We start from the raw sequence: 40,500 nt of genomic DNA, 5'->3' as shown, positions 1-40,500 counted from the left end.
ATTATGAATTTAAGCTTCATGGCAAGCCCCCTGAATCAAGACAAATTCAGAACGAAAATTCGACACTTTTAAATATTTTATTGGATTACTCAGAAATTGTCAAGAAATCAATTTGTATACATATATAGAATATATATTATTATCATGACTTTGATATATGATATCTATGCAATATTGAAAAAATTGCAATTTGGGGATATAAAATCAGCCTCGGCTGTTGTGCGGGGCGTATGCTATGCTCCCATACGTATCAGGCGCACAGACTTTTGGTTTGACCATAAACAACAAAGCCTTCCGGAGATATTCCGGAAGGCTTTATTCTATGACTTTTTGCCCGTACACAAAGCCGGATTTTACTTTCCAGCCGCCACATTCTCAATAATCCGTATAATCAGCGCCTTGGCCCGCTCCATGCCTCCAAGGGCGTCACCGCAGCTAGCGGGTAAACACAATTCTTCCGCCGACCATAGTCATTTCGACCCGGACATCCCTGATCCGGGTTTTTTCGATCGTAAAAATATCGTCGGACAATACGGCAAAATCGGCGTAGTATCCCGGCAACAGTCGTCCTTTGACGCTTTCCTCAAAGGAGATCCGGGCGCCCGCCAACGTATAGGCGTCAACGGCTTCTTCCACCGACAAGCCCTCTTCCGGACGGAAGCCGCCCGCGGCGTCGGCGGAATCCTGACGATTGACGGCGCAGTGGATGCCCGTCATCACGTCGAAGGGCGCGATGGGCCCGTCGGAGCCGAAGCACAGCGGAATGCCGTTTTTCAGCATGGTTTTGTAGGGAGAGGCGTAAGAAGCGAGCTCCTCACCGACTTTTTCCGCAAGACCTGAGGCGTTGCGCCGCAAGTTGACCGGCTGCACAAGAACCGGAACGCGCCCCGTCGCAAGCCTTCGCAGCTGATCGGGTCGCGGCAGGGCCGCGTGGATGATCCCGTGGCGAAGGGGATTATTTTCCCCGCCGTTTACGGATTCAATGGCGTCAAGCACGTTTTCTATGCCCTGATCGCCAATAGCGTGGGCCACGCACTGAAGCCCATGGGCCGAGGCCTCCCGGAAGAAGGCCTTCAGCGCCTCGGGCCCCGTGACCGCCTGCCCGCGGGTCGTCGGATCGTCGGCGTAAGGTCGGCTCAAAAGGGCCGTCCGTCCGCCCAGAGAACCGTCGGCAAAGAGCTTGACGGGCCCGTAACGGTTGAAGGCGGGATTTCCCGAGCGGTCATAGCCGGAAGCGAGCCTTTTTTTCAGCGTTTCGAGATCATAAAAGGAAATCTGGTGATTGACCCGGATCGTGGGATTGTTGCGGGCGTACATGTGATAGCCGCCCTCGACGGCCTTGGCGTCGGGGTAGCCCAGATAGAGATCGTTGGTGGAAACGGAAGTTATGCCCGCCGCGTTGGCCAGAGCGGCTATCTTTTGCAGGTTTTGCCAGATTTGCATCCGGGAATAGGGTTCATTGATCAGGTATTTGACCTGATTGACCGCCGTCTCATAGAGAATGCCGTTGCAACGGCCGTCGGCGTCGTAACCGAGACGACCGCCCGCTTCCACCGGAAAATCGGGACCCAGTTTCAGCGTTTCCACCGCCTTGCTGTTGACCGCCGCCACATGACCGCAGTTTCTCGTGAGAATCACGGGAATTTCCGTTGAGATCCGATCGAGGTCACGCCGGTTGAGCAGCCTTTTTTCCCCGATGAAACGGTCGTGGTTCCAACCTCTACCCACGAGGACGCTTTTTTCGGGATGAGCCGCCAGCCAATCCCGACAGCGGGCGATGACCTCGTCAATTGACGAAGCGCCCGAGACATTGGCCCGTTCGAGGAAAAACCAGCAGTGGAGCAAATGCAGGTGACTATCGTTAAAACCGGGAACGACGGTTCTTCCTTTGAGATCCACGACTTCGCCCCGCCCCTGGGACAACGCCTCTTCACGGGTTCCGACGGCCGTCACAAGGCCGTTTTCGACACAAAGGGCAGACGCGAATCTGCCCGGGTTCAAGTATATTTTTCCGTTCACAAAGATTTTTTTCAAGCCCGACTCCCCCGATTTCCGCTTTTTTTCCGTCGCGCCCTTCAGTTTTTGGGGGCGGTATAGACAATATTTCCCCCGACGACGGTCATGTCCGCCCGGATGTCTTTGATGGCCTCCGCGGCGACCGTAAAAATGTCCGCCGAGAGAACCACAAGGTCCGCGTAATAACCGGGCAGCAGTTTTCCTTTGACGCCTTCGGCAAATGTCGTAAAGGCGCTTTCCGTCGTGTAGGCAGCCACGGCGTCTTCGACGCTCACCCGTTCGGCGGGATACCAGCCTCCGGCGGGAAGGCCCTTCAGATCCTGCCGGTTTACGGCGCAATGGATGCAATGAAAGGGATTGAAGGGTTCCACGGGCGAATCGCTGCCATAACCCGCGTGTATGCCTGAATCAAGCATGGTCCGGAACGCGTAGGACGTCGAGGCCAATACTTTGCCGACCCGATCCTCCGCCATATGGAGATCATAGTGCAGGAAAACGGGCTGCACGGCCACGGGGATCCTGAGTCGCGCGATCCGCTCAAGCTGGGCCGGATCCGTGATCTGCACGTGAATCATGCCGTGGCGGAGCGGGTTTTCGCCGCCTTCGGTCAGATTCTCATAGGCGTCCATGATCCGGTCCAAAGCGAGGTTTCCGATGCCGTGGATCATACATTGAATCTGATTTTCATCTGCTATTTTCGTATATTCGGCGATCTCGGCAGGCGTCAGGACCGCGACTCCCGAAGTCGAGGGATCGTCATGATAAGGCGCCCGCAACAGGGCCGTCCGGGCCCCGAGGGAGCCGTCGGCAAAGAGTTTCAGCGGCCCGTAGCGGTGAAAAGCCGGATTTCCCGATTTGTCATAACCGCTCGCGATCCGCTCCCGGAATTTTGCCGGACTTTCAAAGGACATCTGATGGTTGATCCGAAGCGTCGGATCCCGCTTTTCGTAGAGCAAAAAGCCCGCTTCAATGGCTTCTCCGGTAGGGGAACCCACGGTGATGTCGTTGGTGGAAACGGACGTTATCCCCTGGGCGTTGGCCACGGCCGCGATGTCCTTGAGAACGGCGCAGACGCTTTCCCCGGTCAGGGGCTCCGCCAAAAGACCGGCGACCTGCCCCGCCGCGGTCTCAAACAAAAGACCGTTGGCGCGTCCGTTGGTCACGCCAACTTCTCCGCCCGACGCGACCACAAAGGATCCGCCGATATCCAGCATTTCCATGGCTTTGGAATTGACCGCGGCCACGTGTCCGCAGGCCCGGGTCAGGATAATCGGGATATCCGTCGCGATCCGATCGAGGTCGTCCCGGGTCAGCAGTCTGTTCTCATCGGTAAAATAGTCCTGATTCCAGCCCCGGCCGCTGATGAGCCGGATTTCCGGATGTTTTGCCCGAAACGCCCGACATACGGCGATGACGTCGGCGATGGACGTCAGTCCGTACAGTTCTGCCTGACGCAAGGCGAAGCCGCATTTGAGCAAGTGCATATGGCTGTCGTTGAAGCCCGGTACGACGGTCTTACCCCGCAAATCGAGAACCGTCGCGGCGTTTCCCGCTTCCGCCTCCGCTTCGGGGCCGATCTTGCTTACGAGTCCGTCCTCAATGCAGAGGGCCGTCACAAAATGCCCCCGTTCCGTGAAAATTTTTCCGTTTTTCAATACTGTCTTCCCCGTCTTCATCTGTTCCTCCTCATGGTATCACAAGTCCGCCCAGGAAGTACTTTCCGTAGGCGCTTTGCGGATTTTTAAAAAATTCCTCCGTTTTCCGGATTTCCTGCACTTCACCCTTGTAGAGCAGCAGCACCCGGTCCGAAATATGATAGACGACGCCCAGGTCATGGGAGATGAAAATAATCGTCGTGTTGTTTTCTCTGTTGAATTTGGTGAGCAGCGAGAGGATCTGGTTTTGAATCGACATGTCGAGGGAGGCCACGGGTTCGTCGCAGACCACCAGCTTAGGATTGACAATCATGGCGGCGCCGATCCCCACCCGCTGGCGCTGCCCGCCCGAGAGCTCGCTGGGGTATTTGTCCTTGTATTTTTCCTCGAGCCAGACCTCTTTCATGATGTTGTCGACCTTTTCCCTGAGGATATCGGGGTCTGTGATCCCGATGCCCCGCAGGGGTTCCGACAGGATGTTCTTCACCTTCATGGCCGGATTGAGGGAGCTGTAGGGATCCTGGAAAATCATCTGGATATCGCCGATACTGCTCTCGGCGAGGGGTTTTCCCATGAAAATCACCTCTCCCGACGTCGGCCGGCTGATCTTCAGCAATATCCTTCCGATCGTGGATTTACCGGCGCCCGACTCGCCCACGACAGACAGGATCTCCCCCTGTTCCACGGTAAAAGAGACGTCGTTCAGGACCGTTTTCCGCTCCCGGGTAAAATTGTCCTCGACGATATAATCTTTTCTCAGGTTTCTGACATCCAAAAACACGGAATCCTCCCTATCTGTCCCTTGTCCAGAGGCTGTTGGCGAAGCCGATGATCCGCTGGGCATAGGGATGGGTTTGATGCCGGAACAGCTCCTCGCAGGTGTTTTCTTCGACGATTTCCCCCTTGTACATCACATAGACCCGGTCGGCGAAATTGGTGATAGACGAGAGGTCGTGGGTGATGAAAAGGATCGTGACGCCCGTTTCCCGCCGGATATTCTTGAAAAGGTTGATGACTTCCATTTTTGTCCTGAGGTCGAGGGCCGTCGTCACCTCGTCGGCGATCAGGAGCTCGGGATCTGAAATAAGTGCCCCCGCGATGGCCACCCGCTGCCGTTCGCCGCCGCTGGATTCATGGGGATATTTCTTGAGAAATTTTTCGATATGCTGAATGCCCACCTTTTCCAGAAGCGGGATGACTTTATGCTTCCAGTTGCCGGCATCGCCGAAATGAGACTGGTACAGGCGTTTCAGCTGTGAGCCGATTTTGACCGTGGGATTCAGGGAAGTAAAAGAATTCTGGAACACGGCGCCGACTTTTTCCGTTTTGCAGAAATGGTCAAAGGACACGACGCTGCGCTCAGGGAGGATGCCCAAGATAAATTTGGACGTCAATGTCTTGCCGCTCCCCGATTCCCCTACGAGAGCCACGACTTCGTCCCGGTCAATCCTGAGATCAATGTGCTTCAACAGATCGACGTTGTCGATGGAAACGTTGAGATTCCGGATATCCAGTTCCGTCTTGCCTGCTCTCGTCATCAGAACCGCTCCCCGCCTTTTCGCAACTTGTTCATATGATAGACCGTAAAGATGATGGCCAGACCCGGCGCTATGGTAAAGAGCGGGTTGGACAGAAAATAGGACTGGGACTGGTTCAGCATATTGCCCCAGGTCGGATAGGGGGGCTGGATGCCCAAGCCCAGGTAGCCGAGACCCGCCTCGGTCAGGATGGCCCCGGCGAAACCGGTCGTAAAGTTGATTAAAATAGGCTTCGTGATATTCGGGAGGATATGGTAAAAGAGGATACGCAGTTGAGAAATCCCGTAAGTACGGGCAGCCACGACGTATTCCATGTGCTTTTCCTTTTTGACGAGGCCCCTCACGAGATTGATGCAGCGGGCCACATACATGAGAAAAATGGCCGTGATCATGGAGCTGAAGCCCGCTTTCAAGACGACGATGACTCCCAGCGCGATGAGGATCGAGGGAATCGCGATCAAAACCTCCATGAAAAACACGATGACCGAATCAATCCGTTTGCCGTAATAGCCCGCCAAACCTCCGATAATGGTCCCCGCCACCGTGGATACCGCCACGGAGACAAAGCTGATCGAGAGACTGAAAAAAGAGGCCAGCACAAGACGGCTGAAAATATCCCGCCCGAGATTGTCATAACCCAGTATCCCGTCGAGGGACGGCTTGGCCAGAATTTTCTCCTGACTCATGGCGTAGGGGTCCTTGTAAAACCAGGCGCAGAAGAGAATCGCCAGAAAAATCACAGCCCAGAACAAAAGCTTTTTTCTCCGTTCCATCACGCCTCCTCCCGCAGTCTCGGGTCGATCAAGACCGAAACCACGTCCACGAGAAAGTTCATGAGCACGAGCGCCACCGACGTATAGAAAATCAGACCCTGTATCAGCGGAATATCGCGGTTGACCACGGAAGTGATCAAAAGCCTGCCGATGCCGGGAATCGAAAAAATCTGCTCCACAATAATTGTTCCGGTGATGAGGTCAATGATCATGATCCCGATCAACGGAATAACGGACAATATGGAGTTTTTGAAAATATAAAGGTTCAGCCATTTCATTTGAAGACCGTTCACAAAGAGATACTTGATGTACTCCTCCCGCATTTCTTTTTCGAGATTGCTCTTGATGTGGCTCGTGATCACGCCGATCTTGGGGATGGCGATCACAAAACAAGGGAGCAGCAGGGACTTGAAGGACCTGTCGTAACCGATCCGCAAAACCCTCAAGATCACCCCCAGCGTAAACATGGAGATGATGCCGAGCCAGAAGGAGGGTATGGAAATAAACACGCCCAGAACAAAATCGCCGATTTTCCGGATGTGTTTATTTTTGATTTTGTAGAGCAAAAACGACAGGGGCACTGAGGCGAGAAATACCATCAACAGAGATACAAGCGATATTTCAAGCGTCAGCGGCAATCGCCTCGCGATGAGCTCCACGACAGGCTCTCCGTATTTGAAGGAATTTCCGAAATCAAAGGAAAGCACCCCTTTGATCCACACGAAATACCGCAGAAAAAAAGGCTTGTTGAGGCCGAGGCTTTCCCTCAACGCGGCGACTTCCTCGGGCGCCGCGTCCACACCCAGTATGGCAGCCGCCGGATCTCCCGGCAGCAGGTCGAGCAGCAAAAACGATAATGTCCCGATCAGCAATACGGAAAATACCACCTTCGCAAAACGTTTCAAATAGTACATGGCGTTACTCTCCCTTTACGGAACGAACGTTCAGTCTTCGATGATCAGTTTTGAATAGTCAACGAAGGGAATCGGGTAAATTACATAGCCCTTGATTCCTTTTTGCACGGCGATCATCGTGCCGGGATCGGTGATGAACACCGAGACAAAGTCGTCCCGCAGGATTTCCTGGGCCTTTTTGTACATGGCGATCCGGGCCGCGTCGTCTACGGTGACTTTGGCGGTCTTGATGAGCTTGTCGTATTCGGGATTCTCATAGTTGACCATGTTGCGCTCATAATCGGACGTATAGCGCCGCAAAACGGCGTCGGGGTCCAGTTTTCCGCTGAAGCCGATGATCGTGGCCTCAAAGTTGCGCTTGGCGTAGACGTCGTCCAGCCATGTGGCCCACTCGATGGTCTCGATCTGCATGACGACGCCGATTTCCTTCAACTGCTCCACGATGACCTGGGCCGTATTCACGTGATAGGCGTAATTGCTCGGTACCCGTACCGTAAATTTGAGATTTTCATAGCCCGCTTCCTTCAACAGGGCCTTTGCCCGGGCCGGATCCACTTTCTGGCCGATATCGCCCACATAGACGTCCTTCATGACCGGGCTCATGTTCGTTTCCAGCGGAATGCCCTGCCCGCCCATGATCTCAATGAGTTTTTTCTTGTCAATGGCGAGGTTGATGGCCTCCCGGACCCGTTTGTCGGAAAATGGTTTGAATTTGTGGTTCAAAGCCAGCAGCTGCACGAGATTCTGGGGGCCGTTGACGATTTCTTGATTTTTCAGTTCCCCGAGGCGTTTTGCGTCCACGCCCGAGGCCAGAAGATTGATTTCCCCCGAAAGCAACTTCAAAAAGCGGATTTCCGCGTCGGGCGTCACGACGAGCTCAACACGCGTCACCTGCGGCTTTTCGCCCCAATAGTCATCAAAGCGCTCCAAAACCAGTCCGTATTCGCGCTCATATTCACTGATCTTGTAGGGACCGGTGCCGATAGCCTTTTTATCGAGGTTGCCCGCGTTTTCATCGGGCACGATGCCCTCGATCATCGCGTAAATAAACGATACGTTGGGTTGTTTCAGCACAATACTGATCTCATCTTCGCTTTTCACGACGATTTTGTCCACGAGCTCAAATTCGACGCTGGCCATTTTCTCGCCGGTTCTGCCGGTCATGACGTTGAGCGAATATTCGACGTCCTTGATGTCCAGCGGATTGCCATTATGGAACTTGATCCCCTTCCGGATCTTGAACGTATAGGTAAGTCCGTCATCGGAAACCGTGTAGCTTTCGGCCACCGCAGGCTTTATGCCGCCCGTTTCCGACGGCTTTACGAGTCCTTCAAATACATTCCACGTCACTTCTTCCGACGCGCTCGAGACAATTTTGTAGGGATTCAGCCCGTCTATGTCCATATTCATCGTGCTTCTGATGACTTTTTCCTTTCCGGCCCCGAAGGTCGGGAAACTCAAGGTCGCCAACAAAATCAAAGCGAATAGTTTTACCGCCGTGTTGCCAAATATTCTCAGGTTCTTCATTCACAGCCTCCAATGGGATGGCGCTTGGATTTGTCATAAGCACACATCGGGAATAATGACTTATGGTAACATATTTTTCTTGATTTTTCAATGGTTTTCTTCATTTTTCCCTGATTTTTTCAAATATTTATCTTTTTGTATCCAAAAAACGACATCAATATTCTTTTGTCGCGGTTTTCACGCCGTTTTTCCAGGTGGTTTTCACTCGGATTTGCTTGTTTTCGTCGTATTCCTTGAAATCCCCGTCCAGCTTACCGTTGACATATTTGCCCTCGGATTTGACATTGCCGTTTTCGTAGTATTCGATGGCTTCCCCGTGCAGGGCGCCGCCCTTATACTGCTCTTTGGATTGGATTTTGCCCGAAATGTAATAGCGTTTCAGCATTCCGTCACGCTTTCCGGCCTTGGAAACAAATTCTTCCTGGGGCTTGCCGTTAAATTCGTAGAACGTCCGCGTCGCGCCGTCCACGAGGCCGTTCTTGTAGTCGACCTTCAATTTGACGGATTTCCCGTTTTTGAAATACTCCTCGGCGATCCCCGTAAAGGGCAGCCCCGTCGCTTTTACGACCATTTTTCCACCTTTTTCCTCGAGATTGGCAAAGGGCTCCGTCTTGGCAAAAGTCAGCATTGCCACAGCCAGGCAACATGCCAGCAAAACTTTTTTCATGCGTTTTCCTCCTTTTCATAGATATAATACCCATACTCCCGGAAAATGTCGAGCACTTCCGGAAGTCTGTTTTTCTTCACGAGCATGTTGTATTCCTCGGCGCGCAGAACCAGATCTTTCAGACGTTTTTCCTTCATGATGATGTCGATGACGGCGCGATCGTTTTTCAGTTTGATCACGACGTAGTCGTTTTCGATGGAAAGAGCGCCGGCCTTGGCCCGGAGATCCTCAAAAAATGCCGTCCACACGGGACTCAGATCGCCCGAAACCTTTTCGCGGAAATCTTTGATTTTTTCCTCCAGCTGTCCCCGGGAAGCGACCCCTTTCATGAACTGCTCGGCGGTCAGCTTGAATTTCCCCGGAGAGATCTTTTGCGCGATCTTTTCGAGAAACATGCTGGCCACCGGCGTGTCGCCGATCACCGAGATATAGAGCCTGTCGTCGTCAAGAACGACTTCCGCCTCCTCCATGTCAAAGTTGAAGTTGTAGTCGTCGGTCTTGCCGAAAACGTATTTTCCGAGGTTGGTGAGCTTCACGTAGCGCAGGCCGTCGTATTTGCTCAGGTAGCGGTTTTTCAGGTACAGGGCCTGATTGTCGCTGGGATAGTCGTAGTAGAGCTCAAAGAGGCCGAACGTTCCGAGGATGAAGAACACGCTCTTGACGAGGGGTTTGACCACATAGTCGAGGTATTTTTCATAGTTGGGAATCTTCGTGCGCTCGTAATTGGCTTCGTTGATATAAATATAGTCGTAAGCGTCCCTGACGTCGATAAGCTCGATAAATTCGTCGCGGTAGAGGATGGTCTTGATGATGTTGTCGGCGCTGACGATCATATTTTCGTCCATCTCGTCGATGAGTCCCCGGATCGTCGCGAGACATTGGGCGATTTCCTCCTTTGAGTTCCAGATGTTGCGCGTCCCCTTGAGAAAATTGAGATAGAGGGAGGTATAGCGGAATTTGTCTTCATGATCCATGAGTTCGCAGGAAAAGAAATCCTCCGTGACGCCCTTGATGTTTTCGTGATTGAAATACTCAGGATTCCGGTATTTTCCCTTCATCAGGCAAAAGAAGAGGCCGATGATCTCCGTCTTCAGAAAATCCAGATCCCGGGAGTCGCTGTAATACTCGCTGATATTGCAGTACTTGCGCATATTGGTCTTGGATTCCTTCAGGATCTTTCCGGAATCCGAGAGGTTGACGCCGGTCTGGGTATAATAATCGAGATAAATTCTCAAGTTTTGCAGGAATTCCTTCTCATTGTTGTGTACTAATGTAATCTGTAATTCTTTCTGATGCACCAGGTTGTATTCTTCCGGCTTGTCCATAAACTTGCGGAACATGCGCAGAATGTCGTAGTCGATGTAGAGGAACTCACCTTTTTTGCTGTCTTTGTCGATCTTGAAAAAGAGATATTCCTCCCGGAGTTCCCGGTTCAGCGTATAGTTTTCGGACTCGACAAAAAATTCCTCCCGGATTTCCGGCGCGATGAAATAGGGACCCGACCAGGCGACGGCCGTAAAGACCTCCCTGACCCTGTCCGGAAGCGTGTCGTAAATGGCGTGGAACGTCTCTTCCTTTGTGAAAATCTGTTCCATAAAATCGAGAAAAGTTTCTTTGTTGCCCTTTTCCCCGATCAGGATCGTTTCCACGATGCTGAGATTGTCTCCGATATAGCCGTCGGAGATCCAGTCCAGATAATATTTTTTATAGAGTTTGAGCAGCGTTTCCCGGGAATAGAAGTCGTTCAAAGCCTTCCGGAAACGCTCGAGGGAAATTCCCATCCTGTTATCACCCGCCGTTTAATCGCCCAGGATAAATTCAATGTCCGTTTCGGTCAGGAATTTCATGGACGTGTTGTCTTCGGAAATGAGGCTGTCCAGCAGCTCGCTTTTCTTTTCCTGTAATTTGAGGATCTTTTCCTCGATGGAGTCCTTGAGAATCAGCTTGTAGGAAAAGACCGTCCTGTCCTGCCCGAGCCGGTAGGCCCGGTCGATGGCCTGATTTTCCGCGGTTTTGTTCCACCAGGGATCGTAGATAAAGATCGTGTCGGCGGCGGTCAGGTTGAGGCCTACGCCGCCGGTTTTGAGCGTCATCACAAAGACCTTGCATTTTTTGTCCAGCTGGAATTTGTTGACGAGATCCTGCCGGTCCTTGGTGTTTCCGCTCATGGAAAGATGCTTGATCCCGGCTTTGCCGAGATCGTTGCAGATATTGTTGATGGATGTGATATAGTTTGTAAACACGAGCACCTTGTGTCCGTTTTCCACGGCGTCGATCACGTTGTGGATCAGGACCTCCCGCTTGCTGGAGATCACGTTGACGCTCTTGTTTTCCGGGCAGCTGGCGATCTGGCGCAGCTCGTTCAGGGCCTGGAGAATGAAAAAATGACTTTTTCCCAGGCCGTTTTCCCGGATCTGGTTTTTCACCTGATTGTAGTAATAGAGCCGGCGCTCGTCGTAGAGCCTTTTTTGCCCCGCGTTCATCTCGATGTACATGGTCTTTTCGATCTTGTCCGGCAGATCCTTCAGCACTTCTTTTTTGACGCGCCGGAGGATGAAGGGATAGATCTTTTTTTTCAGTTCCTGAATCGCTTCCTTGTCGTTGTATTTTTGGATCGGCTCGGCGTAAAAGGCGTTGAAGTCTTCATAAGAGCCGAACATGGCCGGATTGAGGAAGCGGAACAGCGAATAAAGCTCGCTCAGATTGTTCTCGATGGGCGTCCCCGAAAGGGCCAGCCGGTTTTCCGCGTTGAGCAGCATGATGGCCCGGGTCGTCTGGGCGTTGACGTTCTTGATGTTCTGGGACTCGTCTAAAATGATAAGGTCAAAGCTCAGGTCCTTCAGCTTTTCGACGTCGTTCCGGATCGTCCCGTAAGTCGTCAGCGTCACGTCGTTTTCGTCGATGATGTCCAGGGTCCGGTTGATCCCGTAGTAGACGCCGATCGTGAGTTTGGGGCTGAAGCGCCGGATTTCGTTGTCCCAGTTGTAAATGAGGCTCTTGGGCATGACGACGAGGGAGTGGCGGCCCGGTTCTTCGTGGAGCTTGGTCAGGAGCGCGATGGCCTGAAGGGTCTTTCCCAGGCCCATATCGTCGGCGAGACAACCGCCGAGGTTGTTCGTCAGCAAATAGTGCAGCCATTTGAAGCCGTAGACTTGATATTCCCGCAGCGTCGCCGAAATATCCGGAAAACGGACGTCATAGTCCCGGAGACTGTTGATGCCAAGGAAGAACTCCTTGCTTTTCTTCATGCGGGACTCGAGGATTTTGTCCTCCAGCATGCTTTCGATCAGGGGATAGTCGAAAAACGAGAGTTTTGTGTCCTTCTGCCCGTTTTTGAAGATTCGTTCGAGTTTTTCAATATATTTTTTGTTGAGAATCGCGTTGGTCCCGTCGCTCAAAGACACATAAGACGTGCCGTTGCGATAGGAGGAAATTACGTCGAGGATCGAGAATTTTTCCCCTTCGATCTCGAGCTCGAGTTTGCCGCCGTCGAGATAGTCGATGGATTCCCCGAAGGAACCGACGATTTTGGGCTTTACGGGGCGGATATTGTATTTTTTCAGGCGGTCCGTACCTTCGATCTTGTAGACCGAAGCGAATTGCAGCAGGTCCTTCATGACGAATTCCTTGGCCAGCTTTTCCTGCATGATGATCAGGGACTCGTCGACAAAGAATCCCGCCCTGACCTTGACCTCTTTCTGCCGCTTGATGAGGACTTTCGTGATCTCGTCAATCAAATCATGGATTCCCGTGAGGTCCACGACGGCGATATTGATTTTTTTCTCCATGTCGTTGACGATGGCGACTTTGGTGATTTTGTTACTTGCGATAAACGTGTAATCTAAAGAAGAAACCGAAAGATCGATCTTCAGATAGAGGCTCTTATCCCGGGCGATTTTTTCGATCAGGAGCGTGAGCTCCGGCTTCAGCGGCAAATCCTGAATCACCTGATAATCGAGGTAATCGAAGGAAAGCCCCGGGAAGAACTGCATGGTCAACGTGAGAAAGGTCTCGAGGTTCGCCTTCGCGATCCGGCAGCTGACTTCGTCCAGCGAATGGAAGCCGTCCCCCTCCACGTCGAGTAGAAATATCCGGTTTCCGACGATGGCGATCTCATCGTCGATGATGTGCGGATTTTTGTACTGGTCGTTGATCAGGATCTCCGAGACCAGCTCGTTTTCATTGTCTTCGGCTTCGCTGATGACCAGCGACAGCGTGTTTCCCTCCTCTTCCACAAGGATCGGGTCATAATTTTCGTCCACAAAGTTGTCGAGACCGGTCAGATAATCGAGGATCCCCGTATTGTCGTCGAGGCAGTAGTCTCCCTCGGTTCGTTCCCCCCAACCCGCGAAAAAGACCTCTTTCCGGAAGTTCCCGAGCTCTTCAAGGACAAGGGTCGCCTTCTCGTCGTAGCGGCCTTGAGGCAGGTCGGAAAGATCGAGCTTGTTTTTTTCCGCGTCAAAAGGGAGAACGTAGTATTTTTCCCCTTCGGGCTTCAAAACAAACCAGACCGTATCGTATCTTGTTGGGTTTTGCTTTGCCATCCTGTTCCCTCTTAAAATTTGCTATCACCTAGTATTATAGCAAAAATTTCGCGTTTGCACAAATTTTTATGAGAAAAACATGAGCGCAGGGGTTTTTCACCTTTTGCGCTCATCTCTCAGTGTGCTGTTGTTCTGTTTTCGCTTCCGGTTTCGCTTATTTTTTGTATTCGGCGAGGAAGTCCAGGGCAAATTGCGCGTAGAAGGCTATGCCATAGACCAGGGCGTCCTCGTCGACGTCAAAGCGACCATGGTGGTGGGGAAAATCCGTTCCCTTGGCCGCGTCGCCCGTTCCCAGTCTCGTCATGACGCCGGGAACCCGGGAGGAAAATTCCGAAAAGTCTTCGCTGCCGGTGGTCAGGGGCGCTTTGACGACATTTTTTTCTCCGGCCGCTTCCGCCGCCGCCTTTTCCGCGATCAGGGCGACCGCTTCGTCGTTGTAGGTGGGCCTGATCAGATAGTTGTATTCAAGCTCCGCCGTGGCCCGGAAGGTTTCGGCCGTGAGCCTCATGATCCGTTCGATGGCGGCCTTTACCGGCTCGGCGTAGTCGCTCCGGAAATAGCGCACAGTCCCTTCAAGGACGGCCGTCGGCGCGATGACGTTCATTCTCGTTCCCGATTTCAGCGAACCCACGGTCACCACCAGAGGATCGAGAGGGGAGAATTCCCGGCTCACGACGGTCTGGAGATTCATGACCATGGCGGCCCCCACGACAACGGCGTCGATGGTTTCCTCGGGATGAGCCCCGTGACCGCCCTTTCCCGTGATCGTGATCTTGAACATATCGGCGGAAGCCATGCGCGGCCCGCCCTGGGCGTTGATGACGCCCGAAGGGAGCTCAGACGACACGTGGATCCCCATAACGCCGTCCACGCCTTCAAGGGCGCCGTCTTTGATCATGGCGAGAGCCCCTAGGCCCACTTCTTCGCCGGGCTGGAAGAAAAACTTCACGGTCCCCTTGATTTCGTCCTTCATATCCTGCAAAACCCTGGCGGCCCCAAGGAGCATGGCCCCGTGGCTGTCATGGCCGCAGGCGTGCATGAGGCCCGGTACCGTCGAGGCGTATTCCTTTTCGTTTTCCTCAACGACCGCCAGGGCGTCGATATCCCCCCTGAGGGCTACCGTAAGACCCGGCTGCTTGCCCCGGATCGTGGCAAGAACGCCTGTTCCGCCGCAGGGAACGTTTTCCACGCCGATCTTGTCGAGTTCCTCGCGGATCCTTTTCTGCGTGTTGAATTCTTTCATGCTCGCTTCGGGATTTTTGTGGAATTCCCGCCGCATCTGAACCACAAAGTCGTGGTATTTTTTTGCCAGTTCCAGTGTTTTCATATTTTTTCCTCCGGTTCATTTGATGTAGCGCGCTGTGATGTGTCGCTTTCTTGTTATATAGTAAACGATATTATGAAAAAATGCAAGGAAATATTTTCATCCTGCGCTAAAAGTCCGTTATGTAAATTTGCGTTTCCCTGACATAATGAAGCAATTTTCCCCGCACGAAGCCCAGCATGGCCGCGGATTTTTCCGGCGGGTAGGAATAAACCCCGTCGCGGAGCGTAAAGGGATAGCGGGTCAGCGCGCAGTCCGGCCGGTTTTTCCGCAGGCGCTTCAGGTATTCGCCGGAGATCCGGAAGGTTCCGACGCTCACATCAAGGAGTTCGTCGCCTTTGACCACGGAAAAAATTTCTTCGATCAATTCCCCGTACAACTTTTCAAAATCGGGAACGGCCAGCAGGGGATCGAGACAAATCCGGACCGTATACCCCAAATCGACGGCTTCCCGCAGGGCCGCAAGCCTTTGCTTCAGGGAAGAGCTCCCCCGCTCATATAAGCCGCACACGCGCTCCGGGGAAAGCGTCCAGGCGAGAACAAAGTTCGGATTTACATCTTTGCGCCTTAAAAATCCTATATTAGAACATTTTGTTCTTAATTCGATCATTAAATTTGACTTTGTCTCCGCGAACTCGTACCAGCGCTCGGCGAGGCCTGTCAAGCGGTCCAGAGCCAGCAGGTCCGTATCGTAGGAAACGCAGAGATACATGGGCGCCCGGGACAAAAAGGTCGAAATTTCCCGGAACGTATGCTCAATGTTGACAAAAACCACGAGATTGGCCGAGTCATAGACCCCCTGCAGGTAGCAGTAGGCGCAGTCATAAAGGCAGTTGAGGATCTGGGAGCTGTAAAAGAAATTGGCGCGCCCGAAATTTTCGCAGACCTTGGCGCCGGGAAAGAAAAACCCCTCCCGCTTGACCGCGAGGATCAGCTGGGGCGCGTTTTTTTGCAGGCGAAAATCCTGTCCTTTCCGGGAAAAGAGTTCCCCATACCGGCCTACGGGAATGACGGCGGCCTTTGGCAGGTTGCGGAGGATTTGCGCCGTCAGCGGAAAAGATTCCGCCCCTTCTTCCACATAGACGCGGGAAAAGGCGTCAATCCACAAGTTTTTTCCGGATTTCCTCAAGGACTTCCTTCCCCCTTTGTTTCGCGCCTCCGCCCTCCGCCACATAGGGGGAAAGGAGCGCCGTCAGATCTTTTCCGGCGTATTTGCCGTAAATCAAGAGTTCCCTCAACATCCGTCCCATGGAGGCGGTCAAGTGGAAACCCGCCGCGATCTGTCGCTCCGCTTCGGCCTCCCCGGCGGTAAAAGTCTGGGCTTCGGGATTTTCCTCTTCCTCCCGGTCCGCGATCCCGTCCAGCCACGCAAAAATCTCCGCCCGCCCGTGGTCTTTCCCGACCCCGAAGAAGTATATCCTGTGGGGCGCAAAGCGGGAAAAGGTCTCCAGCGCCAGCTCGTAGAGAGCGTCGCTGCGGATTTCCCCCTCTTGAAATTCATGTCTTTGAAGGACGTCCGGATAAAGGGCCTTCCGGCCCTCTCCGTCGCTTATTTTCGTATAGAGCGTGGTTTCCCCCGCCGTATCCGTAAAATGCACATAAAATTTCCGATACAGCATGGCGTTTATTTCTTCCGGCGGAGCTTCATGGAGTCGAAGACGACGGCCGCCACGATGATGAAGCCTTTGATGATGTACTGGTAATAGGGCCTTACGCCCACATAGGTGAGGCCGTAATTGATGACGGTCAACGCCAGCACTCCGGTGATGACGCCCGATATCTTGCCCGTGCCGCCGTAGAAGGACACGCCGCCGATGACGCAGGCCGCGATGGCGTCCATCTCATACATGTTGCCGAGATTGTTGGTGGCGGAGCCGATCCGGCCCGCTTCGAGAAAGCCGCCGACGGCGTAGTAAATGCCCGAAAGGGCGTAGACTTTGAGGAAGGTCAGAAGCACGTTGACGCCAGACACCCGGGCCGCTTCCTTGTTGCCGCCCACGGCAAAGAGATCCTTTCCGAATTTTGTCTTGTTCCACAGCACCCACATGATGAACGTGGCGATGGCCGCGTAGAGGATCAGGTAAGGCAGCGACACGCTCCCCAAATGAAAGCTCTCCTGGGCGAACTTCGTGTATTTTTCGCTGAAGCTCGCGATGGGGGCGGATCCCACATAGTCATAGTACAGGGAATTTGCCCCGTAAACCGCCGTCATCATCCCCATGGTCACAATAAAGGGATGGATGTCAAAATATGAGACGACGAAGCCATTGATCATACCGATCACAAGCCCCACGGCAATCACGACCAGAAGCGCCACGGGAAGGGCCACTTCACCGATTTTCAACAATTTGTTGGGGGCGTTCATGTCTTGCAGCAGCGTCGCCGAAATGACGGCCGCGAAGCCCACCTGGCGGCCCGCCGAGAGGTCCGTTCCCTGGGTCACGATGAGACCCGCGACGCCCAGGGCGATGATGGCCCGGACGCAGGACTGGGTCAGGATGTTCTTGAAATTGCGTATGCTCAAAAACGTGGGCTCCCGCACGATGATCATCACGAGAATCAAGATGAGCACCGTATACAAGCCGTTTTCGATCAAGAGTTTTTTCAGATTCATTTCTTTCTTCATGTCGTACTCCCCTCTTCGTATTTATAGATACTTGGCCGAAAGCGCCATGATTTCTTCCTGGCTTGTTTCCGTGGCGTTGACGATGCCCGCCACCCGGCCGTTGCTCATCACGAGAATTCTGTCGGTCACGCCCAAGAGCTCCGGCATTTCCGAAGAGATCATGATGATGCCCTTGCCCCGCCGAGCCAGGTCCAGAATCAGCTGGTAGATTTCGTATTTGGCGAGGACGTCGATCCCCCGGGTCGGCTCATCCAGCAAAAGCACGTCGGGGTTCGTCAGAAGCCAGCGGCCGAGGATCACTTTCTGCTGATTCCCTCCGGAAAGGGAGCCGATACTCGTATTCTGGGAGGGGGTCTTGACCCGCATGCTGTCGATGACCCACTTGGTATCTTCCTTCATTTTCCCTTCTTCCAGAAGGACTTTCGTCTTTCCGATATACTGCCGGACATTGGCGATGATGCTGTTGAATTTTACGCTCAGCATACTGTAGATTCCCGTGGCCCTGCGTTCTTCGGTCACGAGGGAAAAACCGTTTTTGATGGCCTCAAGGGGGGTCTTGTTCCGGACGGCTCTGCCGTGAATCCGGATCGTCCCCTTGGAGCGCTGGCGAATGCCGAAGATGGTCTCGACGATATCGGTGCGCTTGGCCCCCACAAGGCCTGCAATGCCTAATACTTCGCCTTTTTTGAGCTCAAAGGACACGTCGTTGATCGAAGGCTGCGTCGCCGCCGTGAGGTTTTCGACTTCCAAAAGCGTTTCGGAGATCTCTTTTTCCACCCGGGGCGGGAAGCGGTCCGTCAGGTCCCTGCCCACCATCATGGAAATGATCTTGTCCGTCGTCACGTCCTCGATTTTTTCGGTCCCGATGTATTTGCCGTCCCGGAGCACGGTCACTTCCTGGGCGATGGCCCGGATTTCTTCGATTTTATGGGAAATATAGATGATGCCGCAACCGTTTTCCCGAAGTTTGTTGATGATTTTGAACAGATGGGAGACCTCCCGCTCCGTCAGCGAAGAAGTGGGCTCGTCCATTACGATGATTTTCGAATTGTAGGAGACGGCCTTGGCGATTTCCACCATCTGCCGGTCGGCCACCTGCAGGTCCGCCACTTTTTTCCTGGGGTCGATATTGATTTCGAGGTCCTTGAAAATTTTGACCGTATCCTCATACATTTTCTTTTCGTCCACAAAAAGGCTCTTCATCGGAAAACGGCCGAGCCAGATGTTGTCGAGGATGTTGCGCTGCAAAACCTGGTTCAATTCCTGATGCACCATGGATACTCCATTATCGAGGGCTTCCTTGGACGAGCGGAAATTGACTTCCTTCCCGGCGAGGAAAATTTGCCCAGCGTCTTTTTTGTAAATGCCGAAGAGGCATTTCATCAGCGTGGACTTTCCGGCGCCGTTTTCCCCCATCAGCGCGTGCACGGTCCCGGCCCGGACTTGCAGGCTGACGTTGTCCAGAGCCTTTACGCCCGGAAATTCCTTGGATATGCCGCTCATTTCCAGCAAAAATGCTTCACTCATACGCTACCCCTTTTTTCGTTTTTCCATAACTTTGCGAAAAAGGGAGATGATTCATCTCCCTTCTCGCTATTCATTTTACTGTACTCTCATCTCTTTCGCTCATCGAGAAGACACGCGCCGTTTTTTATTTGTACTCTTTCACGTTGTCTTTGTCGATCCCTACGCTGGGAACGAGCACTTCTTTGCCTTCGAGCTTGATGTCCGTTCCTTCGGTGGGTTTCTTGCCTTCGGCCAGGTTCGCCGCCAGTTTCCAGGTCGCGAAGCCCTGTCCCTTGGCGTCGTTCAGGACTGTTCCGACCATTTCGCCGGTCTCAATCTTGACGAGAGCTTCGGGCAGCGCGTCTACGCCGAATATGGGCAGTTTCTTGCCGAGAGCTTTGGCCGATTCGATCGCGCCGAATGCCATGGCGTCATTATTGCAGATGATGACTTCAATCTTGTCGCCGTTGGGGCCCGAGAGCCACGCGTCGGTCTTGTCTTTGGCCTGGGCCGTATCCCACATGGCCGTATCCTGATGGAGCTCCACCACGTCTACGCCGCCTTTCTTGATGGTCTCGGGAGCGTATTTTGTTCTCGCTTCGGCGTCGGGATGGCCCGGCTCGCCTTTGAGGAGCACATACTGGATTTTGCCGTCTTTGTTCAAGTCGGCTTCGGGATGGGCTTTCCAGTATTTCAGGATCAATTCGCCCTGGGCGATGCCCTGGGCGTTGGGATCGGTGCCCACATAGTACACTTTGTCATAGGAAGCCATGGCTTCATCGCTGGGCTTCCGGTTGTAGAACACAACGGGAATTTTTTCCTTGCTGATCTTGTCCAAAACAGTCTTGGCGGCCCCGTTGTCCACGAGGTTGATGGCCAGAGCGTTTACGCCTTTGGAGAGCATAACGTCGATCTGATCGTTCTGTGTCTGCTGGCTGTTCTGGGAATCGTTGGCCTGCAGCTCAAACTTGTCTTTTTCCTTGGCGGCCTCGCCTTCAACAACTTTGCGGACAAGTGCAATGAAATTGTCGTCGTACTTGTATGCCGTAAACCCGATCTTGTACTTCGGGGCGGCCTGCACGGTTGTACTGCCCACGGTTGCCAAACCCAAAACCACCAATGCGCCTAAAAACAAACTCAGTCTTTTCATTTTTCATTCCTCCTGAATTTTGTCCCGAAATAGGACATTATATGGTAATATCTGTCGCTTATGTACGATTATTCATTGCTAATACACAATATACCATACTCGCCGGATAAAGTCAATAAAATGATTTTTATTTTTTGACGCGTCTTTCACGACAAAGCTGTTGCTTTTTTTCCGGGTTTTATGATAGAATATAGTGTAATTTTGCGAACACGAAAGCGGAAGGCTTTTATCGATTGGAGGAAATATGCGATTCAGCAAAGGATATGTCAAAACATTGAAAGAAACGCCCAAGGAAGCCGAGGTCATCAGCCACAAGCTTTTGCTGAGGGCGGGGATGATCAAAAAACTCGCCAGCGGCGTCTACTCTTTTCTGCCGCTGGGCCTGAGGACCCTGAAAAAAATAGAGACCATCGTCCGGGAGGAAATGAACCGGGCGGGGGCCATTGAACTGTTTCTGCCGGTGCTGCAACCGGCGGAACTCTGGCAGGAAAGCGGCCGCTGGACGGCCATGGGCCCCGAAATGTTCCGGCTCAAGGACAGAAACGAGCGGGATTTTTCCCTGGGTCCCACCCATGAGGAAGTCATCGTTGATATTGTCAGAAACGACATCTCGTCCTACAAATCGCTGCCGCTCCATCTCTATCAGATCCAGACGAAATTCCGTGACGAACGCCGGCCCCGTTTCGGTCTCATGCGCGGACGGGAATTTCTCATGAAAGACAGCTATTCCTTCCACCGGGACTTGCAGTCCCTCGAGGAGGAGTTTCAGAAAATGTACAACACGTATTCGCGGATCTTTGAGCGCTGCGGCCTGAAATTCCGCGCCGTGGAAGCGGATTCCGGGGCCATCGGCGGGACGGGATCCAAAGAATTTCACGTGCTGGCCGAATCGGGCGAAGACGAGATTCTCTACTGCGACGCCTGCGACTACGCCTCCAACGTGGAGGCGGCCGTAAGCGCTTTTGAAAACCCGACGGAGGCGCTTCTTGCCCCGGAGCTGGTATCTACGCCCGGCAAGACGACGATCGAAGATCTTGCCGTATTTTTAGGAATCCCCGAATCCCAGACCCTGAAGTCCATGCTGTACCGCGACATGGTCACCGACGAGATCTGGATGGTTCTGATCCGCGGGGACTTCGCCGTCAATGAGATCAAGCTCAAAAACGCGCTGGGTACGCTGGGCGTGGCCCTTTTGACCGATACGGAAATCGCTGACGCGGGACTCGCCAAGGGCTATATCGGCCCCTATGACCTTGCGGCCGCAAACATCAAAATTCTTGCCGACAAGAGCGTCATAAACCTTGTCAACGCCGTGGCGGGCGGCAACCGCGTCGATTATCATTACAAAAATGTCAATTACGGAAGGGATTACAGCGCCCTGCGCATTGACGATATCCGCCTGGTGAAAACGGGAGACTCCTGTCCCCGTTGCGGCGCGCCCCTGATGAGCGCCCGGGGCATTGAGACCGGTCATATCTTCAAACTCAAGGACAAATACACGAAGCCCATGAACGCAACCTTTCTCGACGAAAAAGGCGAAGCGCAGACCATCATTATGGGGACCTACGGCATCGGGGTCTCCCGGACCATGGCCGCCGCCATCGAGCAGCACAACGACGCCGACGGGATTATCTGGCCCAGCGTCATCGCCCCCTATGTGGTTGACGTGATCCCCGCCAATGTCTCGGATCCCGTGCAGGCGGCTCTGGCCGAAGAACTCTACGGCGCCCTCAACGACGCCGGCGTCGATACGGCCATGGACGACCGGGAGGAACGACCGGGCTTCAAATTCAAGGACGCGGATCTGATCGGTTTTCCCTTCAAAGTCATCGCGGGAAAGAAAGCCGCCCAGGGCGTCGTGGAGCTCAAAATCAGAAAAACCGGCGAAACGCTGGAGCTCGACAAAAAAGACGTCGTGGCGAAGATACAGGAACTGCGAAAAATCTATTAAACAAGAGAGGTCAAGGGCATGAAAAGAAGTCTATCGGGAATACAATCAAGCGGCATTTTGCATATCGGCAATTATTTCGGCGCCATCAAACAGTTTGTGGACCACCAGAACAGCGGCGAATATGAGTGTTTTTACTTCGTGGCGGACTACCATTCGCTGACCTCGCTCCCGGCCCCGGCCGAAGTCAGGGAAAACACCATAAACATCATCCTCGACTGGCTGGCCTGCGGGCTTGATCCCGAAAAATCCACGATCTACATCCAGTCGGACATTCCGGAGCATACGGAATTGACCTGGATTCTGTCCTGCCTTACGCCCATGGGGCTTTTGGAGCGCTCCCATTCCTACAAAGACAAAATCGCGAAAAATATCCTGCCCAATGCCGGACTTTTCTGCTATCCGATCCTCATGGCCTGCGACATCCTGATTTACGACAGCGACGTGGTTCCCGTGGGGAAGGACCAGAAGCAGCATATGGAAATGACCCGCGATATCGCGGCCAAATTCAATCAGCAATACAACGTGGACTTTTTCAAGCTCCCCGAAGGGCTGATTCTCGACGACGTGGCCGTCGTTCCCGGTACGGACGGGCAGAAGATGAGCAAGTCCTACGGCAATACCATCAACATGTTCGCTCCGGCTAAAGAACTCAAAAAGCAGATTATGAGCATCGTGACGGATTCGACGCCGCTGGAGGAGCCGAAAAACCCGGAAAACAATATTTCGGCCCTCTATCGCCTCGTGGCTTCGGTCGAAAAACAGAACGCCCTCAAGGACAAATTTCTGGCCGGAAATTTCGGCTACGGCGACGCGAAAAAAGAACTGCTGGCGGCCATGATGGAATATTTCGGACAGGCCAGAGAAAAGCGGGAGGAACTTGTCCGCAACATGGACTATGTGCGGGATGTCCTGCGGGAAGGCGGAAAGAAGGCCAGGGCCATCGCCATGAAAAAAGTGGCCGAAGCCAAGGAAATCGTCGGGCTGACCGGGGATATGTACAAATATTTTTGAGAAAAAAACACTAGTCAATTTTGGTATATTTTGGGCGAAAAGTGAACAAAAAGCCACTATAAGCGCTTTCGGAGAAAAATTAGAGCAACAAAACAAAAAAATATTGACACGGGCTTTCCGCTTCGCTATAATATAGTCTACCAAACCGAAGAGAAAAAATTTTACCCGAAAATACCCCATACAACAGACGAAGCTCTTCGATTTGAAGGGCTTTGTTTGTTATAGAAGAACGAAGAAAGCCGCGAGGTACCGGTTTCGCGCGGAAGGTACCGGGTATCGAAACGGACTGTAAACTGGGGGTGGGAGATTCCGCGAGACTCATGACCCACGGAAGAGCTCTCAAGAATGCCAGCAAGCGCTTCGGCGCTTGTTGGCATGTTTTTGTGGTGATTTTCAGATTTTTCGCTCCGAAAAATGGCCCGCCAAGGCAAGGCAACTCTTGACGCCTGCCAAGAGACAACTTTCGTCAAAATCGTATCTGTTGTTATGCAGACCGGCGGCCACGCTGTTGCCCGCATTGCCACTGCTGTCCTGAACGACGGAAGTGACGCCGATAGCCTTGCAATGAGAAATTAAGACGGCCGCGCCGCGGTCTTTAAAGGAAAGCGTCGGCATATAATAGTCCATTTTGAGGAGTACATTTTCGTCAAAGGGAATGATTGGCGTCATTCCTTCGCCCAGCGTAATTTTCCGCCAGGAATCATCAAGAAGCGGAAGAAAGACCCTGTATCGGGATCAACAGAAAGCTGGCCGGAGATAAAGAGCAGATTTCCCGCGATGACGCCGGGAGAATAATGTCCCTGATTCTTTCTTTTGCTTGGGGGAATAATGAGTTTCATGAAGTCCTCCTTTTGCGGTTTTCCCAATTATACCCGATAGCGCGCTGAAAGTAAAGAAAAATAAGCATTTTCCCCCTCCCCGCAGATTCTTTTTGATTTCTGCCCCGTTTCCCTGTATAATATAAGAAAGCGACAGAGACCGGGAGGGACTGGCATGGAAAAAACGCAGAAAAACAAAGATTTCCGGGAGGAATTGATCCGCTGGCGGCGTCATTTGCACAAGCATCCCGAGAGCGCCTTTGAAGAAAAGGAAACGGCGGCTTATCTGGCCGCGGAGCTTGAAGCTATGGGACTTGAGGTTCATCGCGGCGTCGGAAGGACGGGCCTTGTGGCCAACCTCGCGGGCCGTCCGGGCGGGACCGTCATCGGAATCCGGGCCGACATGGACGCCATCTGCATGACGGAAAAGGGCGACCGGCCCTGGGCGTCAATCAATCCCGAGCGGATGCACGCCTGCGGCCATGACGGACATATGGCGACGCTCCTTGGCGCTGCCCGCTTGCTCTCGCGGCAAAGGAATTTTTCCGGGACCGTCCGTTTTATCTTTCAACCGGCCGAAGAACCCGGCTACGGGGCCAGGGCCATGCTGGAAGAAGGGCTCCTTGAGCGATTCCCGCTCGATGAAATTTACGGATTCCACAATATACCGACGTTTCCCGCGGGGACGATTCAGACCCGTACCGGCGGCATTATGGCCAGCGAAGACGACTTTACGATTAAAATCACCGGAAAGGGATCCCATTCCTCGAGCCCCCATATCGGGGTAGACCCCCTTGTGACGGCGGCCGAGATCATTCTGGCGCTCCAAACCGTGGTTTCGCGCAATGTGCCGCCGACGGAAACCGCCGTTATTTCCTGTACGGAATTGGAAACCGACGGCGTCCGGAACGCGATTCCGAGCCATGTGACCATAAAAGGCGATACCCGGAGCTTCACCCCGCTTGTACAGGCGTTGCTTGAAGAACGGATGCGGACGCTCTGCGACAACATCTGCCGAATGCACGGGGCTTTGTGCGACTTTTCCTATACGCATGAGTTCGCGCCCGCGATCAATTGGGCGGAACCCGTCGCCAACGCCGTGGCCGCCGCCCGCAATATCGTTGGCAGTGAAAATGTCGTCGTCCCCTGCGAGCCCGCCATGGCCTCGGAAGATTTCGGCCTTTTCCTTGAAAAAATTCCGGGCTGTATCGTTTTCCTGGGGACGGGGAGAGATCCCTCCCCCCAAAACAATATCCCGCTCCACAACGCGCTCTACGATTACAACGACGATATGCTGGAGACCGGAGCGAAATTCTTCGCGGAACTCGTACGTTTGCGCCTTTCTTGAAGGAGTCCCCATGATACCTTTTACCCACTTGCATTTACATACGGAATACAGCCTCCTGGACGGCGTCGGCCGCATAGGCGATTATCTCGACAGGGCCCGGGAACTGGGCATGACGGCCCTCGCCATTACCGATCACGGCAATATGTTCGGCGCTATGGAATTTTACAAAAAAGCCAAGGCCAAGGGGATCAAGCCCCTGATCGGTCTTGAGGCCTATGTTTCCGAATTTGCCATGACCGAAAGGGACGGCCGGATTTTTCATTTGATCCTGCTGGCGGAGACGACGGAAGGCTATGAAAACCTGCTGCAAATAAGCTCCCTCGGCTATACGAAGGGCTTTTACAAAAAACCCCGGGTGGACAAGGCGACGCTTACCGCCCACGCCAAGGGCCTGATCGCTCTTTCTTCCTGTATGCAGGGCGAGATTCCCCAGCGGCTCCTCGCCTACGAAAATGAGGACAAAATTCAAGGCGCGCTCCGGGAATACCAATCCATTTTCGGGGCCGACAACTTTTTTCTCGAAGTTCAGGCCAACGGCATCCGGGAGCAGCGGGCCATCAATGAAAAGCTCTTTGCCCTGGCGCAAAAATACCATATCCCCCTTGTGGCTACAAACGATACCCACTACGTCAACTACGGCGATCACGTGCTGCAGGACGTGATTCTTTGCATCCAGACAGGGGCAAAGCTCAGCGACCGTGACCGGATGCGGATGGAAACAGAGGGCCTCTATCTGAAAAGCGGGGAGGAGGTGCTGCGGGAATTGGGCGAACCGTACCGGGAAGCGGTCGAAAACAGCATGCGGATCGCCGAACGCTGCAATATCAACATACAGTTTGACGTGTTCAAATTTCCCGACTACGACGTCCCCGAAGGCATGACCATAGAGGGCTACCTGAAGCAACTGGTCAAAGAAGGACTCAGAAAGCGCTGGCCCGGCGAAAAACTCACCGCCGAAATCAAAGAGCGGGCCCGTTATGAGCTGGAAATCATCGAAAAAATGGGCTATGCGGGATATTTTGTGGTTGTGTGGGATTTTATCGATTATTCCAAAAAGCAGGGGATTCCCATCGGGCCCGGCCGGGGCTCGGCCGCGGGCAGCATCGTCGCCTACGCCCTCGGGATCACCGAAGTGGATCCGATCCGCTACAACCTCATTTTCGAGCGTTTCCTGAATCCCGAGCGGATTTCCATGCCCGACATCGACGTAGATATCTGCCAGGAACGGCGGAAAGAGGTCGTCGAATATGTGACGCGAAAATACGGGGACGATAAGGTCGCCCAGATCATCACATTCGGAACGCTGAAGGCGAGGGCAGTCATCCGGGACGTGGGGCGTGTCCTCGACGTGCCGCTGTACAAGATTGACGCCATGACAAAGCTCATTCCCTTCAACAGCAGTCTGGCCCAGATGAAGGAAAATTCGGAAGAATTCAGGGAGCTCTGCCGAACCGACCGGGAGCTCAGGGAAGTCGTGGAGATTTCCGAGCGTCTCGAAAACAGAGTGCGTCACGCCTCCGTACACGCGGCGGGCATTGTGATTACCAAGGATCCGCTGACGACAACGGTTCCCCTCTACAGCGACAATCAGACGAAAACGTCCTCGACACAGTATCAAGCCAAGGATCTGGAGAGCCTCGGCCTTCTGAAGATGGACTTTCTTGGCCTTCGCAATCTGACGATTCTGCAGCGCTGCGTGGATTCCATCAAAGCGGGCGGAGGACCGGCCGTCGATATCCATGAAATCGCCCTCGATGATCCCAAAGTCTATCAAATGCTTTCCGCCGGCGATACTTCGGGCGTCTTTCAATTGGAATCGGCGGGTGTCCGGCGCATCCTGCAAAGGCTGAAACCCGACCGTTTTGAGGACATCATCGCGATTCTTGCCCTGTACCGGCCCGGCCCTCTGGGTTCGGGCATGGTCGATGACTTTATCAACTGCCGCCACGGAATTTCGGAGATCAAATATCCCGATGAGACCCTTGAGGACATTCTCAAAGAAACCTATGGCGTGATCCTCTATCAGGAGCAGGTCATGAAAATCGCGAGCCGCATGGCGGGTTATTCCCTCGGCGAGGCCGATATTCTGCGGCGGGCCATGGGAAAAAAAGATTTTGAGACCATGAAAAAAAACAAGGACCGCTTTGTGGCCGGGGCCTTGAGCCGGGGATACCCAGAAGAAACCGCCGGGCGGGTCTATGACCTCATCGATAAATTCGGCGGCTACGGTTTCAACAAGTCCCATTCAGCCGCCTACGCCCTGATCGCCTACTGGACGGCCTGGTTCAAGATCAACTACACCAAAGAATATTACGCGGCCATTCTGACCTCAGAAATCAGCAACATCGAAAAAGTGGCCTTTTATATTGCCGACGCCCGGGCCCGTAAAGTCCGGCTCAATCTCCCCGACGTCAATAAAGCCGGCGTGATTTTTACCGCGGACAGCGAAGGCATTGTGTTTTCGCTGACCGCCATCAAAAATGTCGGTTGGAACGTCGTCAAGGGCATCGTCGAAGAGTACGGGCAAAAAGGGCCTTTCAAAAGTTATGAGGATTTCGTCGTCCGGACGCTCAAACACGGGCTCAACAAAAAAAGCCTCGAGGCCTTGATCCTGGCGGGGGCGCTGGATTCGCTTCCTGGAAACCGCAAACAGAAGCATATCGCCATCGAGAAGGTCATGGAGTACGCCAACCGCATGGCCGCCGATCCCATCGGGCAAATGGGGCTTTTCGGGGAAAACAAGGGCGGGCTGGGCGCCTTTGTGCTGCCCGAGTCGCCCGATTTTGACTTGACGGAAAAACTGAGACTGGAGAAAGAATATCTCGGGTTTTATTTCAGTTCCCATCCGCTGGATGTCTATAAGGACCTGATCGAAAGCTACAAACTCGACACGACGCTGTCGATCCGGGAAGAGCAATCCCGCCCGACCAATATCAAAATCTGCGGAATCCTGCGGGATTTGAAAAAAATCGTAACCAAAAAAACAGGCGATCTCATGGCGACATTTTTTCTCGAAGATTATACGGGCATCCTGCAAGGAACCGTCTTTCCCAAGACCTACAAGGAATGCGCCCACATCCTGACAGAGGGAAAAGCCGTCTACATCGACGGCTTTATGCAGACGGACTACTTCAAGGACCAGGAGACGCAGAAACTTGTCGTGAACCGCATCCGTTTCCTTGAGGACATCGTGAGGGAGAAAAATTTTACCTCCTACATCCTGATCACGGAGAACGACAAGGCCAAATTTCAGATGCTGAAGCACTACATGAGGGAAAATCCCGGCGAAACCCGGGTGGTCTTCGCCTACCGCGAAGGTCAGGCCAGACAGCTAAAACCCAGCCAGTACAAGATCCACCCGAGTCCGGATTTTATCCGGAAAGTCAACGGGCTTTTCGGCGAAAAAAGGATCGTGCTGAAATAAGACTTGACAAAAGGCCGAATACTTGATAAAATTTTACAGGATAAGTTGAACAATGGGGCGTCGCCAAGCGGTAAGGCAACGGACTTTGACTCCGTCATGCGTTGGTTCGAATCCAACCGCCCCAGCCAAAATCAAAGATAAGCGGATCTTTTCGCTCCGAGCGCCGGAAATGGGGCTCGGAGTTTTTTTTGTTCCGAGGGTATGGCCGCGCCCTACTGCACTGCTTTTGCGATTACAGGAATTGTTTCATTGATAATGCCGGATTGGATGGTCAAAACCAAGGCCGTCGTAATGGCCGCAAGATAAGGATTTTTCGTCCGGTCATATATTTTTCGATTGATGATTGTTGCCACGAAGATCACAGGGATCAGCGTAATCATATTGTTCCCGGTGGAGGCGTTTCCGCCAATCATCGCGTTCAGGCCGGATCTGGCAAAGGTAATATACTGATAGCTCATGATGATAACAGGCGGTAGAGTATTCAATATTGCCAAAACGATCAGGTTGATCCACTTGGATTTACCGATGACCCCGTTATAGTTAAAGCAATTTGTGCTTATGGAGATACAAAGGTAGAAGACAACATAGAACGGTAAATATTTAAGCATCTGGGGAATTTTTTCCGCTCCGAAAGCGCAGGCAATCCATTTGAACCAAATGAATTCGGTTTTAAAAATATATTGGGCGGCGAAAACGATTAAATATGTGCCGATCGCAACGATAATTGCGACCAAGATTGATTTCACGATGTTTCCCCACGAAGTTACCAAGCCGCAGGCTTTCAGATCGAAACCATTCTTTTTTCCATAGCACTGGTAGCATATAAAGCAGAGAAGAAGCCCAAAGGCGCCTACGGTAGCTCCCCAAAGACCATAATAAAAGCCGTTTGACGAAAGAAAGAAACTGTTTCTGTATGTATTGAACCCTAATTTTGTATAATATACCAGGCTGAATGTCGCAAACAGGATCGTTGCAAGCTGAGAGCCCCAAAACCAGATTTTCCCTGTAGTATCCGGCGTGCTCCCCATCGTAGCCGGTCCGCCTTGATCCAGGGAGGCAAAGGGTTTTGAACGTGCCAGTTGCCAAACCGAGGATACTACGAACATACAAAGTCCAATCAGGCCCAAGAGTCCAAAACGTGAATTCGTCGGCCAGATCTGGTCTGAGGCGTCTTTATTTAGGGTGGTCGGCATAACTCTTTCAAAAAATTTGAGTGTATTTCCAACAACCTGTTTCGAATGAATACCTTGAATGTGGACAAGTTTTACAACGTTGATTATCCGCGATCCTTCGCCATCTGAATACGTTTTCGTATAAACTGTTTCAGCTTTTCTTTTTTCAGTCTGTGCGGTTGGATCTTCACCAAACGACAGAAAAGATTGGGCGCTGTTGTTGATAACATAGTCTACTGGCGATGTTTGCGGTCTGACATAACGATTGGCGTCGTTTGAGTATGTTGTAGCGGCAACATTTTTTTCCGTAAAGAAAAACTCGTCGAATGTATCCGCGTTGATCCCGACATCGCGGCTTCCATAGATGTCGATGTATGCGCCTTCTTTGTTTTTGTACACGGCGTCGCTATTTACGAGGTACGCAGCTTTTATCACGTGCTTTTCGGACTTGTTGTCGATCTGAATAGATTCGTTGGAAGCGGCTCCGCCGCGAGAAAATCCGACGAGTGCGATATTCTCCTTATCAACAAATGGAATCGTAAGAGCGTACTGAACCGCGTCATACATTCCGCGTCCTCCATCCAGCCACTGAGATTGAGGTAAACTCTCCGATTCACCATGGCTGTAGAGATCAATAGCCATGACGACGTACCCCCGCCGGACATATTCAATCTTGAAGGAACTCATCATTTCTTTGATGTTATTCCCGCCATGAGCCACGATAATTGTCGGGGCCGGCGTCTTGGCGGTCGCTGTCTTTGGAATCAGCATATCGATGCTCAATATATGGCCGGTACGGGAAACAATTCGCGCTTTTTCACGTTTTGCATTCCCAAAGTCTGTGTGAATGAGATTTGTTGCGATCATGCTGATCAGGCAGAAAATCAAAGAAAGAACTACGAAATAATACGGTTTTTTGTTCATTACGCCTCCTGTAAATGTGTTGCGGAACAAGCGTCAAATCTGCTTGAAATAGTTTTTATGCTACTTCACTATATCAAAAACACATGGGCTATCGGTGTCAAATAATGGAAATATTTGACATTTATGTATACAATTACATCAAAACGTATGACCACGATACAAAAAAATCCAATATCGGACAAATTTCCTCTTGAATTTTCCCTGATATGAGCCAGTACAATCTTGTCGTCTGATGTGAATAATAAAAAAACCTCCCGAACACGCATGTCCGGAAGGTTTTTGCAAATAATCAAACGTCTGCCCCCCCAAAAGAATCAAAGAAGCTGGAGCGATATCTTTTAAACCATCGGTATAGCACTTAGTCCTTTTCGTCGCCGTCGCTTACATCTACGGGCAGCGAATAGACTATCGTTCCTGTCTCCGGCCCCGTTGCGGTAATCGCGATAATTTTACCGGCCGCCGCATTGACAATGTCAACGTAGTATTTAAGAGAGATAAGACTGTTTTCATCATAATCGCCGCAATAATAGAGCTTTTTCACTCTCGTATCGATCTTGCCTTCTTGCGCCTTTTTCACCGCTGTCTCATGCACAGCAACGTAAAGGCGTTGCATTTCTTTTTCCGTTTTTCCTGCCTTGCCGATTTTTTCAATATAATGCTGGTCTACAGCGCCGGAATCATCGACCTCCATTATTTGGAAAATACCGGAAGAATTGGCTATTTTACGAGCGGCAAGCCATTTACCGGCTTGTTCGTCATCTTCGAAGATCTTATATAAGATACCGTCTTCGTAACATTCATAAGTCATGGGGGTTCTCCTTTTCACCAATCATATTCTTCATCTTCATACATTTGCCTGGCTTCTTCGTAATCGACGCCTTCTTCATCCATGATTTCTTTGATTTCGTCGTAACCGCCGTTGTCGTATCTTTCTTGGGCTTCTTCGAAAGAAATCCCTTCCTCTTCCGCGATTTCCAGAATTTCCTCGTTTTCAACGCACACGCGACATTTGCCGCGATTGTCCTTGACGCTCTTCAAAGATACGGACTTGACGTTTTTGCTGCCCGCGATCCTCGGACATTCCCGGTACAGGTGGTAGACGCTGCCAGTGGGCGTAATGTACACGGTTGGATTGGGGGCGGATGCGGTCATTCCGCTTATCGACAGAATGAAGAACATCATTCCGGGTAATTTTGCGATATTTGTCCCTTTCATTGCATACTTCCTTGTATGATTGATTTTAATTAAAAATTTTCCCGCTGCAAAACAATCCTCTGCACAATCCGGCAGAATTCACCGGGAGCGTCAAACATCATGTTATGCCCGGCGCCTGGGATCACGATGTTGGAAACGGCCTTTTTCAGAACGAATTCAGGCACATCCCAGCCGCAGATTGATTTTTCTCCGGAAATCAAATACAGGGGAACCGGAAATTCCACGACCTCGCGAACGGTATTTTCATATTGAGCTGTTCCGGTTTCGGTCACAAGGGCTTTCGACATGCCGTAGACGGTTTCAGCCGGCTGGTTGTGCAGGATTTCGTTCGCCCATTCCAGGTTTCCGAATGGAGACCCCATGGATTCGAGCCAGGCCGCCGGGTCGTTCTGCATTTTTTCATATTCCGCCTTGTAGCTCGAAAAATCCTGCTTCGCGATTTGTCCGCTCCAATAAGCGTCTTTCAGGGTAAAATTGCCTTCGGCGTTGATAAAGCCGCTTATGCGCTCCGGAATCCTTTGCGCCGCAAGAAATCCTATGGCGCCTCCCATGCTGTGGCCAATGAGAAAAACGGGCGATTCACAGTCCGTGATATTTTCCGCGATATAATTCACGATATCATCGGCCTGCATTTGCAATGAAAAGCGGGTAGCGTCGCACGCAAAGGCGCGAGATCCATAGCCCAGTAAGTCAGGCGTGTGGACGGTAAATCCTCCTATACGATGAGCAGGATTGTAGTAATGGCTTGATCCCATGAGTCCATGGATCATGACCAGATGTTTTTCTTTGCTTGTCATTTTTTTCACCCCGGTTTCCTGATCGTCAAGTCCGCCCGGACTTCTTCTAAAAACAGCCTGCCAATAATTCTGCAAGCCGGTCAAGTATACCCTAATATTACCATATCCGGTGATTTTTGTCAATTCCGCGAATGAAGAAAAACTTGACATTTTGGGAATTTGTTGCAATAATAAAGGGAAGGGGGCGACTTGATTCTCGCCCGACGGACCGGATAAAACTCACGAAGCGCGAAGGCAGACATTCGAATATGTGGGTAATGAAAAGAAACGATCAGAGGATTCTGATGAACAGTGAAGAAAAGAAATTGCTAAACGAAGAATACAAAATATTCGATTGGAAAATTCTTATCACTGAATTCTTAGTTTTTGTAGTTGTTATATATTGTCAAACTAGGAGTTACTAGGAAAAGCTATCTGAGTTTTTCTTCCCGGAGACAAAAATGAGAGTAGTCAAAGCCTTTTGCTTGCACATTCTATTTGTGTGTTGCGCTTTTACCCATACATTTTCCAGTAGCAAAGAACCGGACCTCTTTGTCGTTGGAAGAAAATACATCTATGGCCGAGACCATGATTATAGTTATCTATGGAAAAGCGGACATGTAGAATCTATTTCAGAAGATGCAAAAAACGTATGGATCAGAGGTATAACCGTTTATAAAAAAAATGTCTATTTGATCGGATTGAAGGACGGAATTGAAACAGTCTGGATTAATGGGATTCCGGAAAAAATAACGGAAGATACGCCAGATACCGGTCAGCTCGTGGATATTTTTGCAAATGAATCCGGAGTTTACGTTTTAAAGAGCGCGCTGCATAAACTGTATTATTACAGAAATGGAAAAAAGACTGTGGTGACGGATACCGGCCATGGAAAAATGTTTCATGCGCAAGGAATACATGTTTCCGAAGATGATGTCTTTATTACTGCTTGGCTTGATCCGAATATGCCAAAATTCTCTCCTGCTACATATAAAAATGCTGAATATACCGTTCTCCTGAAAAATGGGGATGAGTTTCCGCTTGAAGAGCCCGGATCAGCTTGGATAAAAAGCAGTGGAATGCTTTTTCTTGGTGATGATTCCTACCTTGCAGGCACAAATTCACGACATACTTTACGCGGGCGCTATATTTATACGCCGGTTTTTTGGAAAAACGGGAAAAAATCAGTTTTGACTTCAAAATTCAAAAGCGCGAAAGCCACAGCATTGGCGGTAGAAGATAATACCGTATACATTGCAGGCTCGGGTTATCGGGACGACCACCCCAAAAACCCGACGGCCCTTCTCTGGATCAATGGAATTGAGCATGTATTGTCCTCGGGAGAAGCGGCTGCAATAAAAGTAATCGGCGGCAATATTTATATCGCAGGATTTCAAGTTGACGACAACAAATACAAGATCAAATTCTGGAAGAACGGAACCGAGTTGGAGCTACCCAATATGTTGACTGATTTTATACCCGAATACTTCTTCATTAATTGAACTTTTTTGAGTCACAAGTAAACATCAAATTCACCCGGAAGATATCACCGGACAAAAGCAGGTGAGGATTTATTGTAAATACCAGCGGAAACGCCACGTTCAGCGGCGCCAAAGTCGAGGCGGATGAATTAAAACTTGACATCGGCGGAGTTTTATTGCAATATAACAGGGAAGAGAAGGACGTTGATGGAGAGAAATTTTCGCTTCGTGACTGAAAAAGAAAAAATCATCCTCAAGCACTACAGCTATAACGGCATTGAAAACCTATAATTTTTATAGTTATTTCGGCAGTTTTTTTTCGTTCTTTGTAAGCTTACATCTAATGAGAATTTCTTAATTTTTGTATATTTTACTTTGTTCTACAGCATGATTGCAATATTAGATAGCTTTTTTAAGCAATACTCTTACAATTCATTTGAAGAAATGGTGATTGCTGATAATTTTATAACGATTCGCAACTATTTTCGCCCGTTTGTCACACCCTTCAAAGAAGTCGTCTTTGCCAATGACAGCAGTCTGCTCTTGAAATACAACAGCACAGCAAATATAGAATTTTCCAGCTTGTTTCATCATATTTGCCCAAAATATTTCAGGAAATTTTCCCCGATCGTTCTATTAAACATAAGCAACAATACAATACTTAAAAAACCGGAAAAAGTGCGTGGAATGTGGCTTTCCACAAAGAACACCGATTATTCTTTCGGGACAATGATGTCCAAGGAAAGCTACGACGAAATCCTTGCCTTGATTCTCGCCCAACGCGCCAAGTGGGAGAAAGAGCATCCGGAAGTGGGAACTCAGCCGGAAATTTCCCTATAAAATTTGCAAAATCCCCGCGGATATGCTATGATTAGGCATGGAACCAAAAAAACCTATTCGGGAGGAAAGATGAAAAAATTCTTCGGCGCTCTCCTCTGCGCCTTGTTTCTCGTAACCGCCGCCTGCGGTCAACCCCAAAAATACGACATCCGCGCCCGGGTCATCAACGTCCATGACGGCGACACCTTCACGGTGGACGTGGGCGGCAAGCGGCAACGGATCCGCATGTACGCCATCGAGGCCCCGGAACTCAACCAATCCTACGGCAGGCAGTCCCAGCGCTATCTGGCGCAGCGGATCGAGGGCGAGACCGTGGATATTGAAAAAATCGACATTGACCAGTACAACCGGATCCTCGGACGGGTCTATTTCAAGGGCGACGACATCAACCTCGAGATGATCCGCGAGGGAAACGCCTGGTTTTATCGGGGTTACAAGCCCACGAAGGAAGATGTGTACCGGAAGACCGAGACCGAGGCCAAAAACGCCCGCAAGGGCTTCTGGCGGGAGCGGAACCCCGTTTACCCCCTCGAATGGAAGAAGAAAAACAACTAGCCAAATTCGCAAAGCAAAAAATCCCACACAAGAGGTGACCCATGGCAAAAAAAGAACTGACCCTGACGGAATACACAAAGCAATACAAGGACCTGATGACGGAATACAACCTGATCGAGGCGACGACCACCATGCTGCAATGGGAGCTGGAAACCATCGCCCCTGAAGGCGGCGTGGCTCTGCTTTCAAAGCTCATGGGCTATTACGCCATGAAGAGCTACGACATCCTGACTTCCGACAAACTGAAAAAAATCCTCGCCTTTTTCAATAAAAACAAGGCTGACCTGAGTCCCGTCCTGCGGCGGGAAACGGAAGTCCTGACCGAGGACATGACGCGCATAAGCCTCATTCCCCCCGCCGAATACAAGGCTTACAAAGAGCTCCTGACCGAAGCCCAGCCCCTGTGGCAGAAAGCCAAGGCCAAGGGGGATTTCGGCATGTTTGCCAAGACGCTGCAAAAGATCTTCGACTACAGCAAGAAATTCGCCCGCTATGAGTACGAGACCAAGGACGCGGCCTTCAAAAAGGAAAAGACCCTCTACGACATCAACCTCGAGCAATATGAAAAGGGCATGGACACAAAGCAACTGGACATTTTCTTCGGCGCGCTGAAAAAAGAGGTCGTGCCGCTCTTGAAGGAAGTCCTCAAAAAACAGAAGGGGAGGAAGGTCAAGGATCCGCCGCTGACCAAGGAAGTCCAGAAGGAACTCTGCCGCTTCGTGAGCGGCTGGCTGGGCTTTGACTTCACGCGGGGCGCCATGGCCGAAAGCGAGCACCCCTTCACGACGCATTTTGACAAATACGACGTCCGCTTTACGACCCGCTACATGAAGGATCCCGCCACATTTGCCCTGCTCAGTACCATGCACGAAACGGGCCACGCGATCTATGAACAGCAGATCGACGACAAATACAACGGGACCATCCTCGGCCACGGGGCCAGCAACGGCCTCCACGAGTCCCAGTCGCGCTTTTACGAAAACATCATCGGCCGCGACCGGCATTTCTGGAAAGGGCTCGAGAAAAACAAAGCCCTCGCCCCGGTATTTTCGCAAATGAGCCTCGCCGATTTTCATTTTCTGATCAATAAAGTCGAGCCATCCCTGATCCGCATCGAAGCCGACGAGCTGACTTATCCGCTCCACATCATGGTCCGCTACGAGATCGAAAAGGGCGTTTTCAACGACACGATCAAGGTCAAGGACCTCGCCGACGTATGGCGGGAGAAAATGCGCGAATACCTCGGCGTCGCCCCCAAAGACGACGGCGCGGGCGTCTTGCAGGACGTCCACTGGGCCGACGGACTAATCGGCTATTTCCCCAGCTACGCCATCGGCTCGGCCTACGCGGCCCAGATTTACGCCGCCATGAAAAAGGACCTGCCCGTGGAAAAGCTCCTCGAAAAGGGAGATCTCCAGACGATCAAGGGCTGGCTCCGGGAGAAAATCCATCGCTACGGCCATTTCAAGGACAGCCGGGACATCGTGAAAAAAGTCTGCGGCGAGACGCTCAATCCCGACTACTACGTCGCCTACCTGCGGGAAAAATTCCTGAATCTCTGAAAACCGCCAAAATAAAAACCCTCCGGCTCGCCGGAGGGCATTTTTTCGTAATCCCTAATTTTTTCCCCAACCCCAGTTATCCGGCCAGGGTCTTTTATCTAAGTCATTGGCGGCGCCGCCTTTCCCGGAGACCGGCCCGCTTCCGCCCTTGCCGTCGCCGGCCGTTTTCTTCTCTTTTTCTTTTTGCGCGTTTATGGCGGCCTCTTCGGTAAAGTTGGTGGCCACGAGGATCACCTGCAGTCTTCCGCCCATACCGTCGTCGTAAATGACGCCCCACTGGCCGTCTTCAACATCGCGTCCCGTGGCGTCTTTGATGATATTCGTGATCAGCTGGGCCTCATCGAGCCCCAGGGACTCGTCGGCCGTGATGTTGATCAAAATCTTTTCGGCGCCCAAAATCTGCTTTTCCAGAAGCGGGGATTCCAGCGCCTTGGTGGCCGCTTCAACGGCCCGGTTTTCCTTGGAATCGCTTTCGCCGAAACCGAACATGGTGATGCCCGAATTTTTCAGGATGCTCTTGACGTCGGCAAAGTCGAGGTTGATGAGTCCCTGCTTCAGCATAAGGTCAGAAATCCCTTGAATACCGATCTTCAGGACTTTATTGGCCTCATGGAAGGCGTTTTTCAGCGTAATTTTCTTTTCGGGCAGCTCAAAGAGCTTGTCATTGGGAATGATCACGATGGAATCCACGACTTTTTCAAGATTGCCGATCCCCATTTCCGCGTTGTTGGCCCGCTTTTTTCCTTCGAAATTGAACGGTTTCGTCACGACGGCCACGGTCAGGATCCCCATTTCCCGGGAAATCTCCGCGATAATGGGCGAAGCGCCCGTGCCGGTCCCGCCGCCCATGCCGGCCGTAATAAAGACCATATCGACTCCCTCAAGGAGCTTCGCGATCTTTTCCTTGTCCTCTTCGGCGGCCTGCCGCCCGATATCAGGATCAGCGCCGGCCCCCTTTCCCTTGGTGAGCTTCTCACCCAATTGCAGCCGCGTATTGGCAAGGGATTTGTTCAAATCCTGGACATCCGTATTGGCGGCGACAAATTCGACGCCCGTGACGCCCGACTCTGTCATATCGTTGATGGCGTTACCGCCGCCTCCGCCGACGCCGATTACCATGATTTTTACCGGTTTGCTTTCCTGTAACATGCCTTTCCCCCTTTAGCGCTTGGTTTTCATTCGCGTGAGTCCTTTGAACCGATTTATGCTTTATAATTTTCGGCAAATCTTTTCCACCAGTCTTTTAATTTTTGCCCGATCTTTTCCTTTCCGTCTCCTCCGGTATCTTTTTCCGTTTTTTTCTCCGCTACAGCTTCGCCGCTGAGCAATGTTCGGAATTTTTCGTCCTCTTCGTCGGAGACTTTGGCCGGATCGGCAGCCGTTTCCCCGGAACCCGCCGGAGGTTCCGTCACGGGCGGGATCGGATCAGGCGGGAGAAAGACTTCTTTTGTCGGCGTTTCCGTCGTCTCCCGGACCGCCTGTGCATCCGCCGCCGGTTCCGGCGCTTTTTCCGGATAATCAGCCGACGCCGCGGAAGCGGCTTCGGGCTTGACGTCTCCCGTTGTTTCCGGCGTTTCCGCAACCTTGGGCGCTTCCGTCCGCCGGATTGTTTCGAAGGCTTTTTCGATGGCCTCGCCGAAAAGCCCGATAACGGCGCTCATACGCTCGTTGACTTCCGTCAGGCCGTTGATCCGTACGGGTAGTGAGGCCTTGACCGGATATTTCGTGATCGTCCGGATCTTCTCCGCGACGCCCGGCACTCGCGCGCCGCCGCCGGTCAGCACGATTCCCCGGAAGCCTCCCTTGAGCTCGGGCACTCTGTCTTTGATCTCCCGGGCCAGCTGCTCACAGCGCAACTCAATGATATTCCGGACATATTCCCCCCGGCAGGCGACGCCGTCTCTGGCGTACATCTTGTTGTCGCCGATTTCGCCCCGCAGGTACATGTCGTAGAATTCCCGGGCGTATTTTTTGTTGATGACGCTCTGGGTACAGCGCTTTTCCTGCTCAATGTAATTGATGTATTCCGGCAAGCTGCAGAGATCCATGACAAAGTGCATGGTTCCCAGCTTGAAGCTGTCAAAGAACAACAGACGGTTGTATTTGAACATCACGATGTCCGTGGAGCCCTCGCCGATGTCGACGAGGACGACGCCGTTTGTCTTGTCCTCGTTGCGTAGGGTGGCCATGGCGGCCGCATAGCCGTTGGCCATGACGTCTTCGATTTCCGGCCCGTCGGGAATTTTCTTCATCAGCCGCTCGTAGCGGCGGCAGAGGGCCTCCTCCATATAGACGAAATAGACGTCGGCCCGCAATTGGCTGGATTTCCTGCCAAGGGGCGACGGAATGGTCTTGTTGTCGTCGCTGACTTTGATGTTGTACATTTCCCGGTGGACGACCCTGTCCCCGGGCTTCAGGAGTTCGCGTTCTGCGGCCTCGTAGAAGTCTTCGATTTCCTTTTCCGTGATCTCTCTTTCGTCAAAGGCGATCGTGAGGCCGTTTTTTCTCGCGGTCCGGAAAGCCGTCCCGCCCAGCCCCAGCGTGACTTTTTCGACGGGCCCGTCGTTGATTTTGAGATTTTCAAGGGTCCGGGCAATAACGGCGCTCAGGCTCAACTCGTCGGTGATCTCCGATTTTTCCATGCCGCTGCCGGGAATTTCCACGTACTTGAGAATGGAAACCCCGGGCAGGCTGTCGGCCCCCGCGTAGGTCATTTCTCCGATGATTCCCTTGATTTTGTCGTTTCCGATGTCAATGACGGTCTTTACCGTATGAAACCCCGGCCTGTCAGGCCCGTTTTCCCTTGTCATTATTTCCTCCAGAACACTACTGTCCTACTGTTCCGCCTTTTTTTTCGCCGTCGCTTTCCTTCACCACAAAGTTTTCAAAGCGCAAATCGATATACTCTATTCGCTTGCCGTCGCTCTTCAACTCGTAATATAAATTTCCGGCAATCTTGTATTTCCCCCGTTCCACTTCGTGGTTGGTCCGGACAATGGTCCCGTCCGAAAGGATCAGGTTGACGCAATATTTGTCGCTCTCCTGGATCTGCGAAATGTCTTTCAGGAGCGTTTCATCCATATTTTTGATGATCTCAATGAAGGTCTTTGTCTTCCTGGCTTTTTCGGGATCGTTGTCCCGAATCACAAAGAGCGGCAGATCCCGCTTTTCCTTTTCATTCAA

Annotated in this window: 33 protein-coding genes and 1 tRNA gene (1 of these 34 running past the window's edge); 9 read left to right on the top strand and 25 right to left on the bottom strand. The window is 51.9% G+C overall.

Going from position 1 to position 40,500, the window contains the following annotated elements; genetic code table 11:
• Nucleotides 1-435: 435 nt before the first annotated feature.
• The 16 genes from LBQ97_09775 to mglB all read right to left on the bottom strand — a co-directional run bounded on the left by LBQ97_09775 (nt 436) and on the right by mglB (nt 20,240).
• Nucleotides 436-2,034: an amidohydrolase gene (locus LBQ97_09775; protein ID MDR1832993.1), complete on the bottom strand. Its 1,599-nt coding sequence runs from the start codon at nt 2,032-2,034 to the stop codon at nt 436-438.
• A 41-nt stretch (nt 2,035-2,075) separates the two neighbouring features.
• Nucleotides 2,076-3,692, bottom strand: coding sequence for an amidohydrolase (locus LBQ97_09770; GenBank protein MDR1832992.1), 1,617 nt, complete (start codon nt 3,690-3,692; stop codon nt 2,076-2,078).
• A 10-nt stretch (nt 3,693-3,702) separates the two neighbouring features.
• Nucleotides 3,703-4,452 (bottom strand): dipeptide/oligopeptide/nickel ABC transporter ATP-binding protein, encoded by a 750-nt coding sequence (locus tag LBQ97_09765; protein MDR1832991.1) that lies wholly within the window; start codon nt 4,450-4,452, stop codon nt 3,703-3,705.
• Nucleotides 4,453-4,462: 10 nt separating this feature from the next.
• Nucleotides 4,463-5,209, bottom strand: a complete 747-nt coding sequence (locus LBQ97_09760) for an ATP-binding cassette domain-containing protein (GenBank protein ID MDR1832990.1) — start codon at nt 5,207-5,209, stop codon at nt 4,463-4,465.
• Nucleotides 5,209-5,982 (bottom strand): ABC transporter permease, encoded by a 774-nt coding sequence (locus LBQ97_09755; GenBank protein ID MDR1832989.1) that lies wholly within the window; start codon nt 5,980-5,982, stop codon nt 5,209-5,211. The genes LBQ97_09760 and LBQ97_09755 overlap by 1 nt, the downstream gene beginning before the upstream one ends.
• On the bottom strand, nt 5,982-6,896 hold the full coding sequence (locus tag LBQ97_09750) for an ABC transporter permease (GenBank protein MDR1832988.1): 915 nt from the start codon (nt 6,894-6,896) through the stop codon (nt 5,982-5,984). The genes LBQ97_09755 and LBQ97_09750 overlap by 1 nt, the downstream gene beginning before the upstream one ends.
• A 30-nt stretch (nt 6,897-6,926) precedes the next feature.
• Nucleotides 6,927-8,423 (bottom strand): ABC transporter substrate-binding protein, encoded by a 1,497-nt coding sequence (locus tag LBQ97_09745; protein MDR1832987.1) that lies wholly within the window; start codon nt 8,421-8,423, stop codon nt 6,927-6,929.
• Between the two features lie 154 nt (nt 8,424-8,577).
• Nucleotides 8,578-9,090 (bottom strand): toxin-antitoxin system YwqK family antitoxin, encoded by a 513-nt coding sequence (locus LBQ97_09740; GenBank protein MDR1832986.1) that lies wholly within the window; start codon nt 9,088-9,090, stop codon nt 8,578-8,580.
• Nucleotides 9,087-10,871, bottom strand: a complete 1,785-nt coding sequence (locus tag LBQ97_09735) for a hypothetical protein (protein ID MDR1832985.1) — start codon at nt 10,869-10,871, stop codon at nt 9,087-9,089. The genes LBQ97_09740 and LBQ97_09735 overlap by 4 nt, the downstream gene beginning before the upstream one ends.
• A gap of 18 nt (nt 10,872-10,889) precedes the next feature.
• Nucleotides 10,890-13,634, bottom strand: a complete 2,745-nt coding sequence (locus tag LBQ97_09730; GenBank protein MDR1832984.1) for a DEAD/DEAH box helicase — start codon at nt 13,632-13,634, stop codon at nt 10,890-10,892.
• A gap of 154 nt (nt 13,635-13,788) precedes the next feature.
• Nucleotides 13,789-14,961 carry an amidohydrolase gene (locus LBQ97_09725; protein ID MDR1832983.1) on the bottom strand — a complete coding sequence of 391 codons (1,173 nt, stop codon included), beginning with the start codon at nt 14,959-14,961 and terminating at the stop codon, nt 13,789-13,791.
• Nucleotides 14,962-15,067: 106 nt separating this feature from the next.
• A complete protein-coding gene (locus tag LBQ97_09720) occupies nt 15,068-16,087 on the bottom strand; it encodes a radical SAM protein (protein MDR1832982.1) in 1,020 nt (339 codons plus the stop codon).
• On the bottom strand, nt 16,056-16,577 hold the full coding sequence (locus tag LBQ97_09715; GenBank protein MDR1832981.1) for a hypothetical protein: 522 nt from the start codon (nt 16,575-16,577) through the stop codon (nt 16,056-16,058). The genes LBQ97_09720 and LBQ97_09715 overlap by 32 nt, the downstream gene beginning before the upstream one ends.
• Nucleotides 16,578-16,582: 5 nt before the next feature.
• A complete protein-coding gene (mglC, locus tag LBQ97_09710) occupies nt 16,583-17,584 on the bottom strand; it encodes a galactose/methyl galactoside ABC transporter permease MglC (protein MDR1832980.1) in 1,002 nt (333 codons plus the stop codon).
• A gap of 21 nt (nt 17,585-17,605) precedes the next feature.
• Nucleotides 17,606-19,111 carry a galactose/methyl galactoside ABC transporter ATP-binding protein MglA gene (gene mglA, locus LBQ97_09705; GenBank protein ID MDR1832979.1) on the bottom strand — a complete coding sequence of 502 codons (1,506 nt, stop codon included), beginning with the start codon at nt 19,109-19,111 and terminating at the stop codon, nt 17,606-17,608.
• A gap of 124 nt (nt 19,112-19,235) precedes the next feature.
• Nucleotides 19,236-20,240 carry a galactose/glucose ABC transporter substrate-binding protein MglB gene (gene mglB, locus LBQ97_09700; protein ID MDR1832978.1) on the bottom strand — a complete coding sequence of 335 codons (1,005 nt, stop codon included), beginning with the start codon at nt 20,238-20,240 and terminating at the stop codon, nt 19,236-19,238.
• A gap of 244 nt (nt 20,241-20,484) precedes the next feature.
• Between mglB and LBQ97_09695 the strand changes: the two genes are divergently transcribed.
• Together LBQ97_09695 and trpS are read left to right on the top strand one after the other, a co-directional pair.
• Nucleotides 20,485-22,191 carry a proline--tRNA ligase gene (locus tag LBQ97_09695; GenBank protein MDR1832977.1) on the top strand — a complete coding sequence of 569 codons (1,707 nt, stop codon included), beginning with the start codon at nt 20,485-20,487 and terminating at the stop codon, nt 22,189-22,191.
• A gap of 18 nt (nt 22,192-22,209) precedes the next feature.
• The gene (trpS, locus tag LBQ97_09690) at nt 22,210-23,202 is read left to right on the top strand and encodes a tryptophan--tRNA ligase (protein ID MDR1832976.1); all 993 of its coding nucleotides are present in this window, start codon (nt 22,210-22,212) and stop codon (nt 23,200-23,202) included.
• A gap of 393 nt (nt 23,203-23,595) precedes the next feature.
• Here trpS and LBQ97_09685 read toward each other — a convergent pair whose 3' ends face one another.
• Together LBQ97_09685 and LBQ97_09680 are read right to left on the bottom strand one after the other, a co-directional pair.
• Nucleotides 23,596-23,883 carry a pyridoxal-phosphate dependent enzyme gene (locus LBQ97_09685; GenBank protein ID MDR1832975.1) on the bottom strand — a complete coding sequence of 96 codons (288 nt, stop codon included), beginning with the start codon at nt 23,881-23,883 and terminating at the stop codon, nt 23,596-23,598.
• Nucleotides 23,868-24,041 (bottom strand): hypothetical protein, encoded by a 174-nt coding sequence (locus LBQ97_09680; GenBank protein ID MDR1832974.1) that lies wholly within the window; start codon nt 24,039-24,041, stop codon nt 23,868-23,870. Before LBQ97_09680 ends, LBQ97_09685 begins: the two co-directional genes overlap by 16 nt.
• 154 nt (nt 24,042-24,195) lie before the next feature.
• Here LBQ97_09680 and LBQ97_09675 point away from each other — a divergent pair, with 154 nt between their 5' ends.
• The 3 genes from LBQ97_09675 (at nt 24,196) to LBQ97_09665 (ending at nt 28,920) form a co-directional block, all read left to right on the top strand.
• Nucleotides 24,196-25,368: an amidohydrolase gene (locus tag LBQ97_09675; GenBank protein MDR1832973.1), complete on the top strand. Its 1,173-nt coding sequence runs from the start codon at nt 24,196-24,198 to the stop codon at nt 25,366-25,368.
• Between the two features lie 10 nt (nt 25,369-25,378).
• Nucleotides 25,379-28,792, top strand: a complete 3,414-nt coding sequence (dnaE, locus tag LBQ97_09670; GenBank protein MDR1832972.1) for a DNA polymerase III subunit alpha — start codon at nt 25,379-25,381, stop codon at nt 28,790-28,792.
• A 53-nt stretch (nt 28,793-28,845) separates the two neighbouring features.
• Nucleotides 28,846-28,920, top strand: a tRNA-Gln gene (locus LBQ97_09665).
• A gap of 84 nt (nt 28,921-29,004) precedes the next feature.
• On the opposite strand, the gene LBQ97_09660 is transcribed toward LBQ97_09665, so the two are convergent.
• From LBQ97_09660 to LBQ97_09645, 4 genes are all read right to left on the bottom strand, one after another.
• On the bottom strand, nt 29,005-30,888 hold the full coding sequence (locus LBQ97_09660) for an alpha/beta hydrolase (protein ID MDR1832971.1): 1,884 nt from the start codon (nt 30,886-30,888) through the stop codon (nt 29,005-29,007).
• A 358-nt stretch (nt 30,889-31,246) separates the two neighbouring features.
• Nucleotides 31,247-31,696 carry a hypothetical protein gene (locus tag LBQ97_09655; GenBank protein ID MDR1832970.1) on the bottom strand — a complete coding sequence of 150 codons (450 nt, stop codon included), beginning with the start codon at nt 31,694-31,696 and terminating at the stop codon, nt 31,247-31,249.
• A 14-nt stretch (nt 31,697-31,710) separates the two neighbouring features.
• Nucleotides 31,711-32,070, bottom strand: coding sequence for a DUF2015 domain-containing protein (locus tag LBQ97_09650; protein MDR1832969.1), 360 nt, complete (start codon nt 32,068-32,070; stop codon nt 31,711-31,713).
• Between the two features lie 62 nt (nt 32,071-32,132).
• Nucleotides 32,133-32,900: an alpha/beta hydrolase gene (locus LBQ97_09645; protein ID MDR1832968.1), complete on the bottom strand. Its 768-nt coding sequence runs from the start codon at nt 32,898-32,900 to the stop codon at nt 32,133-32,135.
• Nucleotides 32,901-33,340: 440 nt separating this feature from the next.
• Between LBQ97_09645 and LBQ97_09640 the strand changes: the two genes are divergently transcribed.
• The 4 genes from LBQ97_09640 to LBQ97_09625 all read left to right on the top strand — a co-directional run bounded on the left by LBQ97_09640 (nt 33,341) and on the right by LBQ97_09625 (nt 37,317).
• On the top strand, nt 33,341-34,381 hold the full coding sequence (locus LBQ97_09640; GenBank protein ID MDR1832967.1) for a hypothetical protein: 1,041 nt from the start codon (nt 33,341-33,343) through the stop codon (nt 34,379-34,381).
• 354 nt (nt 34,382-34,735) lie between these two features.
• The gene (locus tag LBQ97_09635; protein ID MDR1832966.1) at nt 34,736-35,200 is read left to right on the top strand and encodes a hypothetical protein; all 465 of its coding nucleotides are present in this window, start codon (nt 34,736-34,738) and stop codon (nt 35,198-35,200) included.
• A 69-nt stretch (nt 35,201-35,269) separates the two neighbouring features.
• Nucleotides 35,270-35,755, top strand: coding sequence for a thermonuclease family protein (locus LBQ97_09630; GenBank protein MDR1832965.1), 486 nt, complete (start codon nt 35,270-35,272; stop codon nt 35,753-35,755).
• 41 nt (nt 35,756-35,796) lie between these two features.
• Nucleotides 35,797-37,317, top strand: coding sequence for a carboxypeptidase M32 (locus LBQ97_09625; protein MDR1832964.1), 1,521 nt, complete (start codon nt 35,797-35,799; stop codon nt 37,315-37,317).
• A 54-nt stretch (nt 37,318-37,371) separates the two neighbouring features.
• On the opposite strand, the gene ftsZ is transcribed toward LBQ97_09625, so the two are convergent.
• The 3 genes in view from ftsZ to LBQ97_09610 are tightly spaced (at most 53 nt apart) and all read right to left on the bottom strand, a layout consistent with a single transcriptional unit that may run on beyond the window.
• Nucleotides 37,372-38,466: a cell division protein FtsZ gene (ftsZ, locus tag LBQ97_09620; protein ID MDR1832963.1), complete on the bottom strand. Its 1,095-nt coding sequence runs from the start codon at nt 38,464-38,466 to the stop codon at nt 37,372-37,374.
• Nucleotides 38,467-38,519: 53 nt separating this feature from the next.
• Nucleotides 38,520-40,127 (bottom strand): rod shape-determining protein, encoded by a 1,608-nt coding sequence (locus tag LBQ97_09615; GenBank protein MDR1832962.1) that lies wholly within the window; start codon nt 40,125-40,127, stop codon nt 38,520-38,522.
• Between the two features lie 16 nt (nt 40,128-40,143).
• Nucleotides 40,144-40,500, bottom strand: partial view of a cell division protein FtsQ/DivIB gene (locus tag LBQ97_09610; GenBank protein MDR1832961.1) — the final stretch only. 393 nt of this gene lie beyond the right edge of the window; 357 of the gene's 750 nt are visible here — the last part of the coding sequence; the start codon falls outside the window, past its right edge — the gene reads right to left on this strand; the stop codon is at nt 40,144-40,146.

Source organism: Fusobacteriaceae bacterium (genome assembly GCA_031272775.1).
In the GTDB taxonomy this organism is placed as follows: Bacteria; Fusobacteriota; Fusobacteriia; order Fusobacteriales; family Fusobacteriaceae; genus JAISST01.
Note: the sequence above shows the minus strand (reverse complement) of the source record. Positions and strands in the feature narration are given on the sequence as shown.

Coding starts and splice junctions, on each gene's coding strand:
- LBQ97_09675 (MDR1832973.1), top strand. CDS start 24,196: ATGGAAAAAACGCAGAAAAACAAAGATTTCCGGGAGGAATTGATCCGC.
- LBQ97_09625 (MDR1832964.1), top strand. CDS start 35,797: ATGGCAAAAAAAGAACTGACCCTGACGGAATACACAAAGCAATACAAG.
- LBQ97_09660 (MDR1832971.1), bottom strand. CDS start 30,888: ATGAACAAAAAACCGTATTATTTCGTAGTTCTTTCTTTGATTTTCTGC.
- LBQ97_09630 (MDR1832965.1), top strand. CDS start 35,270: ATGAAAAAATTCTTCGGCGCTCTCCTCTGCGCCTTGTTTCTCGTAACC.
- LBQ97_09680 (MDR1832974.1), bottom strand. CDS start 24,041: ATGAAACTCATTATTCCCCCAAGCAAAAGAAAGAATCAGGGACATTAT.
- LBQ97_09750 (MDR1832988.1), bottom strand. CDS start 6,896: ATGTACTATTTGAAACGTTTTGCGAAGGTGGTATTTTCCGTATTGCTG.
- LBQ97_09715 (MDR1832981.1), bottom strand. CDS start 16,577: ATGCTGTATCGGAAATTTTATGTGCATTTTACGGATACGGCGGGGGAA.
- ftsZ (MDR1832963.1), bottom strand. CDS start 38,466: ATGTTACAGGAAAGCAAACCGGTAAAAATCATGGTAATCGGCGTCGGC.
- mglB (MDR1832978.1), bottom strand. CDS start 20,240: ATGAAAAGACTGAGTTTGTTTTTAGGCGCATTGGTGGTTTTGGGTTTG.
- LBQ97_09650 (MDR1832969.1), bottom strand. CDS start 32,070: ATGATGTTCTTCATTCTGTCGATAAGCGGAATGACCGCATCCGCCCCC.
- trpS (MDR1832976.1), top strand. CDS start 22,210: ATGAAAAGAAGTCTATCGGGAATACAATCAAGCGGCATTTTGCATATC.
- LBQ97_09755 (MDR1832989.1), bottom strand. CDS start 5,982: ATGGAACGGAGAAAAAAGCTTTTGTTCTGGGCTGTGATTTTTCTGGCG.
- LBQ97_09770 (MDR1832992.1), bottom strand. CDS start 3,692: ATGAAGACGGGGAAGACAGTATTGAAAAACGGAAAAATTTTCACGGAA.
- LBQ97_09740 (MDR1832986.1), bottom strand. CDS start 9,090: ATGAAAAAAGTTTTGCTGGCATGTTGCCTGGCTGTGGCAATGCTGACT.
- LBQ97_09655 (MDR1832970.1), bottom strand. CDS start 31,696: ATGACTTATGAATGTTACGAAGACGGTATCTTATATAAGATCTTCGAA.
- LBQ97_09640 (MDR1832967.1), top strand. CDS start 33,341: ATGAGAGTAGTCAAAGCCTTTTGCTTGCACATTCTATTTGTGTGTTGC.
- LBQ97_09745 (MDR1832987.1), bottom strand. CDS start 8,423: ATGAAGAACCTGAGAATATTTGGCAACACGGCGGTAAAACTATTCGCT.
- LBQ97_09695 (MDR1832977.1), top strand. CDS start 20,485: ATGCGATTCAGCAAAGGATATGTCAAAACATTGAAAGAAACGCCCAAG.
- dnaE (MDR1832972.1), top strand. CDS start 25,379: ATGATACCTTTTACCCACTTGCATTTACATACGGAATACAGCCTCCTG.
- LBQ97_09615 (MDR1832962.1), bottom strand. CDS start 40,127: ATGACAAGGGAAAACGGGCCTGACAGGCCGGGGTTTCATACGGTAAAG.
- LBQ97_09645 (MDR1832968.1), bottom strand. CDS start 32,900: ATGACAAGCAAAGAAAAACATCTGGTCATGATCCATGGACTCATGGGA.
- mglC (MDR1832980.1), bottom strand. CDS start 17,584: ATGAAGAAAGAAATGAATCTGAAAAAACTCTTGATCGAAAACGGCTTG.
- LBQ97_09730 (MDR1832984.1), bottom strand. CDS start 13,634: ATGGCAAAGCAAAACCCAACAAGATACGATACGGTCTGGTTTGTTTTG.
- LBQ97_09725 (MDR1832983.1), bottom strand. CDS start 14,961: ATGAAAACACTGGAACTGGCAAAAAAATACCACGACTTTGTGGTTCAG.
- LBQ97_09735 (MDR1832985.1), bottom strand. CDS start 10,871: ATGGGAATTTCCCTCGAGCGTTTCCGGAAGGCTTTGAACGACTTCTAT.
- mglA (MDR1832979.1), bottom strand. CDS start 19,111: ATGAGTGAAGCATTTTTGCTGGAAATGAGCGGCATATCCAAGGAATTT.
- LBQ97_09760 (MDR1832990.1), bottom strand. CDS start 5,209: ATGACGAGAGCAGGCAAGACGGAACTGGATATCCGGAATCTCAACGTT.